Source organism: Pseudomonas imperatae (assembly GCF_057128625.1).
In genome coordinates, this window is sequence record NZ_JBSKHP010000036.1 from 1 (window position 1) to 54,752 (window position 54,752).

The following is a 54,752-nucleotide window of genomic DNA, read 5'->3' on the forward strand; positions in this document are numbered from 1 at the left end:
CCTCCCTCCGGCGTCGCTCAAGCGGACGACGGCCCGGAATAGAAGCGCCTCCGGTTCCGTCTTCCCCGGCTACGCCGTGGACCGCTTGATCGACGCCTCCAGTCGGCCCTGGCGCTTTACGGGGCCAAGATCAAAAGCCAAAGCCAAAGCCAAAGCCAAAGCCAAAGCCAAAGCCAAAGCCAAAGCCAAAGCAAGAGCAGGAGCAAGAGCAGGAGCAAGAGCGGGGCGGTGCTGCGCTGCGCTGTACGGTTTCCCCCTCCCAGTCGTCGCCAACCGCTCAACATCAAGCCTCCCCCCGTTGTGAGCCCACCGCCCGAAGCGTAGAATCACGCCCATCAGGCTTTACCCCCCAATACCCATAAGAATCTGACCTAGCGCTCTGCCCGGGCATTCATCACCCGGGCAGGGCGTTCGTGCGTGGATTTTTCGGGGGGCAGGCCTTTATCCAGCGGAGGCAATGACGGCACCCATGAACACCACCGATACCCGCAACGGCAGCTGGCTGAGCGTGATCGCCCTGGCGCTGGCCGCCTTTATCTTCAACACCACGGAATTCGTCCCGGTGGGGCTGTTGAGCGCCATCGGCGGCAGTTTCCAGATGACCACGGCCCAGGTCGGCCTGATGTTGACGGTGTATGCCTGGGTGGTGTCGTTGATGTCGCTGCCGATGATGCTGCTGACCCGCAACATCGAGCGCCGCAAGCTGCTGATGTTCGTGTTCGCGATGTTCATCGCCAGCCACGTGCTGTCGGGCCTGGCGCCCAGCTTTGCGGTGCTGCTGGTGAGCCGTATCGGCATTGCCGTGGCGCACGCGGTGTTCTGGTCGATCACCGCGTCGCTGGCAGTGCGCGTGGCGCCGGCGGGCAAGCAGGTGCAAGCGCTGGGCCTGTTGGCCACTGGTACTTCGCTGGCCATGGTGCTGGGCATTCCCCTGGGTCGGGTGGTGGGCGAGTGGCTGGGCTGGCGCATGACCTTCATGGCCATCGCCGGCGTGTCGGCGGTGACCGTGTTGATCCTGGCGCGGTCGCTGCCGTTGCTGCCCAGCCAGAACTCCGGCTCGCTGCAGAGCCTGCCGATCATCTTCAAGCGCCCGGCGCTGATGTCGCTGTACCTGCTGACCGCCGTGGTGGTGACCGCGCAGTTCACCGCCTACAGCTACATCGAGCCGTTCGCCCAGTTGGTGGCGCACCTGAGCGGCGAGATGACCACCGTGCTGTTGCTGCTGTTCGGCGGCGCCGGGGTGATTGGTTCGATCGTCTTCAGCCTGTTCAACAACCGCTTCCCCCGTGGCCTGCTGGTCTTCGCCATCGCCGCCCTGGCCCTGTGCCTGGCGCTGCTGTTGCCGCTGGCCGGGCACCCTGCCGGGTTGGGCAGCATGAGCGTGGTGTGGGGCATGTCGATCATGTGCTTCGGCCTGATCCTGCAGGCCAAGGTGCTGTCCCTGGCGCCGGACGCCACCGACGTGGCCATGGCCCTGCATTCGGGCATCTACAACGTCGGCATCGGCGGCGGCGCGCTGCTGGGCAGCGTGGTCAGCAGCCACATGGGCGTGGCCAACGTCGGCGTGGTGGGCGGCGTGCTGGCGTTGGCCGGGCTGGTGTGGTGCGGCATCATCACCCACCGCTATGGCCTGCCCAAGGCCCCGGTGCCGGTGGGGCAGCCCCGCGAGGCCTGAGCCGCGGCGGTTTCCCACGGGCGTGGATCCGTGCTTTAGTGTCCTCATGCGCCATGAGGACACTTGCCTATGCGTCACGACCCGTTCCGTATTCCCACCGATGCCGAGATAGACGCTGCCGAACAGCGCCTGGGCATGGACTTCCCCGAGGCCTACCGGGCCTTCCTCAAGGGCGGCAGTGATGTCGCCAACGCCGCCTTCGAGCCTGCCGTGGTGTTGCCGGGTTCGGCTGAGCTGGACCTGATCGATATCGCCCACACGGCCTGGAAGCACCAGGGCGTGCCCCGCGACCTGCTGCCCTTCATCGAAGCCGATGGCGACTATTTCTGCGTCAATGCCCGCGGCCAGGTGCTGTACTGGTCGCGCCAGGGGCCGCCGCAACCGCGCTGGTCGAGCTTCAAGGTGTGGCATGAACAGGTGTGCTTGAACGACGACTGAGCGTGCTTGCAGGTTATGGCAACATGTTGTAAAACATTGCTCGTATAAAGGTTGTTCATCATCTATTTAACAATGACAAAAGGAACGCCGCCATGCCGCTCGTGCGCATCGATGTAGCCAAGGACACCTCCACCGACACCGTAAAGGCCATCAGCGACGTGGTCTACGAGGCCATGACCCGCACCGCCAACGTGCCGGCCCACGACAAGTTCCAGATCATCAGCCGCCATGCCAGCGACGAGTTGGTGTACCCGGCCGAAGGCTACCTGGGCGTCAGCTACACGCCACGCATCGTGTTCATCCAGGTGACCTGGAACACCGGGCGCAGCACCGAAGTTAAAAAAGCCTTCTACCAGGCGGTGGCCAGCGGTATCCACGAGCGCACCGGCATTCGCAAGGACGACGTGTGGATCAGCCTGGTGGAGGTCAACCGCGAAGACTGGTCGTTCGGCCAGGGCGAGATGCAGTACGCACCGACTCATTGACGGCCACGGCCCCTGAAGGAACGACCATGCTTTCCACCTTTGTCGCCAGCCGCCTGGCGCCGCGCAACGTCCACTACGGCTGGGTCGTGGCGGCCGTGACCTTCCTGACCATGCTGGTAATGGCTGGCGCCATGGGTGCGCCGGGCGTGTTCATCGTGCCGCTGGAGCGCGAGTTCGGCTGGAGCAGTGCGCAGATCTCCTCGGCGCTGGCCGTGCGTTTCGCCCTGTTCGGGCTGATGGGGCCGTTCGCGGCGGCCTTCATGAACTACTTCGGCCTGCGCCGGGTGGTGCTGGTGGCCGTGGCGGTGGTGTTGTGCGGGCTATTGGGGTCGATGGTCATGACGCAATTCTGGCAGCTGGTGCTGCTGTGGGGCGTGGTCATCGGCGTGGGCACCGGGCTCACCGCCATGGTGCTGGGCGCCACCGTGGCCACGCGCTGGTTCAGCCAGCGCCGCGGCCTGGTGGTGGGGCTGCTGTCGGCCAGCACTGCTACAGGGCAGTTGGTGTTCATGCCGTTGCTGGCGTCGCTCACCGAGCATCATGGCTGGCGGGTGGGGCTGTCGTTCATCTGCTGCGCCATGGCGATAGCGGCCGTGGCGGTGGTGATGCTGCTGCGTGACCGCCCGGCGGACATGAACCTGCCGGCGTATGGCGACAGTGCGGTTGCGCCCGCACCGGCCGGCGCCGCGAGCCTGCTGGCGATGCTGATCAGCCCCTGGCGCGTGCTGCGCGACGTCAGTGGCAGCTGGACCTTCTGGGTGCTGTTCCTGACCTTCTTCGTGTGTGGTGCCAGCACCAATGGCTTGGTGCAGACCCACTTCATCAGCCTGTGCGGCGACTACGGCCTGGTGGCCACCAGCGCGGCGGGCATCCTGGCGATGATGGGCATCTGCGACTTCTTCGGCACCGTGGGCTCGGGCTGGCTGTCCGACCGTTTCGACAACCGCTGGCTGCTGTTCTGGTACTACGGTTTGCGCGGGGTGGCGCTGATGATGCTGCCGTTCACCGACTTCACCGTGTGGGGGCTGTCGCTGTTCGCGGTGCTGTATGGCCTGGATTGGATCGCCACGGTGCCGCCCACGGTCAAGCTGGTGGCGCAGACTTTCGGCAGCGAGCGCGCCAACATTGTCTTTGGCTGGGTGTTTGCCGGCCACCAGCTGGGGGCGGCGTTCGCGGCGTACGGGGCAGGGCTGACCCGTACCTTGATGGCCAGCTACATCCCGGCGTTTTTCGTGGCCGGGATGTTGTGCGTGCTGGCGTCGTTGATAGCGTTGTCGATACCGGTGCTGCGCAAGCGCGCCGCGGCCCAAGGGGCGTAGCAGCGGCCGCAGGCCGCGTCCGGCCCTGATGCGGTTTTCCTGCAAAACCGCGGCGCCTTGGACGCGGCCTGCGGCCGCTGCTACGGAAATCCTGCGGTCCGGGGTATCAGGGGCGCAGCAGGATCTTGCCCTTGCGGCCGGGCTGCAGGCTGGCGGCTGCGGCCTGGGCCACGTCGGACAGGTCGTAGATCGCTTCCACCGGCAATTTCAGCTCGCCACTGGCCGCCAGGCGCAGCAGTTCGCCGATCAGCCGGCGCTTTTCGTCCACCGACAACTTCGCGCCCACGGTGCTGCCCCAGAACCCCTTGACCGTGGCCTGCTTGAAGATCAGGTCGCCGGAAGAGATCTGCATGGGCTCGCCGGTCATGGAGCCGAACGACACCAACAGGCCGTTCTCCGCCAGCAGCCCCAGCAGGTCGCCGGCGGCGCTGCCGCCCACCGAATCCACGGCCGCACGAATCGGCGCGTCACCGGCAATGGCGCGGACCTTGTCCTGCCAGCCGGCCTGGGCGGTGGACACGGCGTTGCCGATGCCCAGTTCGGTCAGCTCGGCCACGCCGGCGTCGCGGCGCACCAGGTTGATGGTGTTGACGCCGCGCGCGGCAGCCAGCATCGCCAGGGTCTTGCCCACCGCGCCGTTGGCGGTGTTCTGCAGGATGAAATCGCCCGGTTGCACTTCAAGGAATTCCAGCAGCATCAGCGCGCTCAGGGGCATGGCGATCAGCTGCGCCGCGGCCTCGTCGGCGATCGCCGGTGGCAGCGGTACCAGCAGCTTGGCGGGGGCCAGGAAATACTCGGCCCAGGTGCCATGCACGGCGGCCACGGCGAAGCGCTGGCCCAGGGTGATGCCTTCCACGCCTGCGCCCAGGGCGTCGATCACGCCCACCGCTTCGCTGCCGCCAATGGCCGGCAACGTCGGCTTGTAGCCGTACTGGCCGCGGATGGTCCACAGGTCGTGGTTGTGGATCGGCGCCAGCAACGTCTTGATCCGGACCTGGCCGGGGCCTGGCTCGGGCAGCGGGCTGTCGCCCAGGCAGAGAACGTCGGCGGGCTCACCAAAGGTGGGGTGCAGGGCACTGTGCATGTGGAGCTCCTTGTTGTTGGATGGGCAGCGAGGGGGAAGGGGTAGGGTGGCAAGCCAGCAGCGCGCCGGTGGCGGCCAGGGCCTGGTGCAAAGGCGTCTTGTCGCGGCCCAGCTTGGCCAGCAGCGCGGCGCCCAGCCACATCTGGTACAGCACCTGGGCCAGCGCCAGGGGCTCGGCACCGGCCGGCAGCGAACCGTCGGCGCGGCCTTCGCGAATCAGCGCAGCCAGGCGCGCTACCAGCGCGGCGACGCCGGCGTCCAGCACCTGGCGCATGTCTTCGGAGAGGTCGGCCACCTCGGCGGCCAGTTTCACCACCAGGCAGTCTTCAGCCCAGCCGTCTTCCCCGGCCTCGGCGAGCCACGCCTGCCAGTAGCGCATCAGCCGCTCGCGGCCGCTGCTGCCGTCGGCCGCCAGGAGTGCGTTCAAGCGCTGGCCGTACTGGGCCACGTACTGCTGCAACAGCGCGCAACCGAAGGCTTCCTTGGACGGGAAGTAATGATAGAACGAGCCCTTGGGTACCCCGCAGGCCTTGAGGATTTCCAGCAACCCGACGCCCACGAATCCCTTGCGCAGCACCAGCTGCTGGCCGGTGTCGAGGATGTGCTGGCGGGTGGCTTCGGCTTTCTTGGTCAATGTCATGCCAGCCATTATGCATGAAACAGACCGGTCGTCTAGCTGCCCAATGCTCGCATGGCGACATTGCGCCACGGCGCCGTAGGATGGACGCGCCGCTGCCCCTGCGCTATCGTCGCGCCCGCGCTGGGCCCGCTCGGGTGGCAGCTTTTCCTACAGGGAGTGGTGCATGCAAGGCAGGATGAAGAACCGCGCGTGGGTGCTGCTGGTCGGGGTGGCGTTCATCGTCGCCGATCAACTGGTCAAGCTGTTGGCCCTGGCAGCCTTGCAGACCCAGAGCTTCAAATTTGGCAGCGACCCCGTCAACCTGGCGCTGGCGTTGAGCCTCAACCCTGGTGCGTTCCTCAGCGTAGGCGCCGCGCTGCCGCCATTGGTCAAGCAACTGATCTTCATCATCGGCGTGGCCGTAGTAGTCGGTTGGGCGGGCTATTGGGCGCTGAAGCACTGGCCCACCGCCACCGGCAAGGCACTGGCCGTCTACGCCATCGCCCTGGGCGGCGCCGGCAACCTGATCGACCGCGTGTTCCGCGACGGCCACGTGGTGGATTACCTGATTATCAACGTCGGTGCCGCCCACACTGGCGTGTTCAACCTCGCTGACATCGCTATAACCGCCGGCGCCCTGGCGCTGGCCTGGGACATGTTTGCCTCGCCCAAGGCGCAGAAATAACCCTTGGCAGGGACGCCGCTGAACAGGACACGAACCATGCAAGACAATGAATTGAACACCCTTCGCGCGGAAATCGACGCGTTGGACGAGGCGGTGATCCGCCTGCTGGGCCAGCGCTTCGTGGCCACGCAAAAGGTCGGCGAGCTCAAGGCCAGCCAACAACTCGACGCCGTGGACCCGGCCCGCGAAGCCCGCCAGGCCCAGCGCTACGCAGCGCTGGCGGCGCAGCACGGCGTTAGCGAAGACGTGGTGCAACGGGTGTTCCGCGTGGTCATCGACGAAGTGGTGCAAAACCACAAGGCGCTGCGCAACAACTGACCCGTAGCAGCTGCCGCCAGGCTGCGTCTGCTTCATGCGTTGAACCAGGCACACCGCAGGGTCCATGACGCGGCCTGGAGGCCGCTACTACGGGGGGCGCGTGTACCGTCGTCGATCGCGCCGTCTGCATCGCGGCCAAGGCCGGCTCCTACCACGGACGGCGTAGGAGCCGACTTTAGTCGCGATGCAGACGACGCTGGTTCAAGACAGTTTGCTGCCACCGACTTCTGCTATGACTGCAATGAGATCATTGATTGCAATACGGAGGCGCTCATGGCCAGTATTACCATCAGAAACATCGAAGACAGCCTGAAGGCGTTGCTGCGCATCGAAGCCGCCAACAATAATCGTTCAATGGAGGAGGAAGCTCGGGTCCTTCTCCGTCGCGCGCTGGTGAAACCCCCCGCGAAAAGCGGGTTTGGCAGCCGCATTCACGCGCGCTTCGCCGAGGACGCCATCGAGCTTGAACTGCCGGATCGCTCGGAGGCGCCTCGGGGCGAGGATCTTTTCCGGTGATTGTCCTCGACACCAACGTGCTTTCTGAGCTCATGCGGCCGGCGCCGGCTGCCAATGTCCTCGAATGGCTGGACAACCAGGACGCCGGTGACCTGACCACCACCTCCATTACCGTGGCAGAAGTGCTCTTCGGGCTTGCCGGCCTGCCAAGCGGGCAGCGCAAGGTCCGGCTGCAGACCCTGGCCACTCGCAACACAAAGGATTTTCAGCATCTGCCCATCGAGCTCATCAATCCGTGGGAGCCGATGCGCTGACAGCCTGCGCTTGGCGCGCAGCTTGGTTATAACCATAGTCAATAACGATCTAAACGTTAATAACGGAAGCGGCTATCCTGCCCGCCAGTTTTTGCGCGTGTTTAAGGCTCAGCAATGGATGTCGGTAATTTCGGTTTTGTGGTTGCAGGCCTTATCGTCGGCTTTGTAGTAGGGATGACCGGTGTCGGCGGCGGTTCGCTGATGACCCCGATCCTGTTGTGGTTCGGTATCAACCCGGCGACGGCCGTGGGCACTGACCTGCTGTACGCGGCCATCACCAAGTCCGGTGGCGTGCTGGTGCACCGCAAGAACAAGAACATCGACTGGGGCGTGACCGGCTGGTTGACCCTGGGCAGCGTGCCGGCGGTGGCGCTGACGCTGTGGTTCCTGAAGAGCTTCGACACCAACCCCAAGGCCCTCAATGGCCTGATCACCCAGGCGTTGGGCTATGTGCTGCTGCTGACCTCGGCGGCGGTGCTGTTCAAGCACAAGCTGCTGGCGTTCGCCCACCGCCGTGGCGGTGACAAGTCGCTGTTCAGCGGCACGCGCCTGAATGTGCTGACGGTGATCACCGGCCTGGTGCTGGGCACCATGGTGGCCCTGACTTCCATCGGCGCCGGCGCCCTGGGCACCGTGGCGCTGTTCATTCTTTACCCGCTGCTGCCCACCCGGCGCCTTGTAGGCACCGAGATTGCCCACGCCGTGCCGCTGACCCTGGTGGCGGGCCTGGGCCACGCCAGCATGGGCAACATGAACTGGGAACTGCTGGGCTTCCTGCTGATGGGCTCGCTGCCCGGCATCTACCTGGGCAGCCAGCTCACCGGGCGCATTCCCGATGCGGTGCTGCGCCCGTGCCTGGCGTTCATGCTGCTGTCCATCGGCTACAAGCTGGCCTTCTGATACGGCGGGCTTGCGCCCGCCGTCGCCTTACGCGTGCAGCCAGGCCTTGGCGTGTTCGCGCATCTGTTGTTCCAACTCACTGCCACGGGTGGCGAACACCCGGCCCAACGGGAAGCCGGCCTTCTCCAGCAGGTACGCCAGGCTGGCGTATTCACGCGGGTACTTGGCCACCACGGCGCTGTCGATCTCGACCGGGCCCAGGGGGAAGGTGAAGTAGCCCATGTCATAGACGGCCTGGCGCTTGAACAGCTTCCACTGGCCGTCGCGTTTTTCCACCAGGTCGTAGAAGCGTGCGTGGGTGTTGCAGCCCAGGTTCAGGCGGGTGTCTTCGCCGATGATCATCGAGTTGGTCTCGGCGATGGCCTTGTCGCCGTGGAAAGTCACCATGGGCGTGGCGATGAAGTGCTTGTTGCGCAGGGTCGAGGCGCCCATGCGGATGGAGCCGTCGATGAAGTCGCTGGCCAGGCCCTCGAACCAGGTCACGGCGACGGTGCCGTCGGGGTGGAACAGGTTGCGCAACTCGTCCCAGTTGCCGAGGTCGCGGTGCATCCAGCCGGTAATCAGGTCGGTGATCTGTTGGCGGTCTTCCAGGGTGTGGCTCATGGTGTGTTCCGGTTCAGTGGGTGAGGGCTTCAGCTTCTGCCGGTTTGCGGTTAACCTCAAATAGATAGATCTGACAGATCCATCACTTTAAATGATTGATTGAGGGCGACCATGGAACTGCGGCACTTGCGGTACTTTCTCGCCGTGGCGGAAGAGGGCCATTTCGGCCGTGCCGCCGAGCGCGTGCATATCGTGCAGTCGGCGCTGAGCATGCAGATTCGCGCGCTGGAGGAGGAACTGGGCGGCCCGCTGTTCGTGCGCACCAGCCGCCAGGTGCGCCTGACCGAGGCCGGCGAGGCCTTTCGCGAGCAGGCCCGGCGCACCCTGGAGCAGGCCGAGCATGCGCGGTTGACCGTGCAACGCTCGCTACGCGGCGAGACCGGACGGGTGCGGGTGGGCTTTGCCGGCAACGCGGTGTTCAGCGGCAAGCTGATGAGCGACCTGCGCGCCTTCCACGCCGCCTACCCGGACGCCGAGTTGGTGGTGGAAGAGGTGGCGCCGTCACGCCAGGGCGAGGCGCTGCTGGCCGGCCAGCTGGACATCGGCTACACCCCGGCGCAGGTGGTGGGCGAGGCCGTGCCGCTGCGCCTGGACGCGGTAGGCCGCTGGCCCTTGCTGATGGCCATGGAGCGCAGCCACCGGTTGGCCGGCGAGCCTCTGTTGACCGCAGCGATGCTGCACGATGAACCGATGATTCTGTACGCCGCCGACCCCCACGACCGCAGTCTGGAAGCCAGCCTGCGCGAGGCCCTGGGCGGCAGCCTCAAGGTGGCCCACCGCGCCGGCAACAGCCTCACCGTATTGGCCCTGGCCGCCGCGGGCCTGGGCCTGGCGCTGGTGCCCGAACCGCTGGTGCAGGTGGCCCTGGCGCAGCTGGTGTACAAGCCGCTGGCCATCGCCGGCATGCACACCGAACTGAGCATGCTCAGCCGCCCGGATGAAACCAGCGGTGCGGTGCAGGCGTACCTGGCCCTGGCCCGCGCTCAGGGGTGAGCGGCCAGCCAGTCGTGGATCATTGCGCGCAGGCGCTCCCCGGAAAAACTCGGGAAGTGGCCGCCGTGCACGGTACGCACCGGCAGGTTTTGCAGCCGCTCGAGGCTGGCGCGGTACTGCTCGAGGTTGGAGTGGTAGGCGTCCTCGATCAGCGGGCCGTCGTAGACGATGTCGCCGGAGAACAGCGTGCCGCTGGCCGCTTCCCACAGGCAGATGCCGCCCGGCGAATGGCCGGGGGTGTGCAGCACTTCCAGCACCCGGTCGCCAAGGTCCAGCACGTCGCCTTCGTCGATCAGGCGGGTGACCGGCGCTGCCTTCACCCGGTATTCCTCGTAGCACAGCGGGCAGCCGGGGTGGGCGTCGAACATTGGGTCGCCGATGCACAGGTCGGCCAGGGTCAGGTCGTTGCGCGGGTCGGCCATGATAGCGGCTTCGGCCGGGTGCGCCAGGCGGTCGCTGAACTCGTGGTGGCCGGCGATGTGGTCGAAGTGGCTGTGGCTGGCCACCGCCAGCAGCGGCCGCTCGGTCAGCCAGGGCAACTGCTGGCGCAGGCTGACCAGCCCTGAGCCGGTGTCCACCAGCACGTCACGGTCGCGGCCGCTGATGTGCCACAGGTTGCAGCGGTAGAACGGCTTGATGAACGGCTCGTGAATCAGCTTCACGCCGTCGGCCAGCGGCTGTACTTCGAACCATTGTTCAGGGGTGACGATGCGCATGGGGCGGGACCTTGCGGCGAACCTTCGCCGGGAATGGGCGTCCGAAGGTGTGGACTCTGGGAGGTTAACGCTTTTGAAAGACGCCATCATCAAGAAGTACCGCCTGATCATCAAGACCCTGGGCTACGTGGGCTGGGCGCTGTTCTGGCTGCTGATCTGGGACATCCTGGTGACCGTGGACTTCATGCTCTACCTCAACAGCAAGGTCACCCTGCCGCTGATGCCCCTGACCCTGCTGGGTTCGGCGCTGGTGGTGCTGATCAGTTTTCGCAACAGTAGCGCCTACAACCGCTGGTGGGAGGCGCGCACCCTGTGGGGCGGGCTGGTGAACAGCTCGCGCAGCTTCGCCCGGCAGGTGCTGACCCTGATCGACGACGAGAACGGCGACGCCAACCCGGTGAAAGCCACGCTGCTGCGCCGCCACGTGGCCTACGTCAACAGCCTGGCCGCTGCGCTCAAGGGCAGCCAGTGCCCACCGGAGCTGAAGGCCTTCGTGCGCGCCGACGAGTTCGAGCGCAGCGCCAGCTCCAACAACTTCGCCAACGACATCCTCAACGGCTCGGCCAACCTGCTGGCCCGCGAGTACAAGGCCGGGCGCCTGGACAGCATCCGCCTGGCGCGGCTGGAGTCGACCCTGGTGGACCTGTCCAACAGCCAGGGCGGCCTGGAGCGCATTGGCAACACGCCGCTGCCGTTCCCCTACGTGTACTTCCCGCGGCTATTCATCTCGGTGTTCTGCCTGATCGTGCCGGTGGGCCTGGTGGAGTCGTTGGAGTGGTACACGCCGCTGGCCTCGACCGTGGTGGGCTTCATGCTGCTGGCCATCGAGCGCATCGGCACCGACCTGCAAAGCCCGTTCAAGCCCAGCGAGCACCAGATCAAGATGGACGCCATCTGCGAGACCATCGAGAAGAACCTGGAGTCGATGCAACGCCAGGCGCAGCATGCCGAGCTGATCGATTGAGGCCGCGCGCATGGGGTTCGACACAACCCTTAACACTCCTTCGATTGCCACCCTGCCCGGTGCGCCCTTACCCTGCGCACCGTCTCCGAAGCCTCGGGGATCAGGTTTAGCGACCTGCGCGGAACACTGCAGCACCATACCGCTTGTTTCAGGCTCCCACGCCTGCGATAAGTGTTATGGCAGCTGCGTGTGGGAGACCTTACGGTCTGCCGGTACCGCCCGGTTCGCTAACCTGCACGCAGCTGCCACCCCAATTCCCAACAATCGTGGCAGCCCTTCACCCGCAAGGAGCTTCCGCCATGGCCACCTTCGTCGCCACCACCTTTTTCCGCCACCAACTGCCCTTGCGCGCGCTGATGATCGAGGACCAGGCCTGGCTGTGCATCCACGACCTGGGCCGGCTGATGGGCGTGCATTTCGTGGAGCGGCGCATCCGCAGCCTGGACGCCGACCAGCACCGCGAGGCGTGGGTGCAGCTGGACGGGGAGTGGGGCCGGCACTTGCTGGTGAGCGAGACCGGCGCGGTGACCTTGATCATGCACAGCCAGATGCCCGAGAACCGCGCGCTGCGCCAGTGGCTGACGCTGGAAGTGGTGCCGACGCTGCGGCGCATGGGCCCCGGCGAGGTGCCGGCGGTAACGGCCATGTGCGCCCATGGTGGGCAGGTGAAGGTGCTGTATTGGCAGGATGAACCGTGGATTCGCCTGCGCGATATGCCCGAGGTGCTGCCCATCAACCGCCCGCAGAAAGCCCCGTGGTGGCGCGTATGGGCATAATCCCGTAGCAGCAACTGTCTTGTGGGAGCTGGCTTGCCAGCGAGCTTTTAGGCCCCAACAGCTCGCTGGCAAGCCAGCTCCCACAGGATGTAGCAGCCGCAGGCCGCGCCCCAGGCGCCGCGGTTACGGCGCGGTGGGGAGCCATTGGGATTGGGCCTGGCGGTAGGTGCCGGTGGCCTTGGCCAGGTGCAGCCATTGGTCCACGTACAGCTTCCAGGTGAGGTCGCCCTGGGGCAGCAGGTAGGCTTTTTCACCGTATTGCATGTACTGCGCCGGGTTCACCGCGCACAGCCCCGGCTGCAGTTTCTGGTGGTACAGCGCCTCGGAGGCGTCGGTGATCATCACGTCGGCCTTGTGCTGGCGCAGTTCCTCGAAGATCGTCACGTTGTCGTGCAGGCTCAGCTGCGCCTTGGGCAGGTAGGCGTGGACGAAGGCTTCGTTGGTGCCACCGGCCGGTTCTATCACCCGCACCTGGGGGCGGTTGATCTGCTCGATGCGCTGGTACTTGGCCTGGTCTTCGCAACGCACCAGCGGCACCTTGCCGTCCACGTCGAGGATGCTGCTGAACCACGCCTGCTTCTGCCGCGCCAGGGTCACCGAGATGCCGCCCACGGCGAGGTCGCACTGGCCGGCGAGAAAATCGGGCATCAGGGTTTTCCAGGTGGTGGGCACCCACTGCACCGTGGCGCCCAGGCTCTGGGCCAGGTTTTGCGCCAGGCTGACGTCGATGCCCTCGTAGCTGCCATCGGCCTTTTTGAAGGTGTAGGGCTTGTAGTCGCCCGTGGTGCAGACGTTGAGGTGGCCGCGCTGTTGGATGAGTTCCAGGCGCGACGGCAGGGTGTCGGCCAGGGCCAGGCCAGGGAGGAGGGTAGCCAGCAGGCAGGTGGCAAGCTTCATGGGGGCGCTCTTGTTGTTGAGTTCCGGGATGAAATCACAGCCTGCCGGCAAAAGCACGCAGGTGCGCGATGGGCACCGTCAGTCAGGATCAAGAGGGGCGATAACTGGCTGAAATCAAACCGAAACATTGTTGTCCTACAGTCCACGCCGACATAACGAGGACAGACTCTGTGAACCGACCTGCAAGACACCTGCGCAAGACCCTGGACGCCGTGGCAGCCAACAACCAGTCGGCGGCCCTGGACGTGATGCGCGCCCTCGACCAACTGGGCGACGAGGTGCTGCGCCAGCGCCTGCTGGGCGTGATCCACCGCCTCAACCAGGACGCCGAAGAACTGCGCCTGGCCCGTGACGAGGTGCAGGGCACCCAGGTGAAACGCGCCTGAACCTGCCCGGTGGTCTTTCTTCATCCAAGCGGGTTTGACAAGCTTTGGATACCTGATTTGCTTCACTCAAAGGCCCCTAGAAGAGCCTGCACAGCCTGAGTGGAGAACGCTTCATGCAACGTCGAGAGGTACTTACGTCCATCGTCGTGCTCGCCGCCGCTGGCACGCTTCCCCCGGCCAAGGCCGCCATCATTCGTGGCGAAGCGCCCTGGGCCCCCGAGTCCACCCAGCCACCCGAGCCGTTCAAGGCGGGCGGGCTGACCTTTCTCTCCGCCGCCGAAGCCAAGACCCTGAGCGCCATCGCCGACCGCCTGATCCCGGCGGATGAGCTGGGCATGGGCGCCACCGAGGCCGGCTGCGTGCAATTCATCGATCGCCAACTGGCCGGGCCGTTCGGCAACGCCGGCACCCAATACCGCGAGGGGCCGTTCCTGGAAGGCACCGCGCAGCAGGGCCCGCAGTTCAAGCAGACCCCCGCCGAGCGCTACCGCAGCGCCCTGGCCGCGCTGGAGCAGTACTGCAACGCCCAGGAGCAAAAGGCTTTCAGCGACCTGGCGCCCGAGCGCCAGGACACCTTGCTGACCCTGCTCGAAGCCGGCACCTTGCCGCTGCCCGGCATGAACCCGGCCGCCGTTGCCGGCTTCTTCAACCTGGTGCTGCAGAACGTGCGCGAAGGCTATTTCGCCGACCCGATCTACGGCGGCAACAAGGACATGGTGGGCTGGAAGCTGGTGGGTTTCCCGGGCGCGCAGTACGACTTTCGCGACGTCATCGAGCAACGCGGCCAGAAGCTGGACATCATTCCGGTAAGTATGGTGCAGCGCGACACCTGACGCCGCTTGCCGGTTGTCCCTACTGGTCTGCTTCTGCTTCTGCTTTTGTGCAAGGAGTATCGCCCGATGGCAAATTCTCTTCCCAAAGCCGACGTGGTCATCGTCGGGCTGGGTTGGGCCGGTTCGTTGATGGCCAACGAACTGACCCTGGCCGGCCTCAACGTGGTGGCCATTGAACGCGGCGCATGGCGCGACACCAGTTCGCAGTACCCCACCAGCATCGACACCGACGAGCTGCGCTTCGCCAGCCGCCGCGGCATGCTGCAGCCCCAGGCGGTGGAAACCCTGACCTTCCGCAACACGCCGCTGCAGCAGGCGCTGCCCCTGCGTGACTGGAACTGCTACCAGTTCGGCTGGGACGTGGGCGGCGCCGGCACCCACTGGAACGGCATGACCTGGCGCTTCCTGCCCTACGACTTCCAGAGCTACAGCCAGACCGTGGAGCGCTACGGCAAGGGCAAGCTGGTCGACGGCTTGCAGGTGCAGGACTGGGGCGTGACCTACGCCGACCTGGAACCCTTCTACGACAAGTTCGAGCGCCTGGCCGGCACCTCCGGCAAGGCCGGCAACATTAACGGCGTCAAGCAGCCGGGCGGCAACGTCTTCGAAGGCCCGCGCAGCCGTGACTACCCCCTGCCGCCGCTGGCGCGCACGCGCCTGGCCGAGATTTTCACCAAGGGCACCGAGGCCATGGGCCTGCACCCGTTTGCGGTGCCGGCCGGCAACACCTCCGGCGCCTACGTCAACCCCCTGGGCGTGCACATGGCGCCGTGCACCTACTGCGGCTACTGCGAGTTCTTCGGCTGTGGCAACTGGTCCAAGAGCAGCCCCCAGGCGTGCATCCTGCCGGCCGTGGTGGCTCGCGAAAACTTCACGGTGATCACCGAGTGCGAGGTACTGCGGGTGAACCTGGCGGCCGACGGCAAGACCGCCACCGGCGTCACCTACGTGGACCGCGCCGGCCAGCAGCACGAGCAGCGCGCCGACATCGTGGTGATCGCCGCCTACCAGATGGACAACGTGCGGCTGATGCTGCTGTCGAAAATCGGCAAGCCCTACAACCACCAGACCGGGGAGGGCGTGGTGGGGCGCAACTACGCCTACCAGACCATCGCCGGCGCCGGCATTTTCTTCGAGAACGAGACCCTCAACCCCTTCATCGGCGCCGGTGCGCTGGCCCAGGCGGTGGACGATTTCAACGGCGACAACTTCGACCACAGCCAGCACGACTTCATCGGCGGTGGCGTGGCCCTGGTGCACTCCACCAACGGCCGGCCCATTGGCCTGGCGGGCAACCTGCCGCCGGACGCGCCGCGCTGGGGCAAGGGCTGGAAGGCCGCCTACAAGCAGAGCTACCAGAACGCCAATTCGGTGTACTGCATGGGCAACAGCTACCCGCACCGCGACGTGTTCCTGGACCTGGACCCGCTGTACAAGGACCGCCATGGCCAGCCGTTGCTGCGGGTGACCTTCGACTGGAACGAGAACGACCGCCGCTCGGCGCATTTCATGGCTGACCGCTCGGTAGAGATCGGCCACGCCATCGGCGCCCGGACCGTGGTGCGCTCCGAGCCCACGGCCAAGCCGTTCTCGCCCATGGACCAGCTGTCCTCGCACACCACCGGTGGCGCGGTGATGGGCGACAACCCGAAAACCAGCGCCCTGAACCGTTACCTGCAGTGCTGGGACGTGCACAACATCTTCGTCGTCGGCGCCTCGGCCTTCGCCAATAACGGCGGCTACAACCCCACCGGCACCGTGGGCGCGCTGACCCTGTGGGCGGCGCAGGCCATCAAGGACCATTACCTCAAGGCCCCTGGCCCATTGGTGAGAACATGAGCGTGCGCACGCGTACGTGGCTGCTGCGCGGCCTGGTCGTGGTGGTCATTGCCGGGGTGGCGTTCGTCGCCTGGAACCTGCGCGGGCCGCGGGCCATCGACCCTGCCGAACCCGACTTCACCGGCTCGGCCGACACCACGCCCGGCTCGCTGGCCACCAGCGTCGACCCGGTCAAGCGCGGCCTGTACCTGGCGCAACAGGGCGACTGCGTGGCCTGCCACACCGCGCCCGGCGGCAAGCCGTTCGCCGGCGGCCTGGCCCTGGACACCGGCTTTGGCATTGTCTACGCCAGCAACATCACCCCCGACAAGGACACCGGCATCGGCGGCTGGACCGACCAGGAGTACCTGCACGCGGTGCGCGACGGTGTCGGCCGCCACGGCGCGCCGCTGTACCCGGCCATGCCCTACAACGACTACGCGCTGGTCAGCGACCAGGACCTGCTGGCCATCAAGGCGTACCTGGCGACGGTGCCGGCGGTGAACAACAAGGTGCCGGCGCCGCACATGCCGTTCCCCTTCGACATCCGCCAGATGATGTGGGGCTGGAACCTGCTGTTCTTCCGCAACCACACCTACGTGGCCGACAGCGGCCAGTCCGCCGAGTGGAACCGCGGCGCCTACCTGGTGCAGGGCCTGGGCCACTGCACCGCCTGCCACACGCCGAAGAACTTCATCGGCGGCGACAAGGGCGGCCAGCCGCTGCAAGGCTTCCAGCTGCAGGGCTGGTACGCGCCGGAGCTGTCCAATAATCCTTACCAGGGGCTGGGCCAGTGGTCGGTGGAAGAGCTGGTGGGCTATTTGAAGACCGGCGGCAACGTTCACAGCGTGGCGTCCGGGCCCATGGCCGAGGCGGTGTACAACTCCACCCAGCACTTCAACGACGCCGACCTCAAGGCCATGGCCGTGTACCTGAAGAGCCTGCCCGGCTCGGACCACAAGCGCCCCGACGCGTTGCAGGCCGATGACCAGGCCATGGTGCTGGGCAAGCAGATCTACGCGGCGAACTGTGCGGCCTGCCATATTTCCACGGGGCAGGGCGTGGACGGCATGGTCACCTCGTTCAAGGGCGCGGCGGGCATCCAGGCGCCGGACGCCTCCAGCCTGATCCGCACGGTGTTGCTGGGCAGCCGTGGCGCGGCCACCCAGGCCAACCCGACGGCGGCGGCCATGCCCAACTTCAGCTGGAAGCTGTCGGACGCGCAGACGGCGGCGGTGCTGACCTACATCCGCAACAGCTGGGGCAACGCCGCGGCGCCAGTGACCATCGACCAGGTGGCCAACGCCCGCACCAACCTGAAGGCGCGCCCCACCCTGTAGCAGCGGCCGCAGGCCGCGTCACGGCCACCGCGTTGCGCGTGACGCGGCCTGCGGCCGCTGCTACGGTAGATTTGTTTATGGTTATGTTATAGTGTAACAACAACTATTGTTGCCATGGACACTTGCCGATGCCCCTCGTTGCTGCGCTTCCCGACGTCGCCCTTACCGACCTGCCGCCTGCCCATGGCCCACTGGACTGGGTCGGCATGCAGCACATCGAGCTGCCCGTGCAAGTGGCCGAGCCAGGCTGCCTGGGCACGGTAGCAGCCCAGGCCGATGTGCAGGTCGACCTGCCCGACGCCGCCACCAAGGGCATTCACATGTCGCGGCTGTATCGCTTGCTCGACCTGCTGGAAGGGCAGGCGCTGAGCCCGGCCAGCCTGGCCCGGGTGCTGGCGCAGATGGTGGAAAGCCACGCCGACTGCCAGTCCCGCCAGGCGCGCCTGCAACTGGCATTCACCCTGTTGTGCCGGCGCCCGGCGCTGGTCAGCAGCGGGCTCAGCGGCTGGAAGGGCTACCCGGTGCGCCTGCGCGCCCATTGGCACGCCGGCGTGCTGCAGCTGCGGGCGCGGGTCGAGGTGGGGTATTCGTCGACCTGCCCGTGCTCGGCGGCGCTGGCCCGGCAGGTGGTGGAGCAACGTTTCCTCGACCAGTTCGGCCAGCGCGGAGGCCTTGGCGCGCAGGAGGTGGCGGCCTGGCTGCGCGCCAACGCCAGCGCCGCCACGCCCCACAGCCAGCGCAGCGTGGCCAGTATCGAGGTGAGCATTGCCGGGCACGCCGGCACACTGGGCCTGATGGCGCTGATCGACCAGGCCGAGGCCGCCCTGGGCACGCCGCTGCAGACCGCGGTCAAGCGCGCCGACGAGCAGGCCTTCGCGCAGCTTAACGGCGAGCACCTGATGTACGTCGAGGACGCCGCGCGCAAGCTGACCCAGGCGCTACAGGCCACCCATGACCAGGTGCAGGTGTTCGTCTCCCACCGCGAAAGCCTGCACCCCCACGATGCCGTGGCCTGGGCGGCCAGGCCCTGACCCCGCCCCACCATCCCCGTAGCAGCAACTGTCTTGTGGGAGCTGGCTTGCCAGCGAGCTTTTATGGTCCCAACAGCTCGCTGGCAAGCCAGCTCCCACAGGCCGCGTCCCGTCCCCCACGATTTCATCAAACGCCACTGGACAGATCTCAATATTGCAATGTTATAATGTAACAAATCTTGTCGAGTAATCACCGTGATCCCCCACCCACTCTCCACCCTGACCCGCTCGGCGCTCCAGCGCCTGGCGCTGTCGTTGCTGCCCCTGGCCCTGCTATGGGCCGCTGTCGCCTGGGCGGTGGCCATTCCATGAGCGCCGCCGTCATCCTCGAAGACCTGACCGTCACCTACGAACGCCGCGCCGCCGTGCACCACGTCAGCGGCCGCTTCGATGCCGGCAGCCTCACCGCCGTGGTCGGCCCCAACGGCGCCGGCAAGTCGACACTGATCAAGGCCATCGTCGGCGTGCTGCAACCGGCCCAGGGCCAGGTGCGTCTGGGCGGCCTCAGCGCCCGCGCCATCGGCTACCTGCCGCAGGCGGCGGAGATCGATCGCAGCTTCCCCATCAGTGTTGCCGACACCGTGGCCATGGGCGCCTGGGGCCAGATCGGCGCCTGGCGCGCGCTCACCGGCGGCCTGGCCCGGCGTGCCCGCGAGGCGCTGGAGGCGGTAGGGCTGGAAGGTTTCGAGGCGCGTGCCATCGGCTCACTGTCCTCCGGGCAACTGCAGCGGGTGCTGTTTGCCCGCCTGCTGGTGCAGGACGCCCAGCTGATCGTGCTGGACGAACCCTTCACCGCCATCGACGCGCGCACCACCCACGACCTGCTGCAGCTGGTGCGCACCTGGCACGGCCAGGGCCGCACGGTGATTGCCGTGCTGCACGACCTGGAACAGGTGCGCGAGCATTTCCCGCAGACCCTGCTGCTGGCCCGCGAGCGCATCGGCTGGGGCGCCACGGGTGAGGTGCTGTGCAGCGCCAACCTGCGCCAGGCGCGCAACATGGCCGAGTTCTGGAGCGCCGACGCCGCGCTGTGCCAGGCCGACACGGGAGCGCGGCCATGATGCTCTACAGCAACCTGGTACAGCCGTTCGTGGAGTTCGGTTTCATGCGCCGCGCGCTGGTGGCGTGCCTGGCGCTGGGCATCGGCTCGGGGCCGGTGGGCGTGCTGCTGATGCTGCGGCGCATGAGCCTGGTGGGCGACGCCATGAGCCACGCGGTGTTGCCGGGGGCGGCGCTGGGCTTCCTGGTGGCTGGCCTGTCGCTGCCGGCCATGGGCCTGGGCGGGCTGATCGCCGGGCTCACCGTGGCGCTGCTGGCCGGGCTGGTCAGCCGCCTGACCACGCTGAAGGAAGACGCCAGCTTCGCCAGTTTCTACCTGGCCTCGCTGGCGGCCGGGGTGATGATTGTCTCGCTGCACGGCTCCAACATCGACCTGTTGCACGTGCTGTTCGGCACCATCCTGGCCATCGATGACCAGGCCATCTACATGGTCGCCGGCATCGCCTCGTTCACCCTGATGCTGCTGGCGCTGATCTTCCGGCCACTGGTGCTGGAGTGTTTCGACCCCGGCTTCCTGCGCGCCGTGGGCGGCCGCGGCTCGCTGTACCACGTGCTGTTCTTGCTGCTGGTGGTGCTCAACCTGGTGTCCGGTTTCCAGGCGCTGGGCACGCTGATGGCGGTGGGCATGATGATGCTGCCGGCCACCGCCGCGCGTTTCTGGGCCACTTCGCTGACCGCGCTGATGCTGGTTTCGACCCTGATCGCGACGCTGTCCGGGTTGATTGGACTGATCGTCTCTTATCACCTGGGCGTGGCTTCCGGCCCCGCCATCGTGCTCACCGCCAGCGCCTTCTACGGCGTGTCGGTGCTGTTCGGCCGCAGCGGCATGCTGCGGCGCTTCTTCCCCCAACCCCACCTGTCAAACTGAAGGACCACCATGAAACGCACACTCCTTGTGGCTGCTGCTGTGCTTACCCTGTCCGCGTTCAGCGCCCTGGCCCAGGCCAAGCCCCTGGAAGCGGTGGCCTCGTTCACCGTGATTGCCGACATGGTGCACACCGTGGGCGGCGAGCACGTACACGTGACTTCGCTGATCGGCCCAAACGGCGACCCCCATGTTTACGAACCGACCCCGGCCGATGCCCAGGCCCTGCGCCACGCCGACCTCACCTTCGTCAGCGGCCTGCACCTGGAAGGCTGGATGGACCGGCTGATCACCGCGTCGGGCTACCAGGGGACGCCGGTGGTGTTGTCCACGGGCATCAAGACCCGCAGCATGGAGGAGGACGGCCAGCAGATCACCGACCCCCACGCCTGGAACAGCGCCGCCAATGGCGTGGTGTATGTGCGTAACATCGTCGCCGCGCTGAAGCAGGCCGACCCCGCCGACGCTGCCGAATTCCAGGCCAATGGCGACCGCTACATCGACCAGTTGCAGGCCCTGGACCGCTACGCCCGCAGTGAGATTGCCAGCATCCCCAAGGCCCAGCGCAAGGTGCTGACCTCCCACGACGCCTTCGGCTACTTCGGTGACGCCTATGGCGTGACGTTCCTGTCGCCGCTGGGCTTCTCCACCGAGAACGAGGCGTCGGCGGCGGACGTGTCGAAGTTGATCCGGCAGATCAAGGGCGAGCACGTCAGCGCCTACTTCTTCGAGAACTCCGGCGACCCGCGGCTGGTCAAGCAGATTGCCGCGGCCACCGGCGCGCAGCCGGGCGGCGAGCTGTACGTGGAGGCCCTGAGCCCGGCGGACGGCCCGGCCTCCACCTACGCGAAGATGTTCCATTACAACGTCGACAAGTTGGTGGCGGCGATGAAGGCCGGGCATTGACCGCGATGCAGGCGACGCGATTCATGGGGGATACGCGTTCGCGCGCGCAACCCGCCGATTGCGTCATATCAGCGCCAACGCCGCCAGCAACGCCGGCGGCATCACCAGCGCGCCCAGCCGCAGGAACCCCAGGGCGCTGACATGGCCGCCCTCGCGGCGCACTGCAATCAGCCACAGCAGGGTCGCCAGCGAGCCGGTCACCGACAGGTTCGGGCCCAGGTCCACGCCAATCAGCAACGCGGCGGTGGTGGCCGTGGGCAGCGGCGCAATCTGGTTCATGGAGCCGGCGATCAGCCCCGCCGGCAGGTTGTTGATCAGGTTGCTGGCCACGCCAATCACCACGCCGCCCAGCCACCCGGCCTGGGTGGGTGACTGCGCGGCCAGCGCCGCCAGTTCTCGCGCCAGCCAGGTGGTGAGCCCGGTCTGGGTCAGCCCCGCCACCAGCACGAACAGCCCTGCCACCAGCGGCAACACCCCCCAGGCCACATGGCGCAGCACCGGCAACGGGCTGGCGCGCTCCAGCAGGTGCACGCCCAGCACCGTTGCCAGGCCGGCGCAGAAGGTTGGCAGGCCCAGTTGCCAGTCCAGCGCCGAGGCCAGCAGCAGCACCGCCGCCGTCAGGCCGATGCCCCAGGCGGTCAGGCGCGCGCTGGTGGTCAGCGGCTGGGGCGTGAACTCGGTGGCCAGCGGCGCGCGCAAGGCGTGGCGCTGGCTGAAGCGCAGCACCGCATAGGTCAGCACGATGGCCGCCAGCGATGGCAGGCTGAAGTGCGCCAGCCAGGTGGGCAGCGGCGGCATGTGGCTGCCGAACACCACCAGGTTGGCGGGGTTGGAGATGGGCAGCACGAAGCTGGCGGCGTTGGCGATGAACGCGCACACGAACAGGTACGGCAGCGGCTCGGCGCGTGCCGCACGGGCGGCGGCGTACACCGCCGGCGTCAGCACCACGGCGGTGGCGTCGTTGGACAGCAGCACCGTCACCAGCGTGCCGACCAGAAACACCAGGTCGAATAGCCGCGTTGCCGAGCCCTTGGCATGGCCGGCGGCGACCATGGCCAGCCAGTCGAACAGGCCTTTTTGCCGCGCCAGTTCCGCCAGCGCCATCATGCCGATCAGGAACAGGTACACGTCGGTGCCCTTGGCCACCGCTGCCAGGGCGCTGGGCAGCGGGATCAGCCCGGTACCGGTCAACAGCAGCGCAGCGCCTGCAGCCCAGGCGTATTCGGGCGAGCGCCAGGGGCGCAGCAGGATACCCAGGGTGGCCAGCAGGGCGACGGCCCAGATCAGCAGTTGCGTGGGGGTGAAGGGCATTCAACGGGCTCGGGCAAGGGTAGGGGAGGTGTCTGTGGCGGGCAGTGTCTCCGGCATTTTCACCCACAGCAACAGCAACGCCACGCAGGCCACTGCGGCCAGGGTCAGGAAGCCGGCGCTGTAGCCGCCCCAGTGCACCATCAGCCCGGCCAGCCCGGCGCTCAGTGCGGCGCCCAGGCCGAAGACGGTGGTCACTGCGCCCAGGGCCACGTTGAAGTGGCCGGTGCCTTGGGTCAGGTCCTTGACCATCAGCGGCAGCAGCGCGCCGAACAGGCCGGCGCCGATGCCGTCGAGGGTCTGGATGGCCACCAGCCAGGCGGCGTCATCGGACAGGGTGTAGAGCACGCCGCGCAGCGGCAGAATCAGGAAGCCGGCCAGCAACAGCGGCTTGCGCCCCCACTGGTCGGCTCGGGCACCCACCAGCCAGGCCATGGGCACCATCACCAGCTGGGCGGCGATGATGCAGGCCGAGGTCAGCGGCGTGGCCAGGGCCAGGTCATGCAACGCCAGCTTCTGGCTGACCAGGGGCAGCATGGCGGCGTTGGCCAGGTGGAACAGCGCGCAGCACAGCGCCAGGGTCAGCAGTGGGCGGTTGCCCAGCAGCACGCCCAGGGCCGGGGCGCTCGCGGCGGGGGGCGTTCCGCCCAGGCCCCGGGCCTGCTGGTGGTCGATGGTGCGCGGGTCGATAGCCCAGGTGGCCGCGACGCTGGCCAGGGCCATGAACGCCATCAGGTAGAACACCGCCGTGGGCCCCAGCCACAGGGCCAGGGCGCCGGCCAGCAGCGCAGCCACGGCGTTGCCGGCGTGGTTGAAAGCTTCGTTGCGGCCGGTGCGGCGGGTGAACGCCCGTGGCCCGACGATGCCCAGGGACAGCGCGGCAATGGCCGGGGCGAACACCGACGCGGCGACGGCGCTGAGCGACTGGGTGATGGCTACCCAGGTAAAGGCGGCGGTCCAGGGCAGTGCCAGGCAGCTGGCCGTCACCAGCAGCGCGGCGATGATCACCGTGCCGCGCTTGCGCTGCGTGCCGTCGATCAGCGCCCCGGCGGGCGTCTGCGCCACCAGGGCGGCGAGGCCGGCCAGGGTCATTACCAGGCCGATCTGCGCGGCGTCCCAGTGGTGCTCGGCCAGCAGGTAGATGGCCAGGTAAGGGCCCAGCCCATCGCGGACGTCGGCCAGGAAGAAGTTCAGCGCATCCAGCGCCGCCCCGTCACGGCGAGAGGAAGCGCTGTGCATGCGCAGGCTTCAGCGTTTCAGCCGTGCGGCGAACTCGGCCACGCGCTGGCCCAGTAGCTTGGCGGTCTCCAGGTCGCCGCCGCGTGGTGCTTCGTCCGGCGAGGCGTCCGACGGCGACACCGCCAGCGCGCCGCCAAAGCCTGCGGTCCAGTTGATGTCGTTGGGGCCGTGGGCCTTGGTGTTGGCGGGCATCAGGCCGGTGCCGATCCACACCTGGCCGTGCTGCTGGGACAGGGTCCAGAAGTAGGTGATGGTGGAGAACTTGTCGCCGTTCACCGAGGCCGAGTTGGTGAAGCCGGCGGCTACCTTGTCTTTCCAGGCCTGGCCAAACCAGGGCTTGGACGAGGTGTCGGCGAACTTCTTGAACTGCCAGGCCGGCCCGCCCATGTAGGTGGGGCTGCCGTAGATGATGGCGTCGGCGGCGCTGATGGCTTCCCAGTCGGCGTCGCCGAGGTCGCCGTTGGCGTCGATGCGGTACAGCGTGGCCTGGGCGCCCGGTGCTGCGGCGGCGCCGGCGTGCACGGCTTCGGCCTGCTTGGCGGTGTGGCCGTAGCCGCTGAAGTAAACGATGGCGATGGAGGTCATGGGGCAGTTCCACGGTAGGGTTGGGAACAAGACACTATAGGTGCAAATTCGTCGGCCCAGCGGTTGAAATTCACCGTCGTCCCCGACAGAATCGCCGCCCGATCCGGTCGCCGAGGCCGGACGTCCGTGGCCACGAGGGGTTGCCGTTGAACCAACAGACATTGTCCATGCGCCTGGCGCGCGTGGCCGCGCAGGTGCCGGCCGGGGCGCGCCTGGCCGATATCGGCTCCGATCACGCCTACCTGCCGGTGGCGCTGCTGCGCCGTGGCGCGATTGCCACGGCGGTGGCCGGCGAGGTGGCGGTGACACCGTTCCAGGCCGCCGAGCGCACGGTGCGCGACAACGGCCTGGAGGCTGTGGTGACCGTGCGCCTGGCCAACGGCCTGGCGGCCATCGAGCCAGGCGATGGCATCACCGCCATCACAATGTGCGGCATGGGCGGCGAGACCATTCGCGACATCCTGCTGGCCGGCGCTGGGCGCCTTAGCGGGCAGGAACGCTTGATCCTGCAGCCCAACGGCGGCGAGCCGCCGTTGCGCCAGTGGCTGATGGCCAACCACTACCGCATCATTCACGAGGAAGTGCTGCGCGAGCACCGCTTCGACTACGAGATCATCGTCGCCGAGCGCAGCGGGCCGGTGAGTTACTGCGACCGCGAGCTGTACTTCGGCCCGTTGCAGCTGCAGGCGCGCAGCCCGGCGTTCCTGCTCAAGTGGCAGCACGTGCTGCGCCAGCGGCGCAAGACCCTGGCGCAGTTCGCCCAGGCGCGGCAGGCGGTGCCGGCGGCGAAATTGGCCGAGGTGAACCAGCAGGTGGCGTGGATCAGCGAGCTGCTTGGCGCACCCTGACGCAGCCTTCGGCAGCTGTTACGCGAATGTGGATACCCCATGGACCGCGTCGCCTGCATCGCGGCCAAGGCCGGCTCCTACCACGAATAGTGTAGGAGCCGACTTTAGTCGCGATGCAGACAACGCCATTTCAAGACAGTTGCTGCTAGCGGCCGCATGGCCGCGTCCGGCGGTCAACCGGCCTTGCGCAGGGTGAAGTTGATGCGCTGGGGGCCCATCACGGCGTGCGTGCCTTCCTTGAGCGGCAGCACGCCGTGGAAGCGCAGGCGGTCGACGCCGCCCCACACCATCACGTCGCCGTGCAGCAGCGGCACCCGCAGCGGGCGGTCGCTGCGGGCCAGGCCGCCCATCTGGAACATCGCCGGCAGGCCCAGGGACACGGAGACGATGGGCGCATCGTAGTCGCGCTCGTTTTTGTCCTGGTGCAACGACATGCGCGCGCCGGGCACGTAGCGGTTGATCAGGCAGGCGTCGGGCACGAAATCGGCAAACCCCGCCACCGCGGCGGCTTCGCCGGCCAGGCGGCAGAATACCGCGGGCAGGCCAGGCCAGGGCTGGCCGGTGCGCGGGTCGAGCGGGGTGTAGCGGTAGCCATGGGCGTCGGTGGTCCAGCCCAGGGGGCCGCAATTGCTCAGCGCCACCGACATCGTCTGGCCACCGGGGGTGACCATGCGCCGAAACGGCGCGGCCTTGAGCACGCTGCGCAACGGTGGCAGCAGCTCATCGACGAAGGGCAGGGCGAAGGCGCGCAGCACGAAGGTCTGCGGGCCAAGCTGCTCGACCCGCGGCGGCTGGCGGGTGGCCGCCTCGTCGAACAGGTCCAGGTTCATGGCACGGCAGGCGGGGCAGGGCGCTTACAGCGCCTTGCTGACGCGGATCTCGGTGATCGGCTCGTCGCTGTCGCCATGGATGGCGGCCAGGGCAGCCTTGGCCTCTTCCAGCGAGCCGGTGGCCAGATGAGCGAAGTCCCAACGGCGCTCGCCGTTGATTTTGTAGTGGATCACGTACTTGGTCACGAAAAGTTACCTGCGAAAGGGAATCAGCTGAACTTGGAGGCCGAACGGCGCACGATCTTGATCTTGTGGGTGAACGCCTTGCGGTGCGCGCCCATGGCCAGCTTGGCGCCGGTGGTGTCGATGGTGATGTTCCAGAAACCGGTGCTGGGCGCGGTGATCTTGGCCGGGAAGGTATCGAACTGGCCGCCATGGTAGGTGTGACGCCCGCCGTTCTTGAAACTGCGGAAGTTGGCGTCGCTCATCAGACGGATGTTGCAGCGCTGGGAGCACTCGATGACCACCAGGTCATCTTCGTTGAGGTGCTCGCGCTGGTGTACGAATTTCATGTGAATCTCCGGGATGCATCTTTTGGCAAACCAAAACGATACCATGGCAGGCTTCATGGCGCCGCGTTTCCTGCACTGCGCAGGAAAATTTGCGACCAGGTGGAGCAAATGGCCACTTGGGCGGTCACAGAGTCTTTTGCAAGGGAGTTCGTTTATGAAATGGGCGTGGGTTGCGGTGGTGGCTTTGCTGGGTGGGTGCGCCAGTGTCTCGGACATCGAGAAAAGCCCCGAGACCATGGGGGTGATTTCCGGCAAGTCGCCCAAGGAGTTCAGCGATTGCGTGGTCAAGCACCTGGCCGACAGCCGCAAACCGTCAACCGTCGAACCCTGGCGCGAAGGCTACCGGGTGATCGTGCCGCAGAAACTGTCCTCGGCCCCGGCGGCGGTGATCGACATCGACAAGCGCTCCAACGATGGCAGCAGCATCAAGCTGCATGAGCGCATCTCCAACGTGCCGATCCGCCCGCATGACGTGCAGCGCGCGGTCACGGCCTGTATCTCCGGCGAATGACCGCAGGGCGGCGTGGTTACTTGCACATGATGGTCAGGGTGCGGCTGGTGTAGTTGCCAATGTCGGCGCCCAGGGTCTTGTCGCTGTCCTTGGGGCCGGCGCCGGCGGTGCCGACGATGTCATAGCGGCCGTTGCTGCAGGCGTCGGTGGCTTTCTGGTAGCAGGCGTCCCAGGACGCTGCGGCGCCCGAGCAGTCGATGCTCACGCCCTGCTTGCCGTTCTTCAGCACCGTGGGCGTGGCAGACGCGCAGCCGCCCAGGGCCAGGACCGCGAAAAGTACCAGGAATCTGTTCATCGAATGTTTCATCATAGGCAAGGGTGGAAGGGCGGCGGCACGAACGGCGGCCATCCTGCCGGGGCGCGGGGTGCGCCAACGGGGGACGTCTGATGCTATACAACGCGGCGGGCGGCGAACAGCCCCGCAGTGAAATTCTGCCTTGCCCTTGGCGCGATTGCTGCTAAAACCAATACGGTGGCGTAAATTTGTGTCGCGCGCGGAACTATCTGTAACAGGTTTTCTCTATTTCTCCATTGGTTGGCCGGGGGCAGGGCATTGTAAGGTGGCCTCTGCCTGATTAGACTGCGCCGAAACTCGTAAAGCACAGCCCTTTGTAAGGACTCATATGATCAAGAAATGCTTGTTCCCAGCAGCCGGTTACGGCACTCGCTTCCTGCCAGCGACCAAAGCCATGCCCAAGGAAATGCTGCCGGTGGTCAACAAGCCACTGATCCAATACGGTGTCGAAGAGGCATTGGAAGCTGGCCTGAACCAGATCTCGATCGTCACCGGCCGCGGCAAGCGCGCCCTGGAAGACCACTTCGACATCAGCTACGAGCTGGAAAACCAGATCAAGGGCACCGACAAGGAAAAATACCTGGTCGGTATTCGCAAGCTGTTGGACGAGTGCACCTTCTCGTACACCCGTCAGACCGAAATGAAAGGCCTGGGCCACGCCATTCTCACCGGCCGCCCGCTGATCGGTGACGAACCCTTCGCCGTGGTCCTGGCGGACGACCTGTGCGTGAACCTGGAAGGCGACGGCGTGCTGGCCCAGATGGTCAAGCTGTACAACCAGTTCCGTTGCTCGATCGTGGCCATCCAGGAAGTCGACCCGTCGGAAACCAACAAGTATGGCGTCATCGCCGGCGAGATGATTCGCGACGACATCTACCGCGTCAACAGCATGGTCGAGAAGCCAAAGCCTGAAGATGCGCCGTCCAACCTGGCCATCATCGGCCGTTACATCCTGACTCCGGACATCTTCGACCTGATCGAGCAGACCGAGCCAGGCAAGGGTGGCGAGATCCAGATCACCGACGCCCTGATGAAACAGGCCCAGGCCGGTTGCGTGCTGGCGTACAAGTTCAAGGGCCAGCGTTTCGACTGCGGCGGCGCCGAAGGCTACATCGACGCCACCAACTTCTGCTTCGAGAACTTCTACAAGACTGGCAAGGCGTTCTGACGCCAGGCTGGTTGATGCGACACCCGACGCCGCGGCCTTGAAAGCCGCGGCGTTTTCGTTTCTGCGCCCGTGGCCTCGTGACGCGGCCTGGCGGCCGCTGCTACGGGTTTATGGCAATCCCGTAGCAGCTGCCGCAGGCGGCGTCCGAATGCCCCGCGGTGCCATCGATAATACGCGGCGCCGGCAGACGCGGCCTGGCGGCCGCTGTTACGGGGGCGCATGGCCCGGTTGGGTAGGGTAGTATTGGTTCCCTGCCAAGGAGACTTAAGCAATGGCCCACGATTTTGATCTGTTTGTAATAGGCGCCGGTTCCGGCGGTGTTCGCGCGGCGCGCTTTGCCGCAGGTTTCGGCGCCAAGGTGGCCGTGGCGGAAAGCCGCTACCTGGGCGGCACCTGTGTCAACGTCGGCTGCGTGCCGAAGAAACTGCTGGTGTACGGCGCCCACTTCGCCGAGGACTTCGAGCAGGCCCAAGGCTTCGGCTGGACCTTGGGCGAGGCCGATTTCAACTGGCAAACCCTGATCGGCAACAAGAACCGCGAGATCCAGCGCCTCAACGGCATCTACCGCAACCTGCTGGTCAACAGCGGCGTGACGCTGCTCGAAGGCCATGCGCGCATCGTCGACGCCCACCACGTGGAAGTCGACGGCCAGCGTTTCAGCACCGAACGCATTCTGATCGCCACCGGTGGCTGGCCGCAGATCCCGGACATTCCGGGCCGCGAGCACGCCATCACCTCCAACGAAGCATTCTTCCTGCCGCAGTTGCCCAAGCGCGTGCTGGTGGTGGGCGGCGGCTACATCGCCGTGGAGTTCGCCGGCATCTTCCACGGCCTGGGCGCCGACACCACGCTGCTGTACCGCAAGGACCTGTTCCTGCGTGGTTTCGACCGCTCGGTGCGCGAGCACTTGAGCGAAGAGCTGACCAAGCGCGGCCTGAACCTGCAGTTCAACAGCGACATCCAGCGCATCGACAAACAGGCCGACGGCACCCTGGCCGCCACGCTCAAGGACGGCCGCGTGTTGGAGGCCGATTGCATCTTCTACGCCACCGGCCGCCGCCCGATGCTCGACAACCTGGGCCTTGAAAACGTATCGGTGAAGCTCGACGACAAGGGCTTCATCGCCGTGGACGAGCAGTTCCAGACCAGCGAGCCGTCGATCCTGGCCCTGGGCGACGTGATCGGCCGCGTGCAGCTGACCCCCGTAGCCCTGGCCGAAGGCATGGCCGTGGCCCGCCGCCTGTTCAAGCCCGAACAGTACCGCCCGGTGGACTATGCCTACATCCCCACTGCTGTATTCAGCCTGCCGAACATTGGCACCGTGGGCCTTACCGAAGAGCAGGCGCTGGAGCAAGGCCATGAGGTGAAAATCTTCGAAAGCCGCTTCCGGCCAATGAAGCTGACCCTCACCGAGTGCCAGGAGCGTACCCTGATGAAATTGGTGGTGGATGCCAGCACCGATCGCGTCCTGGGCGTGCACATGGTCGGCCCAGAGGCTGGGGAGATCATCCAGGGGTTGGCGGTGGCGTTGAAGGCTGGCGCGACCAAGCAGGTGTTCGATGAAACCATTGGGGTCCATCCGACGGCGGCCGAAGAATTTGTGACCATGCGGTCATCGGTGCGTTAAGTACGTATCAAAATGTACTAGCTGTTGTTTTCAACAGGTTTCGGCGGATCCATTTTGTGGTATCCGCCGTAATCTTTTTTAACCATTACTCTTCTTGTTACATCTCCACAAACCCCGTCCTAAAGCCTTCTTGTGCGTGGCTTCAACGACTTTCCGATCGTCCCCGCGCCCTGGTCCTACACGTTCGGCAAATCCTTCCGACGTTCTTTTTAAGTGAGCCAATTACATACTGGGCCGGCGCAATCGAGCGCTGCGGCAGCGATGAGCGCTGCCGTTCACTGTTAGGGATAAGGAACGCTTCCATGAAAATGAAATTAGCCACGGCGGTAACCGCCTTGTGTGCCGCGCTGTCGATGCCAGCTGCATTTGCCGCGGACGGCCAGATCGATTTCGTCGGCGAAATCAAGGGTAATACTTGCAACATCAACGGCGGGCAACCGAACTTCCAGGTCGATCTGCCACCGGTCTCGCGCACTGCACTGGCCACGGTCGGGCAAAGCGCAGGCCGCACGCGTTTTGACTTGCAGCTCACCGAATGCATGCCTGATACCGGCAAAGTCGCCACCTATTTCGAGGCCGGCCCCACCATCAGCCCCACCAGCGGCCGGCTGATTACCGACCCGGGCGCCGGGCAGGCGGACTTCGTCGAAGTGGCGCTGCTCAACGACAGCTTCCAGCAGATGGAGCTGAACCAGGCCTTCCCGGGCCAGAAGTCCCAGGCCGTGGACATCGTGGCGGGCAGCGCCAACCTCGAGTACTACGCCGAATACGTTGCCACAGGCGTGGTGACGGCGGGTGAGGTGAACACGCGGGTCATGTACTCCCTCGTCTATCCGTGATGGTGCCGCGCATGGCCTGCCTGCGGGCAGGCCATGCGTCGTTGTTGTAGCGAAGGGATTCTCTCCATGTTCAAGCCTGTTTTTGCCCTGCTGGCGGCGTTGCTGCTGGCAGCGCCTGGCCATGCCAGCGTGATCATTGGCGCTACCCGGGTCATTTACCCGGCCGGCGCGCCCGAAGTCACCGTGCAACTGCTCAACCCCGACGCCGCGCCCGCGCTTGTGCAGGCGTGGCTGGACGACGGCGACGCGGGGGCCAACCCGCAGACCCTGGCCGTCCCCTTTATCGTCAGCCCGGCAATGGTGCGCATCGAGGCCAGCCAAGGCCAGGCGCTACGGGTGATGCACACCGGCGAGCCCCTGGCGGCCGACCGCGAGAGCCTGTTCTGGCTCAACGTATTGCAGATCCCGCCTCGGGGCGAGGCGGGCAACAACCAATTGCAGATGGCGATCCGCACGCGGATCAAACTGATGTTTCGGCCCCAGGGCCTCACAGGCCGTGCGGCCGATGCGCCTGGGGCCGTACGCTGGAGCGTGCGCCGCGAGCAACAGCTATGGGTCGTCGAAGGTCACAACCCGAGGCCGTTCGTGGTCAACCTCGGCGCGGTCGATCTGCGCAGCGCCGGCCAGGTCCTGGAGGCGGGGGCTGGGCACATCCTACCGTTCGGTAGCGCACGTTTTCCCCTGCAAGGGGCGGCAGTGCCAGGCGCGACCGCGCAGGTTGGCTACATTGCCCTGGATGACTACGGGACCGGGCGCCCCGGCGAAGCCCAGGTCGCGTTGCCATGAGGCGCCTGCGGTTCTCCGGGCTGCTGGCCGGTGGCGGGCTGCAGCTGGCCGTGGCGGCGCAGGTGCCCGAACCGATCGAATTCGAACAGCGTTTCCTGCGGCCCGGTGCTGCCGGCAACGTGGACCTGAGCGTGTTCTCGCAACCGGCGCGGGTGATGCCAGGCGACTATTGGCTGCAGGTGCAAGTCAACCAGCGGCCTTTGGGGCGTTTGTTGATCCCTTATCGCCAGGGTGCGGGTGAAGCCGGCGCCCATGGCTGTTTCGACCGGCCGCTGCTGCGCCGGCTGGGGGTGGCGGTGGACGCGTTGCCCAAGGGCGGCGATAGCTGTCGTCGCCTTGAGCAATGGCTGCCCGGGGCCGCCGAACACCTGGATTTTCCCCAGCAGCGCCTGGCGCTGGACATTCCCCAGGCCTGGCAGGTGCGCGAGCCCGATGGCTTCGTGGATGCCGAGTCATGGGACTGGGGCGTGACCAGCGCCTTCAGCGGCTACGACCTGTCGGTGTTCGACGTTGACAGCGGCCAGGGAAGCGCCCATACGCAAACCTATGCCGGCCTGTCCAGCGGCCTGAACCTGGGGCGCTGGCACTGGCGGCACCAAGGCAGCCTCTCGAGCGACGGTGGCTACCAGACCCTGAGCCACTACCTGCAACGGGAGGTTGCGCCATGGGGCGCGCAACTGCGCCTGGGGCAGGTCACCACCCAGGGCGATCTGCTCGATGCCCAGCAGCTGCGTGGCATCCACCTGTTCAGTGATGACCGCATGCTGCCGGCCTCCCAGCGCGGCTACGCGCCGGTGGTGCGCGGCGTGGCACGGGGCAACGCACGGGTGGCCATCCGCCAGGGCGAACGGCTGCTGCGTGAGGTGGTGGTCCCCCCGGGCGCCTTCGTGATCGACGACCTCTACGCGGCCAGCGTGGGCGGCGACCTGCAGGTCACGGTCAGCGAGGCCGACGGCAGCGAGCAGCGCTTTACCGTGACCAACGCCGCCGCCCCGCTGGCGTTGCGCGAAGGCCGGTCACGCTTCGGCATCAGCGTGGGGCAATTGCACGAGCAAGTGCAGGCACAGGCGCCGTGGTTCGCCCAAGGCACCTGGCAGCAGGGCCTGAGCGATAGTTTTACCGGTTATCTGGGCACCACCCTGGCCGCGGAATATCAACAATGGCTGCTGGGCTCGGCGCTCAACACGCCGCTGGGCGCGGTGGGCCTGGACGTCGCGCGTGCCCAGGCCAATGGCGAGCAGGGTGGCCGACTTCGCCTGTCCTACGGCACCTTGTTGATGGCCAGCGACACCCGCCTGGGCCTGAGTTACCAGCAGGCCACCGGGCCCGGTTACCGCACCCTGGCCCAAGCGTACGACCACCGTGCATTGAGCTTGCGTGAGCGCGCGCGCACCACCGCCAGCATCAATCAGCCGCTGGGCAGCGCCTGGGGGCAGCTCAATGGCAGCGCCTGGCATTCCAGCAGCTGGGAGGGCGGCGGCGCTCGCCTGGGCTATTCGCTGGGCTACGCCAACCGCTTTGCCGACCTGGGGTATGTGCTGACCGCCAGCCGCGAGCGCGACCTGCATGGCCGCGATGAAACGGTGTGGCAGCTGAACCTGAGCCTGCCCCTGGGGGGCGGCCGCGGGAACCTGACTGCGGGCCTCAACCAGGGTAGCCAGGGCCACCAGGCGCAGGCCGGGTACCGCAATGGCACCGACCGCTACAACTACGGCGTCAGCGTCAGCGAAGGCCGGGGCACGGCGCAGTTCAATGGCTTCGGCGGCTGGCGGGCACCCTATGGTGAACTCAGCGCCTCGCTGGGGCAGGGGGACCGCAGCCGCCAGGTGTCGGCGGGGGCCCGTGGCGCGGTGGTTGCCCACCCCGGCGGCGTGACCTTTGCGCAACCGCTGGCTGAAACCTTCGCCATCGTCGAGGTGCCCGAGGCCAAGGGCGCCCGGGTGGTCAACGGCAGCCAGGTGCGCGTCGATGGTCGTGGCCACGCCATTGTCCCGCAACTGGTGCCTTACCAGCTGAACCGGGTCGACGTGGACCCCACGGGCTTGCCGCTGGACGTGGAGTTGGCCACCAACAGCCAGCAGGTGGCGCCGCGTGCCGGGGCAGTGCCGTTGTTGCGCTACCCGACCCGCACGGGGCGCACGGCATTGATCGAACTGCGCCTTGCGGCGGGCGGTCCTTTGCCCTTCGGCGCCCAGGTCAGCGACGGCAGTGGCGCAGCATTGGGCGTGGTAGGGCAGGGCAGCCGGGTGTTGGCCAGGGGGCTGCAAGGCAAGGGGCAGTTGCAGGTGCAATGGGGTGACCAGCAGGCGCAGCGCTGCGTCGCCGACTACGAAATGGAGACGGCTGGCAAGGCGCTTCAGGTAATGAAGGCGACCTGCGCGGCTGAACAGGGGAATACACCATGAAGGCACTACACGCGATGGCTTTGGCCTGCCTGCTGGCTGCAGGCAGCGCCGCCCATGGCGCCTGTGCGTTTTACCCGGGCAGCGGGCACCAGATGGTGTCGGCGGACCTTGGCGCTCAAGTGATCGTCTCGTCGATGGCGGCCGTGGGCGACATCCTCTGGCAAGGCACCGCCAAGGGTAATTCGGCGAGGGTCGAATGCACCCAGCCAGATGAGCTGGACAATGGCTTGCTTGCCGACCCCGGGCCACAGCAAGGCCCTGATGGGGTCTACCCGACCAATGTGGCGGGGGTGGGCATGCGTATCGAGGAGGAAAGTTCGAGGCAGCCGCTGCACTGGCCGCGCCTGCGCAGCGCCATCGGCGCTGGCGTTTTCACTGCAACGCCTGCCTATTTCATCACATTGGTCAAGACCGGTGATATCCATGAGGATCGCCTGCGTCTGTCCAGCGCTGGCGCTTCCCGGCGATATGGCGCGTTGGAGGCGATCCGTCTGCAGTTCGATGGTGACGTTGACATCGTGCTGCGCCAGCCCACCTGCAGCGTGGCCCCGGGCAGCCAGTACATCTTGGTGGACCTGGGCGAACCGCTGGTGCGTGACTTCAACGGACCGGGCAGCGGCTCGGGGCTGGTGCCCTTCAACCTGCGCCTGGCCTGCCATGGCGGAGGGGGCGGCGACAGGTTGTACGTGTCGGTGATCCTGACCGACGCCACCGATCCCTCCAACCGCAGCAAGGTCCTTGGCTTGCGCCAGGATGCCCGTGCGCAAGGCGTGGGCGTGGAGATTCAGTTCCAGGGCAACCCGGTCCAGCTGGGCCCCGAATCCGCCGCCGATGGCGATCCTGCCCGCTGGCCTGCGGGCAGCGTGATAAACGGCCAGGTGACGTTCGATGTACCGCTGCAGGCGCGCTACCTGCAGACCGAAAACACCATCACTGCCGGCAGTGCAGGGGCGTTGGCGACATTCACCTTCGCCTACGACTGATCTTCATGCAATTCTTCTATATATTAGGCGCGCTGATAGGTAAAACCAATCACGCACATCAGCTTTGCCAATGAGCGCTCAGGCGCTCACTTGGCTAGGATGAGCCCTACAAAGTTTTCACCCCCTTCGACAACCCATGGAGATTTACTGATGCCGATCATCAACAGCCAAGTCAAACCTTTCAAAGCCCAGGCTTACCACGGCGGCAAGTTCGTAGAAGTCACCGAAGCCGATCTGAAAGGCAAATGGTCTGTCGTGTTCTTCTACCCAGCCGACTTCACCTTCGTCTGCCCAACCGAACTGGGCGACCTGGCTGACAACTACGCTCAATTCAAAGACCTGGGCGTCGAGATCTACGGCGTGTCGACCGACACCCACTTCACCCATAAAGCCTGGCACGACACCTCGGAAACCATCGCCAAGATCCAGTACCCACTGATCGGCGACCCGACCCACGTCATCTCGCGCAACTTCGACGTGCTGATCGAAGAAGCCGGTATCGCTGACCGTGGCACTTTCGTGATCAACCCAGAAGGCCAGATCAAAATCGTCGAGCTGAACGACGGCGGCGTTGGCCGTGACGCTTCCGAGCTGCTGCGCAAGGTCAAGGCTGCCCAGTACGTCGCTGCCCACCCAGGCGAAGTCTGCCCGGCCAAGTGGAAAGAAGGCGAAGCCACCCTGGCTCCATCGCTGGACCTGGTCGGCAAGATCTAAGACCTCATGACGATGATGAGTGGCGTCATCGCGTAACACCATCATCGCCCTGAAAGCGCCCGGGCGAATTCGCCCGGGCGTTGTTTTTTATACCGTATTGAAAAGGAATCGCCCGCATGTTGGACGCCAATCTTAAAGCCCAGTTGAAGTCGTACCTGGAACGGGTCACCCAACCGATCGAGATCGTCGCGTCCCTTGATGACGGCGCGAAATCCCAGGAATTGCTCAACCTGCTGCGTGACATCCAGGCCCTGTCGGACAAGATCACGCTGCTGGACAACGGCAACGACGCCCGCAAGCCGTCGTTCTCGATCAACCGCCCTGGCGCGGATATCAGCCTGCGTTTCGCTGGTATCCCCATGGGCCACGAATTCACCTCGTTGGTGCTGGCCCTGCTGCAAGTGGGTGGCCACCCTTCGAAAGCGAGCGCCGAGGTCATCGAACAGATCGCCGGGCTCAAGGGTGAATTCAACTTTGAAACCTACTTCTCGCTGTCCTGCCAAAACTGCCCGGACGTGGTCCAGGCCCTGAACCTGATGGCCGTGCTCAACCCCAACGTGCGCCACGTGGCCATCGACGGCGCGTTGTTCCAGGCCGAAGTCGACGCCCGCCAGGTGATGGCGGTGCCCAGCCTGTACCTCAACGGCGAAGTGTTCGGCCAGGGCCGCATGGGCCTGGAAGAAATCCTCGCCAAGATCGACACCAGCGCCGGCGACAAGGCGGCCGAGAAGCTCAACGCCAAGGACGCCTTCGACGTGCTGGTCGTGGGCGGTGGCCCAGCCGGCTCCGCAGCGGCCATCTACGCCGCGCGCAAGGGCATCCGCACCGGTGTTGCTGCCGAGCGCTTTGGTGGCCAGGTGCTGGACACCATGGCCATCGAGAACTTTATCTCGGTGCAGCACACCGAAGGCCCGAAACTGGCCGTGGCGCTGGAAGAGCACGTCAAGGAATACGACGTGGACATCATGAACCTGCAACGCGCTGAAGCCCTGATCCCGGGCAAGGACGGCCAGCTGCATGAAGTACGCTTCGCCAGCGGCGCGAGCCTCAAGGCCAAGACCGTGATCCTGGCCACCGGCGCGCGCTGGCGCGAAATGAACGTGCCGGGCGAGCAAGAGTACCGCAACCGCGGCGTGGCCTACTGCCCGCACTGCGACGGTCCGCTGTTCAAGGGCAAGCGCGTGGCGGTGATCGGCGGCGGCAACTCCGGTGTCGAGGCGGCCATCGACCTGGCGGGCATCGTTGCCCACGTGACCCTGTTGGAGTACGACGGCCAGCTGCGCGCCGACGCCGTGTTGCAACGCAAGCTGCACAGCCTGCCCAACGTCACCGTGATCACCAGCGCCTTGACCAGCGAAGTGACCGGCGATGGCCAGAAGGTCAATGGCCTGCGCTACAAGGATCGCCAGACCAGCGAAACCCACACCGTGGAGCTGGAAGGTATCTTCGTGCAGATCGGCCTGTTGCCCAACACCGATTGGCTCAAGGGCACCATCGAGCTGTCGCCGCGTGGTGAGATCATGGTGGATGCGCGTGGGGAGACCGACCTGCCGGGTATCTTTGCGGCGGGTGACGTGACCACTGTGCCGTTCAAGCAGATCGTGATTGCGTTGGGTGAGGGGGCCAAGGCGTCGTTGGCGGCGTTTGATCACCTGATTCGGACTTCTGCGCCGGCCTGATTTTTCTGGCCAAAAAAAAGCCCGCTGACCGTAAGGTCTGCGGGCTTTTTTACATGCCGAGAGAACGCCGCGCACGGCTTTTGATCTTGATCCCGTGCGGCCTTTGACCTTGATTGTGTGCCCCATAAAGCGCCAGGGCCGACTGGAGGCGTTGGCCAAGCGGGCTGAGGCGTAGCCGAAGAAGACGGAACCGGAGGCGCTTCTATTCCGGGCCGTCGGCCGCTTGGGCGACGCCGGAGGGAGGGGACCCGCAGCGGAGCGGAGGGACCAAGCAGGGGCAAGCCTTTTTTGGTTACTTTTTGAGGCGTTTGTCAAAAAGTGACCCGGCGTAGGGCCGGAAAGGTGATTCTGCATCACCCTTGGTAATGGATATGTTCACGATATGTGGATCCCGCTTTTGAGGGTTTCGAACATATCCATTTTCGTGGTGCGACTACCGACCGTTTCGCCCTTACGGCGACTCACTTTTTTTCAAACGCCAAAAAAAGTAAGCAAAAAACGCTTGCCCCTGCTTGGGCCCTCCGCTGCGCTACGGGTCCCCTCCTTCCGGCGCCGCTCAACGGGCAGACGGCACCCGCTATAGAAGCCTGCGGGTTACCGTCTCTTCGGCCTGCGGCCTCGGCCCTTCGGGCAGCCCGTTGATCGACGCCTCCAGTCGGCCCGGGCGCTTTACGGGGCATACAATCAAGATCACAAGCAAGATCAAGATCAAGATCAAGATCAAGATCAAGAGCCAGATCAAGATCAAGATCACAAGCAGATCACAAGCAGATCACAAGCAGATCAAACGCGGCTGCGCTGCGCTGGGCAGGGCTTAGAAGTTCGGCTGGATGATCTCGACCCAGTAAGCATCCGGGTCCTTGATGAACGCAATGTTTTTCATGCGCCCATCAGTCAAACGCTTCTGGAAGTCCACGCCCAGCGCTTCAAAGCGCTCGCAGGCCGCCTGAATGTCAGGCACCGACACGCAGATGTGACCAAACCCACGCGGGTCGGTGTTGCCGTTGTGGTAGGCGAAGTCGGCGTCGTTTTCGGTGCCGTGGTTGTGGGTCAGTTCCAGGATGCCAGGCATCGACTTCATCCAGGTGTGGCGCTGGGCGTCGTCGGCGGGGATCTGGGCCTTGTCCACCAGGGCCAGGAAGTACAGGCTGAATTCGGCTTCCGGGAAGTCGCGTTTTTCCACCAGGCTGAAGCCCAGCACGCGGGTGTAGAAGTCCAGCGACTTCTCGATGTTCTTCACGCGCAGCATGGTGTGGTTGAAGACGAAGTTGCGGGTGGCGGCATCCGGTTCGGCGGTAACGCCGGGGAAGGTGTTCAAGTCGTGCAGGCTCATGGGAACTCCAGAACAGGGAATATGAATAACGGCGCCACAACCCGATTGTGCCGCCGTGGGGAGATAAGAGTTCTTGTAAGACCTGCCATGATACGCAACTGTCGCGCCCAGGCCAAATGCCAGGTGGGGAAATAGCAAATCGCAGGCAATAAGAAGCCCGCCGAAGCGGGCATTGGGGCGCTAGTCCATTAGCAGATTCCATCGTGGAAGATCCGCTGTGAAAATCCTGTGAAAAAAAATGCCCCGGCTCACCTTTCGTCAGCCGCGCAGCCAGCCTTCCACCGTGTCACGCCCGTACTGCAATTTCCACGCCTTGAGGCCACGGTGGTTGCCGCCCTTGGTCTCGATCAGCTCGCCGGTATGAGGGTTCTCGTAGACCTTGACCGCGCGAGGCCGGCGATGGGCGCGCACGTGCTGGAACGGCAGGCGTGGCTCGTTGCGAGTAGGGTCGAGAATGGCGATGACGTCACGCAGCCCCTTGCCGTACTCGAGCATCAACTCCTGCAACTTGTGCTCGAATTCAATCTCCTTTTTCAGGCCTGCATCGTTCTTCAGGGTTTCCAGCTGGGCCAGCTGGGCCTGAAGGGCTCTTTCGGCGGCGCGGAACTCGGCGAGTCTGGACACTTTTTTATTCTCCAATCATCTATTTGAACCGCTCGGGCGCCACTGGCCTTGCCACGCTGCCCGGGGGTAACTTTCACTATCAGGAAATTGATAAGTCGCTGGCTCTGCGGAAACAGAGAATAGTGGCAGGCCGTGCCGCTGTAAATGGCCTGCTTCAATGTTTTGTGCGAATAGCGAATTGATTTAGTGTGCTGCGGGAGAGGGCGAAGGGTTCATTTTGGTGCAAATGTAGGACGTCAAGTTTTGAAGTTTCCGATAACTTTGTAAGAACTTTCCTAAGGCTTTCGGAAAGTTCGCAAGAAGGTGTTAATCAATAAGTACATGCGCAACATGAAACATGGGGTTGCCCGGGGGACGGGAGCCCCCGGGGCGTGGGCAGGTCAGGGCAGCTGGCGGCGATAGGGCAAGTCCGGCCCGACCTTGGCGCAGGTGAGCGCCGCAGCCTGGGTGGCGAACTGCAGGATGGCGTTTAATTGTTCGCGGCTGAGTTGGGCAAGGCCCTGGGGCGAATCCAGCCGGTGTTCGGCCAGCCAGGCCAGCAGGGCCGCCTGGAAGGTGTCGCCGGCGCCCACGGTGTCGGCCATGGCCACGTTTTGCGCTGGCACGCTCAATTCGCCGTGCTGGCGGCTGTACAGGCTGGCGCCGTCGGCGCCGCGGGTGACGAACACCAGTTGGCAGCGTTCGTTGAGCCATTGAGCGGCAATCTCGTCGGGTGCCTGGTCCGGATACAGCAGCGCCAGGTCCTCGGCGCTGACCTTGATCAGGTGCGCCAGGCTGGCAAATTCGCCGATGCGTCGCCGCCACAGGCCGATGTCGGGTGCCGGGTTGAGGCGCACGTTGGGGTCCAGGCTGATCAGGCGCTGGTCGTGCTCGCGCCGGGCCAGGGCCAACAGGGTGCTGCCCACCGGTTCCACCACCAGCGAGAACGAGCCGAAGTGCAGGCCATGCACGCTGTCATCCAGGGCGGGCAGGTGCGCCAGGGTCAGCAGCCGGTCGGCGCAGCCCTGGCCGCGGAAGCTGTACTGCGGCGTGCCGTCACTGCCCACGGCGACCATGGCCAGGGTGGTGGGCGCGTCAAAGTCGTGCAGGTAGCGGTCGGCCACGCCTTCGCCGGCCAGCACCGTGCGCAGCCGTTGCCCCAGGAAATCCTGGGACACCCCCGCCAGCAGCGCCGCCGGCACGCCCAAACGCGCCAGGCCCACCGCCACGTTGAACGGCGAACCACCGGCCACCGCCTCGTAGCCCAGGCGCGCGGCCTGGCCGAAACGGTCTGGCTCGCAGAAGAAATCGAACAGCGCTTCGCCACATACCAGATACATGATGCCTCCCTATGAATTCACAGCGCTTCGAGGCGCTGACGATAGTGCCGGTACACCTGCTCGTAGGCCTGCACGTTGGCGGCAATGGGCTGCGCGCCCTGGGCAGGGTCCAGTTGCACGCAGCGCTGGCACAGGCTGGCCAGCTCGCCAGCGCCGTCGCACCAGGCGGCCTGGATGGCCGCGCCCAGGGCGGCGGCCTCGGTGTGCCGGGGGCAGGTGACCTCGGTGTTCATGATGTCGGCCACCATCTGCCGCCACACCGCGCTGCGTGCGCCGCCGCCGATCAGGCGGATACTGTGGCTGGCCAGGCCCCCTGCGCGCAACAGGTCCAGGCCATAGCGCAGGCCGAAGGTGGTGCCTTCCACCGCCGCGCGGCACAGGTTGGCGGCGTTCAGGTTGGCCGCGGTCAGGCCCTGCAGGCTGCCGGTGGCCAGGGGCAGGGCGGGCACGCGCTCGCCGTTGAGGAAGGGCAGCATCAGCACGCCGTCGGCGCCGATGGGGGCCATCTCGACCTGGCGGTTGAAGGCCTCGATGCTCAGCGCGAACAGCTCGCGCACGGCGCTGGTGACGTTGGTCAGGTTCATGGTGCAGATCAGCGGCAGCCAGCCACCGCTTGAGGAACAGAAGGTCGCCACCTCGGGCTCGGGGCTCACCGTGGGCTCGGCGCTGTAGGCGTACACGGTGCCGGAGGACCCCAGGCTCATGGTCACCACGCCCGGCTGGATGTTGCCGGTGCCCAGGGCGCCCATCATGTTGTCGCCGCCGCCACTGGCCACCCGCACCTGGGGGCTCAGGCCCAGGCGCCGCGCCACCTCGGGCAGCAGCGTGCCGACGCTGTCGCGCGGGCCGATCAGTTCCGGCAGCGCCTGCTGCAGGCGGCCGTCGGGGTCGATGTCGCGCAGCAGTTGCAGGTCCCACTGGCGGTTGCGCACGTCGAAATAGCCGGTACCGGAGGCATCGCCGTATTCGGCGCAGGCGCGGCCGGTGAGCCAGAAGTTCAAATAGTCATGGGGCAGCAGGATGCGCGCGATGCGGCGGAACACCTCGGGGTGTTCCTCACGGGTCCACAGCAGCTTGGAGACTGTGTAGCCGGGGGCGATGGCCACGCCCAGGCGGTCGAGCGAGCCCTGGGGGCCGCCCAGGTGGTCGAGCAGGCGCTGGTTCTGCACGGTGGATTCGGTGTCGCACCACAGCTTGGCCGGGCGCAGCACCTGGCCGCTGGCGTCCAGCAGCACCAGGCCATGCTGTTGCCCGGACACGCCCAGGCCGCGCACCTGCTGGCCGTCGACGCCGGCCTCGGCCAGGGCCTGGGCCACCGCCGTGCACAGGGCGTCCACCCACTGCGCCGGGTCCTGCTCGCGGCGGCCGTTGGCGCCACTGATCATGTCGTGGTGCGCGCTGCCCTGGCCCAGCACCTGGCCGCTGGCCGGGTCCAGCAACAGCGCCTTGGTGCCTTGGGTGCCGCAGTCGATGCCCAGGTACATAGGCTTACTCCTCGTAGCTGAGCAGGCGTTCCAGGGTCTTGTCGACCCCCAGTTGGCGCAGGTGCTTGAGCTGGTTCTCGAAGGCCGCGACGAAGGCCGCCGACTGCGGAATGGCCTTGCCGAAAATCTCCTCCACGCCCAGCAGGCGCTGGGTCAGCATCACGTCGTCGGCCACCAGCGCCTGGCAGAACTCGGCGCGCGGGTCGGGGATCTTGAAGTGCGTGCCGTTTTCATCCACGCCCTTGAGGTACAGGGCCCAGGCGGCCACCACCAGGGCGGCGCGGTCCAGCCCGGCGCCTGCCTCGATGAGCTTGTTGATCGTGGGCACGGTAAACTTGGGGAACTTCGACGAGCCGTCCGAGCACACTCGCTCCAGTTGGTCGGCGATGGCCTGGTTGCTGAAGCGCTCGATCAGCGTGTCCTTGTAGCCTTCCAGGTCGATGCCGGGCACCGAGGCCAGCTGCGGGGTCACGTCGCGGTCCATGTAGGCGCGGATGTAGCGCACAAACAGTGGATCGTTCATGGTCTCGTGGACGAAGCGGTAGCCTTTCAGGAAGCCCAGGTAGGTCAGCGCCAGGTGGCTGCCGTTGAGCAGCTTGATCTTCATTTCCTCGTAGGGGGTGACGTCGTCGGTGAATTGCACGCCGACCTTTTCCCAGGCCGGCCGACCGTTGCCGAACTTGTCTTCCAGCACCCACTGCACGAAGGGCTCGCACACCACCGGCCAGGCGTCGTCGACACCATGCTGCTCCAGCAACTGGCGCTTGTGGGCGGCGCTGGTCATGGGCGTGATGCGGTCGACCATGGCGTTGGGGAAACTCACGTGGCGGTCGATCCAGTCACGCAGGGCCGGCTCGCGCAGGTCGGCGAAGGCCAGCAGGGTCTTGCGCGCCACGGCGCCGTTGTGCGGCAGGTTATCGCAGGACATCACCGTGAAGGCCGGGGTGCCGGCGTCGCGGCGCCGGGCCAGGGCCGCGCAGAGGAAACCGAACACCGTGCGGGGCGCGTCGGGGTGGGCCAGGTCGTGCTGGATGGCCGGCAGGTGGGCCATGAACTCGCCGGTGCTGTCGTCGATGCAGTAGCCGCCTTCGGTGATGGTCAGCGAGACGATGCGAATGGCCGGGTCGGCCAGCTTGTCGATCAGCGCCTGGGGGCTGTCCTCGCCCAGCAGCATGCCGCTGATGGCGGCGATCACCCGCACTTCATGGCCAGTGCCGTCGCCCAGTTCCACCAGGGTGTAGAGCGAGTCCTGGGCCTTGAGCGCGTCGTGCATGGCGCGGTCGTCGCTGCGCAGCCCGGCGCCGCAGATGGCCCAGTCCAGGCCTTCGCCGGTGTTCATCAAGGCGTCGGTGTAAAACGCCTGGTGGGCACGGTGGAAGCCGCCCACGCCAATGTGCACGATGCCTTGGCGGGTGTCGGCGGTGGCATAGCCAGGGCGCTTGATGTGCGCCGCCAGTTTATTCAGGTTGTCGCGGGTCAGTTTCATCGCTAGGGGTCCTCGTCAGGCCGCGGCCAGCAGCGGCTTGGCCACGGCGATGCCCTGGGCATCGAACAGGTGGCAGTGGGTGGGGTCCAGGTGCAGGTTCAGGCGCTCGCCATACTGGCTGGCCAGGTCACCGCGAATACGCAAGGTCAGCGGCTCGCCGGAGTCGGTGACCACGTGGCAGAAGGTGTCGCTGCCCAGCCGCTCGCCGACATCGGCGGTCACCGCCAGGCCGGGCTGCCCCGGTTGCGCCAGTTCCAGGTGCTCGGGGCGAATGCCCAGGGTCACCTCGCTGCCCACGCTGAGGCTGGCGCTGGTGCGTGGCAGGCTGATGCGCGTGCCGGCAGCCAACTCCACTTCGCAGCCGTGGCTGTCGACGCGGCTGACGCGGCCCTTGAGGAAGCCCATTTTCGGCGTGCCGAGGAAGCCGGCGACGAACAGGTTGGCCGGGTGGTGGTACAGCTCCAGCGGCGACCCCACCTGTTCGATGCGCCCGGCGCTGAGCACCACCACCTTGTCGGCCAGGGTCATGGCTTCCACCTGGTCGTGGGTGACGTAGATCATGGTGGCCTGCAGTTCCTTGTGCAGCCGCGCCAGTTCCAGGCGCATCTGCACCCGTAGGGCGGCGTCGAGGTTGGACAGCGGTTCGTCGAACAGGAAGATCCGCGGGTTGCGCACGATGGCCCGGCCGATGGCCACGCGCTGGCGCTGGCCGCCCGACAGCTGCTTGGGCTTGCGCTCCAGCAGCGGCGCCAGTTCGAGGATGCGCGCAGCCTCGTCGACCTTGCGCTGCACCTCGGCCTTGTCGGCGCCGGCCAGGTCCAGGGCGAACGACATGTTCTTGCGTACGCTCATGTGCGGGTACAGGGCGTAGGTCTGGAACACCATGGCCAGGTCGCGCTTGGCCGGGCTGACCTGGGTGATGTCGCGGCCGTCCAGCTCGATGGTGCCGCTGGTGACTTCTTCAAGGCCGGCGATCAGGCGCAGCAGCGTGGACTTGCCGCAGCCCGAGGGGCCGACGAACACCACGAATTCCTGGTCGTTCACCTGCAGGTCGATGCCCTTGATGATGGACAGGCCCTCGAAGCCCTTTTGCAGGTTTTTTATTTTCAATGTGGCCATGACATTACTCCTGGCAGTCTGAATGTGTGGGAGCTGGCTTGCCAGCGAGCTGTTTGGGGCCTGAAAGGCTCGCTGGCAAGCCAGCTCCCACAGAGAATTCCAGCAATAGTCGGAACATCATTTGACGGCACCGAACGACAGGCCGCGCACCAGCTGCTTCTGGCTGATCCAGCCAAAAATCAGGATCGGCGCACACGCAAGCGTCGACACCGCCGACAACTTGGCCCAGAACAGCCCCTCGGGGCTTGAATAGGAGGCAATCAGCGCAGTCAGCGGCGCCGCATTGGAACTGGTCAGGTTCAACGACCAGAACGCCTCGTTCCAGCACAAAATCAACGACAGCAGCAGCGTCGAGGCGAGGCCGCCCTTGCTGATGGGTAGCAGCACCCGCACCATTTCCTGCAGCAAGGTGGCACCGTCCAGCCGCGCCGCTTCGAGGATGTCGCGCGGGATGTCCTTGAAGTAGGTGTACACCATCCACACCACGATCGGCAGGTTGATCAGGGTGTAGATCACGATCAGCACCAGCTTGCTGTCCAGCAGGCCGAAACCCTTGGCCAGCAGGTAGATGGGCATCAGCACGCCCACCGGCGGCAGCATCTTGGTGGACAGCATCCACAGCAGCGTCTGCTTGGTGCGCTTGGTCTCGTAGAAGGCCATGGAGTAGGCCGCCGGCACCGCGATCAGCATGCACAACAGGGTGGCGCTGAAGGAAATCAGCACCGAGTTCCCGGCGAAGTGGAAGTAGTCACTGCGCTCCTGGATGTGGATGTAGTTCTCCAGCGTCGGCGTGAAGATGAACTGCGGCGGCGTGGCGAAGGCGTCGATCTCGGTCTTGAAGCTGGTCAGCACCATCCAGAAGATGGGGAAGAACAGCAGCAGGGCGATGGCCCAGGCCAGCAGGCCCAGCAGCACGCTTTGCAGGCGCCGGTGTTGCTTGAGTGTGAGGGTCATGGCGCGGGCCTCAAGGCTGGTCGGTAAGATTTTTGCCGATCATCCGCACCAGGATGATGGCGGCGATGTTGGCGATCACCACGGCGATCAAGCCACCGGCCGAGGCCATGCCCACGTCGAACTGCACCAGGGCCTGGTTGTAGATCAGGTAGGCGAGGTTGGTGGAGGCAAAGCCCGGGCCGCCGTTGGTGGTGGTGAAGATCTCGGCGAACACCGACAGCAGGAAGATGGTCTCGATCATCACCACCACCGCAATCGGCCGGGCCAGGTGCGGCAGGGTCAGGTGCCAGAAAATCGCGATGGGCCCGGCACCGTCCAGGCGCGCGGCCTCTTTCTGTTCCTGGTCCAGGGACTGCATGGCGGTCATCAGCAGCAGGATGGCGAACGGCAGCCACTGCCAGCTGACAATGATGATGATCGACAGCAGCGGGTAGTTGGCCAGCCAGTCTATGGGCTGCGCGCCGAAGTACCGCCACAGGTCGGCGAGGATGCCCGACACCGGGTGGAAGATCAGGTTCTTGAACACCAGCGCGCCCACCGTGGGCATGATGAAGAACGGCGAGATCAACAGCACCCGCACGATGCCGCGGCCGAAAAACTCGCTGGCCTCCAGCAGCGCGGCAATCAGCACGCCCAGCACCACGCTGATCAGCAGCACGCTGCCTACCAGCAACAGGGTGTTGGTCATGCCGGGGATAAAGCCCTCGTCGGTGAAGAAGAACTGGAAGTTGCCCAGGCCGGTGAAGGTCTTCTCGCCGCCGTCCAGCAGGTTGTAGCGCATCAGCGAGAAGTAGACGGTCATGGCCAGCGGCACGATCATCCACAACAGTAGCAGCGCTACCGAAGGGGTGACCAGGAACCAGCCGGGGTTGTTCAGGCGGCGCTTGCCCAGGTCTTGATGGGCCTGGGACTGCGCCTTGGCAGTGGACGTGCTCATGATAGGTACCTTGAAAGGCTGGCCAGCCCCGGGGCAGGGCTGGCCATCGCAGGCCGGTGGCTGGGGGCGCTACTTGGGATAGCCCGCGCGCTTCATTTCACGCTCGGTGGTCGACTGTGCGTCGGCCAGGGCTTTCTCCACCGTGCTGGTGCCCACCAGGGCGCCGGCGAACAGCTTGCCCACCTGGGTGCCGATGCCCTGGAATTCAGGGATGGTCACCAACTGGATGCCCACGTAGGGCACGGGCTTGGCCGACGGGCTTTTCGGGTCCACGGTCTTCAGCGATTCCAGGGTGATCTTCGCGAACGGCGCAGCCTTCATGTAGGCATCGCTGTAGGTGGAGGCGCGGGTGCCTGGCGGCACGTTGCTGATGCCGTCCTTGTCGGCCACAAGCTTGGCGTAGGCCTGGGAGGTGGCCCACTGGGTGAAGGTGCTGGCGGCGTCCTTGGCCTTGGAGCTGGTGGGAATGGCCAGCGCCCAGGAATACAGCCAGGCCGAGCCCTTGTCGGTTTTCTCGTGCGGCGCGTAGGTGAAGCCGACGTTGTCGGCGACCTTGCTCTGGCTCTTGTCGGTGACAAACGAGCCGGCCACGGTGGCGTCGACCCACATGGCGCACTTGCCGCTGTTGAACAGCGCCAGGTTCTCGTTGAAGCCGTTGCTGGAGGCGCCGGGCGGCCCGTACTTCTTCATGGTGTCGACGTAGAAGGTCAGCGCGCCGGTCCATTCCGGGCCGGTGAATTCAGGCTGCCATTTCTCGTCGAACCAGCGCCCGCCCCAACTGTTGGCCAGGGTGGTGATCAGCGCCATGTTCTCGCCCCAGCCGGCCTTGCCGCGCAGGCAGATGCCGTACTGGCCCTGGTCGGGCTTGTTGAGCTTGGCGGCAAACTCGCCCATCTGCGTCCAGGTGGGGTGCTCGGGCATGGTCAGCCCGGCGGCCTTGAACAGGTCGGTGCGGTAGTAGGTCATCGAGCTTTCGGCGTAGAAGGGCAGGGCGTACAGCGTGCCCTTCACCGAGAGGCCGTCGCGCACCGAGGGGAACACGTCGTCCAGGTTGTAGTCGGCAGGCAGGTCCTTCATCGGTTCCAGCCAGCCCTTGGCGCCCCACAGTGCCGCTTCGTACATGCCAATGGTCAGCACGTCGAACTGGCCACCCTGGGTGGCAATGTCAGTGGTCAGGCGTTGGCGCAGCACGTTTTCTTCCAGCACCACCCATTTGAGCTTGATGTCGGGGTGCTGTTCCTCGAAGGTTTTCGACAGCCGCTGCATGCGGATCATGTCGCTGTTGTTGACGGTGGCGATGGTCAGCGTCTGGTCGGCGTGGGCCGTGACGCAGAGCCCCAGCAGGGCGGCGAGGCTGGCGCGGGCAAGCAGGATTCTGGGCGTCGACATTACACACTCCTCTTCGGTGCCCGGTGGGCACGAAGCCTGGTTATTGTTGTTGTGTCTTCCTGAAGCGTGGGAAGCAGCTGGGATTGATTACAGACCCAAAATGGGTTGGTTACAAATCCTTGGAGGCAGTGGCGTCTGTACTATTTTGCACTTGGCGCGAGGTTTGTTGGGTTCTTGAGATCGAGCGCCGCCCGCGCGGCGCATCGCGACCAAGGTCGGCTCCTACGTCTGTTTCGGGCCAGTTTTGTTTGTGGGATCGCCGCGACCGCCTTGTTGGTGGCACCACAAATCGGCAGTGAAGAACCAGGGCGGACAAGGCGATGGTCCTGGCGTGATTGGCCCGAAACAGACGGTAGGAGCCGACCTTGGTCGCGATGCGCCGCGCGGGCGGCGCTCGATTTCATGAGCGCGAAAAAACCCAAGGCATGCCCATCGAAACCAACACGCTCTCAAGCCCCCAGGTTCTGCTCGGTCAGGCGCTGCACTGCCAGGCGCCGGTAATGGCTGGGGGTCATGCCCTTGAGCTGCTGGAAGCGGCGGTTGAAGTTGGAGATGTTGTTGAAGCCCGACTCGAAGCACACGTCGGTCACCGGCTTGTCGCCATCGGCCAGCAGCTCGCAGGACTTGCTGATGCGCAGGCGGTTGACGAATTCCACGAAGCAGCGCCCGGTGGCCTGCTTGAACACCCGGGAGAAATACGTGGGCTTCATGCCCAGGTACTGCGCCACTTCCTCCAGCGGCAGCTCGCGGCCGTAGTGGCTGAAGATATAGTCAACCGCGCGGTTGGTGCGGTCGATGCTGTGTTCGTCGGCCAGCTGCGGCGAGTTGCCGTCCGACAGCAGCTGGTAGTCCTCGCAGGCGGCCAGCAGCTCCATCAGGATCAGGAAGTGCCCCAGGCGGCTCACGCCACGGCTGTCGGCGATGCGCTGCATCAATTCGGTGGCCTGGGCCAGGGTGTGCGGGCAACGGAACTCGATGCCGTGGCGGGCGCGCTCCAGCAGCGGGCCCAGGGTTTTCAGCTCGCTGAACACCGGCAGGGCACTGTCGAACAGCTCATCGGTGAAATTCACCAGCATGTCGCGCTTTTCCACCACCTGGTCGGGCTCCACCTGGCTGATCCAGTTGTGGGGCAGGTTGGGGCCGGTGAGAAACAGGCTATTGGCGGTGAAATTGCCGATGTAGTCGCCGATGAACACCTTGCCGGCGCTGGCGACGATCAGGTGCAGCTCGTATTCCTTGTGGAAGTGCCAGCGCACCAGCGGGCAGGGGAAGCCGTGCTGGCGGTAGATGATCGACAGGCCTTCGTGATCGTCCATCAGCTCGTAGGACGGATCGGTGATTCTGCTGGGTCGGGTCATGCCTTGGCCGCTTATTGTTGTTTGCCAGGGGCTGCCAGAGTAATCAAACCGCTGCGGGCGGCGCAATGGCCGGTCAGCCGGCCGGGTCGCTGCCGGTACGCTGGATATAGGCCAGGGCGTCCTCGGCCAGGCGGATGGACTCGTTCACCGGCTCGTGGTTGCGCAGGCGCACGGCGGTGGCCAGCGCCTCGATGACCGCCACCAGGGCCACCTTGGAGTTGCGCAGTACCGGGTGCTGGGGCGAGGCGTACAGGCAGTGGTCGGCGATGTCCACCAGGGGCGAGGCGGGCGAGTCGGTAATGGCCAGCACTGTGGCGCCGCGGCCCACGGCGTATTGGGCCATGCGCAGGGTGTCGCGGGTATAGGGCGGCAAGGCCAGGGTCAGCAGCACGTCGCCTTCGCTGATGGTGGCCAGACGGTAGGTGGCGTTTTCGCTGCCGCCTTCCATGTTCAGGGTGATCACGTGGGCGCAATGGGGAATCAGGCAACTGGCCGCCAGCCCGGCCAGGTAGTGGCTGTTGCCGAAGCCCAGGATATACAGGTTGGTGGCCTGGCTGATGGCCGTCACCAGGGCCTCGAACTGCGCATCGTCGTTGGCGTTGAGCACGGCCTCCAGGTTGCCGTTGCTCAGGCGCACCTGCTGGCTCAGGTCAAAGCCGCGCTCGGGGTGGTGGGCCACCTCGTGCTGCACCAGGTCGGCCGGCGACACCAGTTGCAGCAAATGCCGCACCAGGGCCTCGCGCATGCCGGTAAAGCCGTTGTAGCCCATGTGGTTGGCCAGGCGGTTGACCGCGGCCGTGGAGGTATGGGCGCCTTCGGCCATGCGCTCGATGTTCAGGGTCGGCGACAGCCAGGGGGTCTGCAAAATGAAATACGCGACCTTGAACAGCGCGGTCTGTTTTTCCTCGCTGGCGCCACCGCGGTGTCGCAACTGCTCCGCCACCAGGATGACCTGTTGCATGAAAGGGGTGTTGTAGACCTTGTGCGACAGGTCGGGTGGGTTGATGTCCGTCATGGTGGCAGCGTCCCTGGGGGTAGGAGGAGCGACAGGCGTTTTGGATTATTCCGAAAGTGTAGGCGGGTTTTGAAAACTCGGATCCAACTTTCAAGAAAATCGTTTGCGTGCCGATTACCCTTTTAGACGCTGCCGGCAGATCAACTCAGGGCTGGGCGAGCACGGCCTTGACCTTGTCGCGCAGCTGGTCGATGGAGAAGGGCTTGCCGATCATGTGCATGCCAGCGGGCAGGTCGATGTTTTCGGCGTAGCCGCTGGCGAACAACACGGGCAGGGCGGTGCGCAGCTCGCGGGCTTGTTTGGCCAGCGCCGTGCCTTCCATGTCCGGCAGGCCCTGGTCGGTCATCATCAGGTGAATGACGTTGTCCTGGCGCAAAATCGTCAGCGCCGCCTCGGCATCGGCGGCCTCGAGCACCTGGTACTCCAGCTCCTCCAGCACATCGACGATCAGCATGCGCACGATGTCGTCGTCCTCGACGACAAGAATGGTTGGGGCGGCGGCGTTTGACATTGGAGCAGTCCTGGGCGGTGACGGAAAAGGCAGGGCGCGGCAGGCGCCGCCAGTCTTTAATGAGTAAGCAGGGGCGCCGGCAAGTTCCGTGCAACGGTTACCAAAACGCAAAAACAGTGGCACAAGGATACCGGCGTGCCACTCATATGCAAAATAATCCCGCATTTGCTGGCCAAAACCGTTGTCGCCTTCTAGAAAGCGTAAGAGAACATGGAAAGTTCCGTGCGAAATTTCTCATGTGATGCGGGAATATTTGGATCTTCTACGTGGAATTCCGGCAAACTCTGCCGTTTTACCACCTCACCAGGGACGCAAGGGACATGAGCAAACCCTCCAGCATCGATGAGCAGAGCTTTCGCAAGCTGCTGACCCGCAACGTCAGCCTGCCCCTGGGCGTGGGCCTGCTGAGCGGCGTGGTGTTCGTCAGCATCATCGGCTACCTGATGAACACCATCGATTGGGTGGAACACACCGACCGGGTCATCAATAACGCCAACGAAATCGCCAAGCTGTCCATCGACATGGAAACCGGCATGCGCGGCTACCTGTTGACCGGCAAGGAAGACTACCTGGACCCCTTCGAGCTGGCCAAGCCGCGCCTTGCCGCCGAAGTGCCGGCGCTCAAGGAACTGGTGGCCGACAACTCCGCCCAGGTCGACCGCCTGACCCGCGTCGCGGCGCTGCAGAAGGAGTGGATGAACTACTCCCAATCCATGATCGACATGAAGCGCAGCACCGGCGACTACTCCTCGGTGGTGCAGACCGGCCGCGGCAAGCGCCTGACCGATGCGGTGCGCGGTGAGTTCGACGACTTCCTGGCCATGGAGCACAACCTGCGCCAGCAGCGCAGCGAGGACGTGTCGCACACCATCACGATGTCGATCACCCTCTACATCGTGTTCCTGGTGCTGATCAGCGCCGTGCTGGCCTATTTCGGCCGCCGCGACATGCTCACCCTGTCCACCACCTACGCGGAAAACCTCGACGCCCAGCGCCGCAGCGCCGAACGCCTGGAAGGCCAGGCCTGGCTGCGCACCGGGCAGACCCAACTGGCCGAGCAGGTGCTGGGGCAACTGACCCTGCAAATGCTGGGGCGCAATGTGCTGCAGTTCTTCGCCAACTACCTGGGCAGCGTGGTGGCTGCGGTGTACGTGCGCGAGGAGCACGGCAGCCTGCGCCGCGTGGCCAGCTATGGCTTCTCCCGCGAGCAGGAGAACCGCGACCAGGTCATCATCAACGGCGAGGGCGTGATTGGCCAGGTGGCCCAGACCGGGCGCCTGATGCGCCTGGACGAGGTGCCCCAGGACTACTTCAAGTTCACCTCCGGCCTGGGCGAGGGCCTGCCGCACAGCGTGCTGATCGTGCCCACCCACAATGACGACGGTATCAATGGCGTGGTGGAGCTGGGCTTCCTGCGCCCCCTGAGCGACCGCGACGTGGAACTGCTGGAGCTGCTGGCCAGCAACATGGGCACCTCCATCGAGGCTGCGCGCTACCGCCAGCGCCTGCAGGAAGTGCTGGCCGAGACCCAGCAGCTCAACGAAGAGCTGCAAGTGCAGCAGGAAGAGCTGAAAACCGCCAACGAAGAGCTGGAGGAACAGTCGCGGGTGCTCAAGGAGTCCCAGGCGCACCTGGAGACCCAGCAGGCGGAACTGGAGCAGACCAACGAACAGCTGGCCGAGCGCACCGACGCCCTGGCCGAGCAGCGCGACGCCCTGGACGCCAAGAACCTGGAGCTCAACCGCGCGCAAGTGGAGCTGGAAGAGCGCGCCGAGGAGCTGCAGCGCTCCAGCAAGTACAAATCCGAATTCCTCGCCAACATGTCCCACGAGCTGCGCACGCCGCTCAACAGCTCGCTGATCCTGGCCAAGCTGCTGTCGGAGAACGCCGAGGAGAACCTCACCGGCGAGCAGGTCAAGTTCGCCGAGTCGATCTATTCCGCAGGCAACGACCTGCTGAACCTGATCAACGACATCCTCGACATTTCCAAGGTGGAAGCCGGCAAGCTCGACGTGCGCCCGGAGAACACCAGCACCGCACGCCTGGTGGACGGCCTGCGGACGATGTTCGAACCGCTGGCCGCCGACAAGCGCCTGGACTTCTCGGTGGAGCTGCTGGATGGCGCGCCGCCCATGCTGTTCACCGACCGCCAGCGCGTGGAGCAGATCCTCAAGAACCTGCTGTCCAACGCCCTGAAATTCACCGAGCAGGGCCAGGTGACCCTCACCGTGGCGCCGCAGCCGGACAACGGCATTGCCTTCCACGTGCGCGACACCGGCATTGGCGTGGCCACCGACCAGCAGCAGGCCATTTTCGAGGCTTTCCGCCAGGCCGACGGCACCACCAACCGCCGCTACGGCGGCACCGGCCTGGGCCTGTCGATTTCCCGCGACCTGGCCAACCTGCTGGGCGGCTACATCAGCGTCAGCAGCACCCTGGGCAAGGGCAGCGAGTTCACCCTGGTGCTGCCGCAACGCTACGAGGAAATGGAGCGCGACGAGGTGCACCCCGCGCCCACCGTCATTCCCGCGCCCCAGGGCGCCGCCAGCGAGCCTGCACCGGTGCTGGTGCCGGACGTGGTGATCGCGCGCTTCCCCGACGACCGCGAGAAAGGCCCGTTCGAGCGCCGCTGCATCCTGGTGATCGAGGACGAGCCGAACTTTGCGCGCATCCTCTTCGACCTGGCCCATGAACTGAACTACCACTGCCTGGTGGCCCACGGCGCCGACGAGGGCTTCAACCTGGCGGCGCAGTTCGTGCCCGACGCCATCCTGCTGGATATGCGCCTGCCCGACCATTCCGGCCTGACCGTGCTGCAGCGCCTCAAGGAACTGCCGGCGACCCGCCACATCCCGGTGCACGTGATCTCCGTGGAAGACCGCGTAGAGGCGGCCATGCACATGGGCGCCGTGGGCTACGCGGTGAAGCCCACCACCCGCGACGAGCTCAAGGACGTGTTCGCCCGCCTGGAAGCCAAGCTCACCCAGAAGCTCAAGCGTATCCTGCTGGTGGAAGACGACGACCTGCAGCGCGAGAGCATCGCCCGCCTGATCGGCGACGAGGACATCGAGATCACCGCCGTGGGCTTCGCCCAGGAGGCCCTGGACCTGCTGCGCGACAACGTCTACGACTGCATGATCATCGACCTCAAGCTGCCGGACATGCTCGGCAATGACCTGCTCAAGCGCATGTCCACCGAGGAAATCTGCGCCTTCCCGCCGGTGATCGTCTACACCGGCCGCAACATGACCCGCGACGAAGAGGCCGAGCTGCTCAAGTACTCGCGCTCCATCATCATCAAGGGCGCGCGCTCGCCAGAGCGGTTGCTGGACGAAGTGACATTATTTCTGCACAAAGTCGAATCCCAGCTGTCCCAGGAAAGACAGAAGATGCTCAAGACCGCGCGCAGCCGCG

Annotated in this window: 55 protein-coding genes (1 of these 55 running past the window's edge); 31 read left to right on the top strand and 24 right to left on the bottom strand. The window is 65.6% G+C overall.

Going from position 1 to position 54,752, the window contains the following annotated elements; translation table 11 throughout:
- Nucleotides 1-457: 457 nt before the first annotated feature.
- From ACWKWX_RS29690 to ACWKWX_RS29705, 4 genes are all read left to right on the top strand, one after another.
- Nucleotides 458-1,675 carry a sugar transporter gene (locus ACWKWX_RS29690; protein WP_483829612.1) on the top strand — a complete coding sequence of 406 codons (1,218 nt, stop codon included), beginning with the start codon at nucleotides 458-460 and terminating at the stop codon, nucleotides 1,673-1,675.
- A 69-nt stretch (nucleotides 1,676-1,744) separates the two neighbouring features.
- Nucleotides 1,745-2,113: an SMI1/KNR4 family protein gene (locus tag ACWKWX_RS29695; RefSeq protein ID WP_483829613.1), complete on the top strand. Its 369-nt coding sequence runs from the start codon at nucleotides 1,745-1,747 to the stop codon at nucleotides 2,111-2,113.
- A 92-nt stretch (nucleotides 2,114-2,205) separates the two neighbouring features.
- Entirely contained in the window at nucleotides 2,206-2,598 is a 393-nt protein-coding gene (locus tag ACWKWX_RS29700; protein WP_416424814.1) for a tautomerase family protein, read from the top strand.
- A 26-nt stretch (nucleotides 2,599-2,624) separates the two neighbouring features.
- Nucleotides 2,625-3,917, top strand: coding sequence for an MFS transporter (locus ACWKWX_RS29705; RefSeq protein WP_483829614.1), 1,293 nt, complete (start codon nucleotides 2,625-2,627; stop codon nucleotides 3,915-3,917).
- 106 nt (nucleotides 3,918-4,023) lie between these two features.
- On the opposite strand, the gene ACWKWX_RS29710 is transcribed toward ACWKWX_RS29705, so the two are convergent.
- Both ACWKWX_RS29710 and ACWKWX_RS29715 read right to left on the bottom strand, forming a co-directional pair.
- On the bottom strand, nucleotides 4,024-5,001 hold the full coding sequence (locus ACWKWX_RS29710) for a zinc-binding dehydrogenase (RefSeq protein WP_476297334.1): 978 nt from the start codon (nucleotides 4,999-5,001) through the stop codon (nucleotides 4,024-4,026).
- The gene (locus ACWKWX_RS29715; RefSeq protein ID WP_416424811.1) at nucleotides 4,970-5,641 is read right to left on the bottom strand and encodes a TetR/AcrR family transcriptional regulator; all 672 of its coding nucleotides are present in this window, start codon (nucleotides 5,639-5,641) and stop codon (nucleotides 4,970-4,972) included. Before ACWKWX_RS29715 ends, ACWKWX_RS29710 begins: the two co-directional genes overlap by 32 nt.
- Nucleotides 5,642-5,804: 163 nt before the next feature.
- Here ACWKWX_RS29715 and ACWKWX_RS29720 point away from each other — a divergent pair, with 163 nt between their 5' ends.
- From ACWKWX_RS29720 to ACWKWX_RS29740, 5 genes are all read left to right on the top strand, one after another.
- On the top strand, nucleotides 5,805-6,305 hold the full coding sequence (locus ACWKWX_RS29720; protein WP_483829615.1) for a signal peptidase II: 501 nt from the start codon (nucleotides 5,805-5,807) through the stop codon (nucleotides 6,303-6,305).
- A gap of 36 nt (nucleotides 6,306-6,341) precedes the next feature.
- A complete protein-coding gene (locus ACWKWX_RS29725) occupies nucleotides 6,342-6,623 on the top strand; it encodes a chorismate mutase (RefSeq protein WP_483829616.1) in 282 nt (93 codons plus the stop codon).
- A gap of 273 nt (nucleotides 6,624-6,896) precedes the next feature.
- The gene (locus ACWKWX_RS29730) at nucleotides 6,897-7,139 is read left to right on the top strand and encodes a FitA-like ribbon-helix-helix domain-containing protein (RefSeq protein ID WP_416424808.1); all 243 of its coding nucleotides are present in this window, start codon (nucleotides 6,897-6,899) and stop codon (nucleotides 7,137-7,139) included.
- Complete coding sequence (locus tag ACWKWX_RS29735) at nucleotides 7,136-7,393, top strand: PIN domain-containing protein (RefSeq protein ID WP_476297340.1); 258 nt, start codon at nucleotides 7,136-7,138, stop codon at nucleotides 7,391-7,393. Before ACWKWX_RS29730 ends, ACWKWX_RS29735 begins: the two co-directional genes overlap by 4 nt.
- A 114-nt stretch (nucleotides 7,394-7,507) precedes the next feature.
- The gene (locus ACWKWX_RS29740) at nucleotides 7,508-8,293 is read left to right on the top strand and encodes a sulfite exporter TauE/SafE family protein (protein ID WP_416424806.1); all 786 of its coding nucleotides are present in this window, start codon (nucleotides 7,508-7,510) and stop codon (nucleotides 8,291-8,293) included.
- Between the two features lie 27 nt (nucleotides 8,294-8,320).
- On the opposite strand, the gene ACWKWX_RS29745 is transcribed toward ACWKWX_RS29740, so the two are convergent.
- Entirely contained in the window at nucleotides 8,321-8,896 is a 576-nt protein-coding gene (locus ACWKWX_RS29745) for a nuclear transport factor 2 family protein (protein ID WP_416424805.1), read from the bottom strand.
- Between the two features lie 111 nt (nucleotides 8,897-9,007).
- Here ACWKWX_RS29745 and ACWKWX_RS29750 point away from each other — a divergent pair, with 111 nt between their 5' ends.
- Nucleotides 9,008-9,889, top strand: a complete 882-nt coding sequence (locus tag ACWKWX_RS29750; RefSeq protein WP_416424804.1) for a LysR substrate-binding domain-containing protein — start codon at nucleotides 9,008-9,010, stop codon at nucleotides 9,887-9,889.
- Here the strand turns inward: ACWKWX_RS29750 and ACWKWX_RS29755 are convergent.
- Nucleotides 9,880-10,605 (bottom strand): MBL fold metallo-hydrolase, encoded by a 726-nt coding sequence (locus ACWKWX_RS29755; RefSeq protein ID WP_483829617.1) that lies wholly within the window; start codon nucleotides 10,603-10,605, stop codon nucleotides 9,880-9,882. The two genes, ACWKWX_RS29750 and ACWKWX_RS29755, sit on opposite strands and share 10 nt — an antisense overlap.
- 73 nt (nucleotides 10,606-10,678) lie before the next feature.
- Here ACWKWX_RS29755 and ACWKWX_RS29760 point away from each other — a divergent pair, with 73 nt between their 5' ends.
- Both ACWKWX_RS29760 and ACWKWX_RS29765 read left to right on the top strand, forming a co-directional pair.
- Entirely contained in the window at nucleotides 10,679-11,569 is an 891-nt protein-coding gene (locus tag ACWKWX_RS29760) for a bestrophin family protein (RefSeq protein ID WP_476297345.1), read from the top strand.
- Nucleotides 11,570-11,868: 299 nt separating this feature from the next.
- Complete coding sequence (locus tag ACWKWX_RS29765; RefSeq protein WP_483829618.1) at nucleotides 11,869-12,345, top strand: BRO-N domain-containing protein; 477 nt, start codon at nucleotides 11,869-11,871, stop codon at nucleotides 12,343-12,345.
- A 123-nt stretch (nucleotides 12,346-12,468) separates the two neighbouring features.
- Here ACWKWX_RS29765 and ACWKWX_RS29770 read toward each other — a convergent pair whose 3' ends face one another.
- Complete coding sequence (locus ACWKWX_RS29770; RefSeq protein WP_483829619.1) at nucleotides 12,469-13,242, bottom strand: transporter substrate-binding domain-containing protein; 774 nt, start codon at nucleotides 13,240-13,242, stop codon at nucleotides 12,469-12,471.
- 170 nt (nucleotides 13,243-13,412) lie between these two features.
- Here ACWKWX_RS29770 and ACWKWX_RS29775 point away from each other — a divergent pair, with 170 nt between their 5' ends.
- From ACWKWX_RS29775 to ACWKWX_RS29810, 8 genes are all read left to right on the top strand, one after another.
- Entirely contained in the window at nucleotides 13,413-13,628 is a 216-nt protein-coding gene (locus ACWKWX_RS29775) for a hypothetical protein (RefSeq protein ID WP_416424798.1), read from the top strand.
- A 113-nt stretch (nucleotides 13,629-13,741) separates the two neighbouring features.
- Entirely contained in the window at nucleotides 13,742-14,461 is a 720-nt protein-coding gene (locus tag ACWKWX_RS29780) for a gluconate 2-dehydrogenase subunit 3 family protein (protein ID WP_483829620.1), read from the top strand.
- A gap of 66 nt (nucleotides 14,462-14,527) precedes the next feature.
- Nucleotides 14,528-16,300: a GMC family oxidoreductase gene (locus ACWKWX_RS29785; RefSeq protein WP_483829621.1), complete on the top strand. Its 1,773-nt coding sequence runs from the start codon at nucleotides 14,528-14,530 to the stop codon at nucleotides 16,298-16,300.
- The gene (locus ACWKWX_RS29790; RefSeq protein ID WP_483829622.1) at nucleotides 16,297-17,619 is read left to right on the top strand and encodes a c-type cytochrome; all 1,323 of its coding nucleotides are present in this window, start codon (nucleotides 16,297-16,299) and stop codon (nucleotides 17,617-17,619) included. The genes ACWKWX_RS29785 and ACWKWX_RS29790 overlap by 4 nt, the downstream gene beginning before the upstream one ends.
- 128 nt (nucleotides 17,620-17,747) lie before the next feature.
- Nucleotides 17,748-18,650, top strand: a complete 903-nt coding sequence (folE2, locus tag ACWKWX_RS29795) for a GTP cyclohydrolase FolE2 (protein WP_483829623.1) — start codon at nucleotides 17,748-17,750, stop codon at nucleotides 18,648-18,650.
- A gap of 308 nt (nucleotides 18,651-18,958) precedes the next feature.
- Nucleotides 18,959-19,711: a zinc ABC transporter ATP-binding protein AztA gene (gene aztA / locus ACWKWX_RS29800; RefSeq protein ID WP_483829624.1), complete on the top strand. Its 753-nt coding sequence runs from the start codon at nucleotides 18,959-18,961 to the stop codon at nucleotides 19,709-19,711.
- Nucleotides 19,708-20,577 (top strand): metal ABC transporter permease, encoded by an 870-nt coding sequence (locus ACWKWX_RS29805; protein WP_483829625.1) that lies wholly within the window; start codon nucleotides 19,708-19,710, stop codon nucleotides 20,575-20,577. The genes aztA and ACWKWX_RS29805 overlap by 4 nt, the downstream gene beginning before the upstream one ends.
- 9 nt (nucleotides 20,578-20,586) lie before the next feature.
- Nucleotides 20,587-21,480, top strand: coding sequence for a metal ABC transporter substrate-binding protein (locus tag ACWKWX_RS29810; RefSeq protein WP_483829626.1), 894 nt, complete (start codon nucleotides 20,587-20,589; stop codon nucleotides 21,478-21,480).
- Between the two features lie 63 nt (nucleotides 21,481-21,543).
- Here the strand turns inward: ACWKWX_RS29810 and ACWKWX_RS29815 are convergent, their stop codons facing one another.
- Genes ACWKWX_RS29815 through ACWKWX_RS29825 form a run of 3 tightly spaced genes read right to left on the bottom strand, consistent with a single transcriptional unit; the run spans nucleotide 21,544 to nucleotide 24,612 of the window.
- A complete protein-coding gene (locus tag ACWKWX_RS29815) occupies nucleotides 21,544-22,791 on the bottom strand; it encodes an arsenic transporter (RefSeq protein ID WP_483829627.1) in 1,248 nt (415 codons plus the stop codon).
- A complete protein-coding gene (locus ACWKWX_RS29820) occupies nucleotides 22,792-24,027 on the bottom strand; it encodes an MFS transporter (RefSeq protein ID WP_483829628.1) in 1,236 nt (411 codons plus the stop codon).
- A gap of 9 nt (nucleotides 24,028-24,036) precedes the next feature.
- On the bottom strand, nucleotides 24,037-24,612 hold the full coding sequence (locus tag ACWKWX_RS29825; RefSeq protein WP_473002645.1) for a flavodoxin family protein: 576 nt from the start codon (nucleotides 24,610-24,612) through the stop codon (nucleotides 24,037-24,039).
- Nucleotides 24,613-24,758: 146 nt separating this feature from the next.
- On the opposite strand from ACWKWX_RS29825, the gene ACWKWX_RS29830 reads away from it, so the two are divergent.
- Complete coding sequence (locus ACWKWX_RS29830) at nucleotides 24,759-25,460, top strand: tRNA (adenine(22)-N(1))-methyltransferase (RefSeq protein WP_416424787.1); 702 nt, start codon at nucleotides 24,759-24,761, stop codon at nucleotides 25,458-25,460.
- A 173-nt stretch (nucleotides 25,461-25,633) separates the two neighbouring features.
- Here the strand turns inward: ACWKWX_RS29830 and alkB are convergent, their stop codons facing one another.
- From alkB to ACWKWX_RS29845, 3 genes are read right to left on the bottom strand one after another with little or no spacing between them, the layout of a single operon-like run.
- Nucleotides 25,634-26,290 (bottom strand): DNA oxidative demethylase AlkB, encoded by a 657-nt coding sequence (gene alkB / locus ACWKWX_RS29835; protein WP_483829629.1) that lies wholly within the window; start codon nucleotides 26,288-26,290, stop codon nucleotides 25,634-25,636.
- 24 nt (nucleotides 26,291-26,314) lie between these two features.
- Nucleotides 26,315-26,476, bottom strand: coding sequence for a hypothetical protein (locus ACWKWX_RS29840; protein ID WP_416424785.1), 162 nt, complete (start codon nucleotides 26,474-26,476; stop codon nucleotides 26,315-26,317).
- Nucleotides 26,477-26,499: 23 nt separating this feature from the next.
- Nucleotides 26,500-26,802: a DUF1883 domain-containing protein gene (locus tag ACWKWX_RS29845; RefSeq protein WP_027977603.1), complete on the bottom strand. Its 303-nt coding sequence runs from the start codon at nucleotides 26,800-26,802 to the stop codon at nucleotides 26,500-26,502.
- A 154-nt stretch (nucleotides 26,803-26,956) separates the two neighbouring features.
- Here ACWKWX_RS29845 and ACWKWX_RS29850 point away from each other — a divergent pair, with 154 nt between their 5' ends.
- A complete protein-coding gene (locus tag ACWKWX_RS29850) occupies nucleotides 26,957-27,313 on the top strand; it encodes a hypothetical protein (RefSeq protein WP_416424784.1) in 357 nt (118 codons plus the stop codon).
- A 16-nt stretch (nucleotides 27,314-27,329) separates the two neighbouring features.
- Here the strand turns inward: ACWKWX_RS29850 and ACWKWX_RS29855 are convergent, their stop codons facing one another.
- Nucleotides 27,330-27,608, bottom strand: a complete 279-nt coding sequence (locus ACWKWX_RS29855) for a hypothetical protein (protein ID WP_416424783.1) — start codon at nucleotides 27,606-27,608, stop codon at nucleotides 27,330-27,332.
- Nucleotides 27,609-27,936: 328 nt separating this feature from the next.
- Here ACWKWX_RS29855 and galU point away from each other — a divergent pair, with 328 nt between their 5' ends.
- The 8 genes from galU (at nucleotide 27,937) to ahpF (ending at nucleotide 37,809) form a co-directional block, all read left to right on the top strand.
- A complete protein-coding gene (gene galU / locus ACWKWX_RS29860) occupies nucleotides 27,937-28,776 on the top strand; it encodes a UTP--glucose-1-phosphate uridylyltransferase GalU (protein ID WP_027977606.1) in 840 nt (279 codons plus the stop codon).
- Between the two features lie 271 nt (nucleotides 28,777-29,047).
- Nucleotides 29,048-30,403, top strand: a complete 1,356-nt coding sequence (gene gorA, locus ACWKWX_RS29865; protein ID WP_416424782.1) for a glutathione-disulfide reductase — start codon at nucleotides 29,048-29,050, stop codon at nucleotides 30,401-30,403.
- A 302-nt stretch (nucleotides 30,404-30,705) separates the two neighbouring features.
- On the top strand, nucleotides 30,706-31,242 hold the full coding sequence (locus tag ACWKWX_RS29870) for a fimbrial protein (RefSeq protein WP_483829630.1): 537 nt from the start codon (nucleotides 30,706-30,708) through the stop codon (nucleotides 31,240-31,242).
- A gap of 66 nt (nucleotides 31,243-31,308) precedes the next feature.
- A complete protein-coding gene (locus ACWKWX_RS29875) occupies nucleotides 31,309-32,028 on the top strand; it encodes a fimbria/pilus periplasmic chaperone (protein WP_483829631.1) in 720 nt (239 codons plus the stop codon).
- Nucleotides 32,025-34,433: a fimbria/pilus outer membrane usher protein gene (locus tag ACWKWX_RS29880; protein WP_483829632.1), complete on the top strand. Its 2,409-nt coding sequence runs from the start codon at nucleotides 32,025-32,027 to the stop codon at nucleotides 34,431-34,433. The genes ACWKWX_RS29875 and ACWKWX_RS29880 overlap by 4 nt, the downstream gene beginning before the upstream one ends.
- Complete coding sequence (locus tag ACWKWX_RS29885; RefSeq protein WP_483829633.1) at nucleotides 34,430-35,416, top strand: fimbrial protein; 987 nt, start codon at nucleotides 34,430-34,432, stop codon at nucleotides 35,414-35,416. The genes ACWKWX_RS29880 and ACWKWX_RS29885 overlap by 4 nt, the downstream gene beginning before the upstream one ends.
- 150 nt (nucleotides 35,417-35,566) lie before the next feature.
- Nucleotides 35,567-36,130, top strand: coding sequence for an alkyl hydroperoxide reductase subunit C (gene ahpC, locus ACWKWX_RS29890; protein ID WP_027977611.1), 564 nt, complete (start codon nucleotides 35,567-35,569; stop codon nucleotides 36,128-36,130).
- A gap of 116 nt (nucleotides 36,131-36,246) precedes the next feature.
- Nucleotides 36,247-37,809: an alkyl hydroperoxide reductase subunit F gene (gene ahpF, locus ACWKWX_RS29895; RefSeq protein ID WP_416424777.1), complete on the top strand. Its 1,563-nt coding sequence runs from the start codon at nucleotides 36,247-36,249 to the stop codon at nucleotides 37,807-37,809.
- Nucleotides 37,810-38,623: 814 nt separating this feature from the next.
- Here ahpF and gloA read toward each other — a convergent pair.
- From gloA to ACWKWX_RS29955, 12 genes are all read right to left on the bottom strand, one after another.
- Nucleotides 38,624-39,142 (bottom strand): lactoylglutathione lyase, encoded by a 519-nt coding sequence (gloA, locus tag ACWKWX_RS29900; protein ID WP_416424776.1) that lies wholly within the window; start codon nucleotides 39,140-39,142, stop codon nucleotides 38,624-38,626.
- Between the two features lie 258 nt (nucleotides 39,143-39,400).
- Entirely contained in the window at nucleotides 39,401-39,766 is a 366-nt protein-coding gene (locus ACWKWX_RS29905; RefSeq protein ID WP_416424775.1) for a histone-like nucleoid-structuring protein, MvaT/MvaU family, read from the bottom strand.
- A 380-nt stretch (nucleotides 39,767-40,146) separates the two neighbouring features.
- On the bottom strand, nucleotides 40,147-41,085 hold the full coding sequence (locus tag ACWKWX_RS29910) for a carbohydrate kinase family protein (RefSeq protein ID WP_483829634.1): 939 nt from the start codon (nucleotides 41,083-41,085) through the stop codon (nucleotides 40,147-40,149).
- A 17-nt stretch (nucleotides 41,086-41,102) separates the two neighbouring features.
- Nucleotides 41,103-42,569 carry a xylulokinase gene (xylB, locus tag ACWKWX_RS29915; RefSeq protein ID WP_483829635.1) on the bottom strand — a complete coding sequence of 489 codons (1,467 nt, stop codon included), beginning with the start codon at nucleotides 42,567-42,569 and terminating at the stop codon, nucleotides 41,103-41,105.
- 4 nt (nucleotides 42,570-42,573) lie between these two features.
- Nucleotides 42,574-44,055 (bottom strand): mannitol dehydrogenase family protein, encoded by a 1,482-nt coding sequence (locus ACWKWX_RS29920; RefSeq protein ID WP_483829636.1) that lies wholly within the window; start codon nucleotides 44,053-44,055, stop codon nucleotides 42,574-42,576.
- 15 nt (nucleotides 44,056-44,070) lie between these two features.
- On the bottom strand, nucleotides 44,071-45,174 hold the full coding sequence (locus tag ACWKWX_RS29925; protein WP_483829637.1) for an ABC transporter ATP-binding protein: 1,104 nt from the start codon (nucleotides 45,172-45,174) through the stop codon (nucleotides 44,071-44,073).
- 117 nt (nucleotides 45,175-45,291) lie between these two features.
- Nucleotides 45,292-46,128 (bottom strand): carbohydrate ABC transporter permease, encoded by an 837-nt coding sequence (locus ACWKWX_RS29930; protein WP_416424770.1) that lies wholly within the window; start codon nucleotides 46,126-46,128, stop codon nucleotides 45,292-45,294.
- A 10-nt stretch (nucleotides 46,129-46,138) separates the two neighbouring features.
- Nucleotides 46,139-47,065 (bottom strand): carbohydrate ABC transporter permease, encoded by a 927-nt coding sequence (locus ACWKWX_RS29935; protein ID WP_473002635.1) that lies wholly within the window; start codon nucleotides 47,063-47,065, stop codon nucleotides 46,139-46,141.
- 69 nt (nucleotides 47,066-47,134) lie between these two features.
- Complete coding sequence (locus ACWKWX_RS29940) at nucleotides 47,135-48,454, bottom strand: ABC transporter substrate-binding protein (RefSeq protein WP_473002634.1); 1,320 nt, start codon at nucleotides 48,452-48,454, stop codon at nucleotides 47,135-47,137.
- Between the two features lie 449 nt (nucleotides 48,455-48,903).
- The gene (locus tag ACWKWX_RS29945) at nucleotides 48,904-49,812 is read right to left on the bottom strand and encodes an AraC family transcriptional regulator (protein ID WP_416424767.1); all 909 of its coding nucleotides are present in this window, start codon (nucleotides 49,810-49,812) and stop codon (nucleotides 48,904-48,906) included.
- A 73-nt stretch (nucleotides 49,813-49,885) separates the two neighbouring features.
- On the bottom strand, nucleotides 49,886-50,827 hold the full coding sequence (locus ACWKWX_RS29950; RefSeq protein ID WP_483829638.1) for a MurR/RpiR family transcriptional regulator: 942 nt from the start codon (nucleotides 50,825-50,827) through the stop codon (nucleotides 49,886-49,888).
- Between the two features lie 145 nt (nucleotides 50,828-50,972).
- Nucleotides 50,973-51,338 (bottom strand): response regulator, encoded by a 366-nt coding sequence (locus ACWKWX_RS29955; RefSeq protein WP_416424765.1) that lies wholly within the window; start codon nucleotides 51,336-51,338, stop codon nucleotides 50,973-50,975.
- A 320-nt stretch (nucleotides 51,339-51,658) separates the two neighbouring features.
- Between ACWKWX_RS29955 and ACWKWX_RS29960 the strand changes: the two genes are divergently transcribed.
- Nucleotides 51,659-54,752: the 5' portion of a response regulator gene (locus tag ACWKWX_RS29960; protein ID WP_416424764.1), read on the top strand. Its footprint extends 395 nt past the window's final position; the window shows 3,094 of its 3,489 coding nt (coding positions 1-3,094); the start codon lies at nucleotides 51,659-51,661; its stop codon lies off the right edge, out of view.

Bases quoted from the DNA above. Each gene is read 5' to 3' on its own strand.
- ACWKWX_RS29690 (WP_483829612.1), top strand. From the start codon at position 458: ATGACGGCACCCATGAACACCACCGATACCCGCAACGGCAGCTGGCTG.
- ACWKWX_RS29695 (WP_483829613.1), top strand. From the start codon at position 1,745: ATGCGTCACGACCCGTTCCGTATTCCCACCGATGCCGAGATAGACGCT.
- ACWKWX_RS29700 (WP_416424814.1), top strand. From the start codon at position 2,206: ATGCCGCTCGTGCGCATCGATGTAGCCAAGGACACCTCCACCGACACC.
- ACWKWX_RS29705 (WP_483829614.1), top strand. From the start codon at position 2,625: ATGCTTTCCACCTTTGTCGCCAGCCGCCTGGCGCCGCGCAACGTCCAC.
- ACWKWX_RS29710 (WP_476297334.1), bottom strand. From the start codon at position 5,001: ATGCACAGTGCCCTGCACCCCACCTTTGGTGAGCCCGCCGACGTTCTC.
- ACWKWX_RS29715 (WP_416424811.1), bottom strand. From the start codon at position 5,641: ATGACATTGACCAAGAAAGCCGAAGCCACCCGCCAGCACATCCTCGAC.
- ACWKWX_RS29720 (WP_483829615.1), top strand. From the start codon at position 5,805: ATGCAAGGCAGGATGAAGAACCGCGCGTGGGTGCTGCTGGTCGGGGTG.
- ACWKWX_RS29725 (WP_483829616.1), top strand. From the start codon at position 6,342: ATGCAAGACAATGAATTGAACACCCTTCGCGCGGAAATCGACGCGTTG.
- ACWKWX_RS29730 (WP_416424808.1), top strand. From the start codon at position 6,897: ATGGCCAGTATTACCATCAGAAACATCGAAGACAGCCTGAAGGCGTTG.
- ACWKWX_RS29740 (WP_416424806.1), top strand. From the start codon at position 7,508: ATGGATGTCGGTAATTTCGGTTTTGTGGTTGCAGGCCTTATCGTCGGC.
- ACWKWX_RS29745 (WP_416424805.1), bottom strand. From the start codon at position 8,896: ATGAGCCACACCCTGGAAGACCGCCAACAGATCACCGACCTGATTACC.
- ACWKWX_RS29750 (WP_416424804.1), top strand. From the start codon at position 9,008: ATGGAACTGCGGCACTTGCGGTACTTTCTCGCCGTGGCGGAAGAGGGC.
- ACWKWX_RS29755 (WP_483829617.1), bottom strand. From the start codon at position 10,605: ATGCGCATCGTCACCCCTGAACAATGGTTCGAAGTACAGCCGCTGGCC.
- ACWKWX_RS29765 (WP_483829618.1), top strand. From the start codon at position 11,869: ATGGCCACCTTCGTCGCCACCACCTTTTTCCGCCACCAACTGCCCTTG.
- ACWKWX_RS29770 (WP_483829619.1), bottom strand. From the start codon at position 13,242: ATGAAGCTTGCCACCTGCCTGCTGGCTACCCTCCTCCCTGGCCTGGCC.
- ACWKWX_RS29780 (WP_483829620.1), top strand. From the start codon at position 13,742: ATGCAACGTCGAGAGGTACTTACGTCCATCGTCGTGCTCGCCGCCGCT.
- ACWKWX_RS29785 (WP_483829621.1), top strand. From the start codon at position 14,528: ATGGCAAATTCTCTTCCCAAAGCCGACGTGGTCATCGTCGGGCTGGGT.
- ACWKWX_RS29790 (WP_483829622.1), top strand. From the start codon at position 16,297: ATGAGCGTGCGCACGCGTACGTGGCTGCTGCGCGGCCTGGTCGTGGTG.
- folE2 (WP_483829623.1), top strand. From the start codon at position 17,748: ATGCCCCTCGTTGCTGCGCTTCCCGACGTCGCCCTTACCGACCTGCCG.
- aztA (WP_483829624.1), top strand. From the start codon at position 18,959: ATGAGCGCCGCCGTCATCCTCGAAGACCTGACCGTCACCTACGAACGC.
- ACWKWX_RS29805 (WP_483829625.1), top strand. From the start codon at position 19,708: ATGATGCTCTACAGCAACCTGGTACAGCCGTTCGTGGAGTTCGGTTTC.
- ACWKWX_RS29810 (WP_483829626.1), top strand. From the start codon at position 20,587: ATGAAACGCACACTCCTTGTGGCTGCTGCTGTGCTTACCCTGTCCGCG.
- ACWKWX_RS29815 (WP_483829627.1), bottom strand. From the start codon at position 22,791: ATGCCCTTCACCCCCACGCAACTGCTGATCTGGGCCGTCGCCCTGCTG.
- ACWKWX_RS29820 (WP_483829628.1), bottom strand. From the start codon at position 24,027: ATGCACAGCGCTTCCTCTCGCCGTGACGGGGCGGCGCTGGATGCGCTG.
- ACWKWX_RS29825 (WP_473002645.1), bottom strand. From the start codon at position 24,612: ATGACCTCCATCGCCATCGTTTACTTCAGCGGCTACGGCCACACCGCC.
- alkB (WP_483829629.1), bottom strand. From the start codon at position 26,290: ATGAACCTGGACCTGTTCGACGAGGCGGCCACCCGCCAGCCGCCGCGG.
- ACWKWX_RS29845 (WP_027977603.1), bottom strand. From the start codon at position 26,802: ATGAAATTCGTACACCAGCGCGAGCACCTCAACGAAGATGACCTGGTG.
- ACWKWX_RS29850 (WP_416424784.1), top strand. From the start codon at position 26,957: ATGAAATGGGCGTGGGTTGCGGTGGTGGCTTTGCTGGGTGGGTGCGCC.
- ACWKWX_RS29855 (WP_416424783.1), bottom strand. From the start codon at position 27,608: ATGAACAGATTCCTGGTACTTTTCGCGGTCCTGGCCCTGGGCGGCTGC.
- galU (WP_027977606.1), top strand. From the start codon at position 27,937: ATGATCAAGAAATGCTTGTTCCCAGCAGCCGGTTACGGCACTCGCTTC.
- gorA (WP_416424782.1), top strand. From the start codon at position 29,048: ATGGCCCACGATTTTGATCTGTTTGTAATAGGCGCCGGTTCCGGCGGT.
- ACWKWX_RS29870 (WP_483829630.1), top strand. From the start codon at position 30,706: ATGAAAATGAAATTAGCCACGGCGGTAACCGCCTTGTGTGCCGCGCTG.
- ACWKWX_RS29875 (WP_483829631.1), top strand. From the start codon at position 31,309: ATGTTCAAGCCTGTTTTTGCCCTGCTGGCGGCGTTGCTGCTGGCAGCG.
- ACWKWX_RS29880 (WP_483829632.1), top strand. From the start codon at position 32,025: ATGAGGCGCCTGCGGTTCTCCGGGCTGCTGGCCGGTGGCGGGCTGCAG.
- ACWKWX_RS29885 (WP_483829633.1), top strand. From the start codon at position 34,430: ATGAAGGCACTACACGCGATGGCTTTGGCCTGCCTGCTGGCTGCAGGC.
- ahpC (WP_027977611.1), top strand. From the start codon at position 35,567: ATGCCGATCATCAACAGCCAAGTCAAACCTTTCAAAGCCCAGGCTTAC.
- ahpF (WP_416424777.1), top strand. From the start codon at position 36,247: ATGTTGGACGCCAATCTTAAAGCCCAGTTGAAGTCGTACCTGGAACGG.
- gloA (WP_416424776.1), bottom strand. From the start codon at position 39,142: ATGAGCCTGCACGACTTGAACACCTTCCCCGGCGTTACCGCCGAACCG.
- ACWKWX_RS29910 (WP_483829634.1), bottom strand. From the start codon at position 41,085: ATGTATCTGGTATGTGGCGAAGCGCTGTTCGATTTCTTCTGCGAGCCA.
- xylB (WP_483829635.1), bottom strand. From the start codon at position 42,569: ATGTACCTGGGCATCGACTGCGGCACCCAAGGCACCAAGGCGCTGTTG.
- ACWKWX_RS29920 (WP_483829636.1), bottom strand. From the start codon at position 44,055: ATGAAACTGACCCGCGACAACCTGAATAAACTGGCGGCGCACATCAAG.
- ACWKWX_RS29925 (WP_483829637.1), bottom strand. From the start codon at position 45,174: ATGGCCACATTGAAAATAAAAAACCTGCAAAAGGGCTTCGAGGGCCTG.
- ACWKWX_RS29930 (WP_416424770.1), bottom strand. From the start codon at position 46,128: ATGACCCTCACACTCAAGCAACACCGGCGCCTGCAAAGCGTGCTGCTG.
- ACWKWX_RS29935 (WP_473002635.1), bottom strand. From the start codon at position 47,065: ATGAGCACGTCCACTGCCAAGGCGCAGTCCCAGGCCCATCAAGACCTG.
- ACWKWX_RS29940 (WP_473002634.1), bottom strand. From the start codon at position 48,454: ATGTCGACGCCCAGAATCCTGCTTGCCCGCGCCAGCCTCGCCGCCCTG.
- ACWKWX_RS29945 (WP_416424767.1), bottom strand. From the start codon at position 49,812: ATGACCCGACCCAGCAGAATCACCGATCCGTCCTACGAGCTGATGGAC.
- ACWKWX_RS29950 (WP_483829638.1), bottom strand. From the start codon at position 50,827: ATGACGGACATCAACCCACCCGACCTGTCGCACAAGGTCTACAACACC.
- ACWKWX_RS29955 (WP_416424765.1), bottom strand. From the start codon at position 51,338: ATGTCAAACGCCGCCGCCCCAACCATTCTTGTCGTCGAGGACGACGAC.